34 protein-coding genes (1 of these 34 only partly in view) are annotated in these 46,619 nt (G+C 36.9%); 23 read left to right on the top strand and 11 right to left on the bottom strand.

Annotated elements, in window-relative coordinates; translation table 11 throughout:
* Positions 1–341: 341 nt before the first annotated feature.
* The 3 genes from DIT68_RS05355 to DIT68_RS05345 are packed head-to-tail and all read right to left on the bottom strand — an operon-like array spanning position 342 to position 2,996.
* A complete protein-coding gene (locus tag DIT68_RS05355; RefSeq protein WP_109358773.1) occupies positions 342–1,139 on the bottom strand; it encodes a DUF6503 family protein in 798 nt (265 codons plus the stop codon).
* Positions 1,132–2,163 (bottom strand): methylmalonyl Co-A mutase-associated GTPase MeaB, encoded by a 1,032-nt coding sequence (gene meaB / locus DIT68_RS05350; protein ID WP_109358772.1) that lies wholly within the window; start codon positions 2,161–2,163, stop codon positions 1,132–1,134. The genes DIT68_RS05355 and meaB overlap by 8 nt, the downstream gene beginning before the upstream one ends.
* A 26-nt stretch (positions 2,164–2,189) precedes the next feature.
* A complete protein-coding gene (locus DIT68_RS05345) occupies positions 2,190–2,996 on the bottom strand; it encodes a 2,3,4,5-tetrahydropyridine-2,6-dicarboxylate N-succinyltransferase (protein ID WP_109358771.1) in 807 nt (268 codons plus the stop codon).
* 241 nt (positions 2,997–3,237) lie between these two features.
* Between DIT68_RS05345 and DIT68_RS05340 the strand changes: the two genes are divergently transcribed.
* From DIT68_RS05340 to DIT68_RS05320, 5 genes are all read left to right on the top strand, one after another.
* Positions 3,238–4,107 carry a sigma-70 family RNA polymerase sigma factor gene (locus DIT68_RS05340; protein ID WP_109358770.1) on the top strand — a complete coding sequence of 290 codons (870 nt, stop codon included), beginning with the start codon at positions 3,238–3,240 and terminating at the stop codon, positions 4,105–4,107.
* 166 nt (positions 4,108–4,273) lie between these two features.
* Positions 4,274–5,389, top strand: a complete 1,116-nt coding sequence (gene dnaX / locus DIT68_RS16520) for a DNA polymerase III subunit gamma/tau (protein WP_109358769.1) — start codon at positions 4,274–4,276, stop codon at positions 5,387–5,389.
* A 50-nt stretch (positions 5,390–5,439) separates the two neighbouring features.
* The gene (locus DIT68_RS16515; RefSeq protein WP_109358768.1) at positions 5,440–6,012 is read left to right on the top strand and encodes a hypothetical protein; all 573 of its coding nucleotides are present in this window, start codon (positions 5,440–5,442) and stop codon (positions 6,010–6,012) included.
* Between the two features lie 158 nt (positions 6,013–6,170).
* Positions 6,171–6,521: a 50S ribosomal protein L19 gene (gene rplS, locus DIT68_RS05325; RefSeq protein WP_109358767.1), complete on the top strand. Its 351-nt coding sequence runs from the start codon at positions 6,171–6,173 to the stop codon at positions 6,519–6,521.
* Between the two features lie 80 nt (positions 6,522–6,601).
* Entirely contained in the window at positions 6,602–7,312 is a 711-nt protein-coding gene (locus DIT68_RS05320) for a glycoside hydrolase family 25 protein (protein ID WP_109358766.1), read from the top strand.
* A gap of 293 nt (positions 7,313–7,605) precedes the next feature.
* Here DIT68_RS05320 and DIT68_RS05315 read toward each other — a convergent pair whose 3' ends face one another.
* Both DIT68_RS05315 and DIT68_RS05310 read right to left on the bottom strand, forming a co-directional pair.
* A complete protein-coding gene (locus tag DIT68_RS05315) occupies positions 7,606–8,583 on the bottom strand; it encodes a chorismate-binding protein (RefSeq protein ID WP_109358765.1) in 978 nt (325 codons plus the stop codon).
* Between the two features lie 6 nt (positions 8,584–8,589).
* Positions 8,590–9,009, bottom strand: a complete 420-nt coding sequence (locus DIT68_RS05310) for a PaaI family thioesterase (RefSeq protein WP_109358764.1) — start codon at positions 9,007–9,009, stop codon at positions 8,590–8,592.
* Between the two features lie 38 nt (positions 9,010–9,047).
* Here DIT68_RS05310 and murB point away from each other — a divergent pair, with 38 nt between their 5' ends.
* From murB to DIT68_RS05285, 5 genes are all read left to right on the top strand, one after another.
* A complete protein-coding gene (gene murB, locus DIT68_RS05305) occupies positions 9,048–10,124 on the top strand; it encodes a UDP-N-acetylmuramate dehydrogenase (protein ID WP_317133888.1) in 1,077 nt (358 codons plus the stop codon).
* A gap of 162 nt (positions 10,125–10,286) precedes the next feature.
* A complete protein-coding gene (locus DIT68_RS05300) occupies positions 10,287–11,552 on the top strand; it encodes an aminotransferase class I/II-fold pyridoxal phosphate-dependent enzyme (RefSeq protein WP_109358763.1) in 1,266 nt (421 codons plus the stop codon).
* A 233-nt stretch (positions 11,553–11,785) separates the two neighbouring features.
* The gene (locus tag DIT68_RS05295; protein WP_109358762.1) at positions 11,786–12,553 is read left to right on the top strand and encodes a CDP-alcohol phosphatidyltransferase family protein; all 768 of its coding nucleotides are present in this window, start codon (positions 11,786–11,788) and stop codon (positions 12,551–12,553) included.
* A 274-nt stretch (positions 12,554–12,827) separates the two neighbouring features.
* Positions 12,828–13,292 (top strand): hypothetical protein, encoded by a 465-nt coding sequence (locus DIT68_RS05290; RefSeq protein WP_109358761.1) that lies wholly within the window; start codon positions 12,828–12,830, stop codon positions 13,290–13,292.
* Complete coding sequence (locus DIT68_RS05285; protein WP_109358760.1) at positions 13,292–13,822, top strand: GNAT family N-acetyltransferase; 531 nt, start codon at positions 13,292–13,294, stop codon at positions 13,820–13,822. Before DIT68_RS05290 ends, DIT68_RS05285 begins: the two co-directional genes overlap by 1 nt.
* Before the next feature lie 103 nt (positions 13,823–13,925).
* On the opposite strand, the gene DIT68_RS05280 is transcribed toward DIT68_RS05285, so the two are convergent.
* The 4 genes from DIT68_RS05280 to DIT68_RS05265 all read right to left on the bottom strand — a co-directional run bounded on the left by DIT68_RS05280 (position 13,926) and on the right by DIT68_RS05265 (position 18,678).
* Positions 13,926–15,266 carry a hypothetical protein gene (locus DIT68_RS05280; RefSeq protein ID WP_109358759.1) on the bottom strand — a complete coding sequence of 447 codons (1,341 nt, stop codon included), beginning with the start codon at positions 15,264–15,266 and terminating at the stop codon, positions 13,926–13,928.
* A 169-nt stretch (positions 15,267–15,435) separates the two neighbouring features.
* A complete protein-coding gene (ffh, locus tag DIT68_RS05275; RefSeq protein WP_109358758.1) occupies positions 15,436–16,776 on the bottom strand; it encodes a signal recognition particle protein in 1,341 nt (446 codons plus the stop codon).
* A 679-nt stretch (positions 16,777–17,455) separates the two neighbouring features.
* Complete coding sequence (locus DIT68_RS05270; RefSeq protein WP_304529279.1) at positions 17,456–18,370, bottom strand: IS4 family transposase; 915 nt, start codon at positions 18,368–18,370, stop codon at positions 17,456–17,458.
* Positions 18,280–18,678: a DUF4372 domain-containing protein gene (locus DIT68_RS05265; RefSeq protein ID WP_109358756.1), complete on the bottom strand. Its 399-nt coding sequence runs from the start codon at positions 18,676–18,678 to the stop codon at positions 18,280–18,282. Before DIT68_RS05265 ends, DIT68_RS05270 begins: the two co-directional genes overlap by 91 nt.
* 191 nt (positions 18,679–18,869) lie before the next feature.
* Here DIT68_RS05265 and DIT68_RS05260 point away from each other — a divergent pair, with 191 nt between their 5' ends.
* From DIT68_RS05260 to DIT68_RS05225, 8 genes are all read left to right on the top strand, one after another.
* Positions 18,870–20,003, top strand: a complete 1,134-nt coding sequence (locus tag DIT68_RS05260; RefSeq protein ID WP_109358755.1) for a DegT/DnrJ/EryC1/StrS family aminotransferase — start codon at positions 18,870–18,872, stop codon at positions 20,001–20,003.
* Positions 20,000–21,319 (top strand): UDP-glucose dehydrogenase family protein, encoded by a 1,320-nt coding sequence (locus DIT68_RS05255; protein ID WP_109358754.1) that lies wholly within the window; start codon positions 20,000–20,002, stop codon positions 21,317–21,319. The genes DIT68_RS05260 and DIT68_RS05255 overlap by 4 nt, the downstream gene beginning before the upstream one ends.
* 6 nt (positions 21,320–21,325) lie before the next feature.
* Positions 21,326–22,312 (top strand): UDP-glucuronic acid decarboxylase family protein, encoded by a 987-nt coding sequence (locus DIT68_RS05250; protein ID WP_199223382.1) that lies wholly within the window; start codon positions 21,326–21,328, stop codon positions 22,310–22,312.
* A 1-nt stretch (position 22,313) separates the two neighbouring features.
* Entirely contained in the window at positions 22,314–22,883 is a 570-nt protein-coding gene (locus DIT68_RS05245; RefSeq protein ID WP_109358752.1) for an acyltransferase, read from the top strand.
* Positions 22,884–22,893: 10 nt separating this feature from the next.
* Positions 22,894–23,925 (top strand): Gfo/Idh/MocA family protein, encoded by a 1,032-nt coding sequence (locus DIT68_RS05240; RefSeq protein WP_109358751.1) that lies wholly within the window; start codon positions 22,894–22,896, stop codon positions 23,923–23,925.
* Positions 23,915–25,213, top strand: coding sequence for a nucleotide sugar dehydrogenase (locus DIT68_RS05235; RefSeq protein WP_109358794.1), 1,299 nt, complete (start codon positions 23,915–23,917; stop codon positions 25,211–25,213). The genes DIT68_RS05240 and DIT68_RS05235 overlap by 11 nt, the downstream gene beginning before the upstream one ends.
* Positions 25,214–25,532: 319 nt before the next feature.
* Positions 25,533–26,579 carry a dTDP-glucose 4,6-dehydratase gene (gene rfbB / locus DIT68_RS05230; RefSeq protein WP_109358750.1) on the top strand — a complete coding sequence of 349 codons (1,047 nt, stop codon included), beginning with the start codon at positions 25,533–25,535 and terminating at the stop codon, positions 26,577–26,579.
* A 10-nt stretch (positions 26,580–26,589) separates the two neighbouring features.
* Positions 26,590–27,336: a tyrosine-protein phosphatase gene (locus DIT68_RS05225; protein WP_109358749.1), complete on the top strand. Its 747-nt coding sequence runs from the start codon at positions 26,590–26,592 to the stop codon at positions 27,334–27,336.
* A 77-nt stretch (positions 27,337–27,413) separates the two neighbouring features.
* On the opposite strand, the gene fabD is transcribed toward DIT68_RS05225, so the two are convergent.
* Positions 27,414–28,298 carry an ACP S-malonyltransferase gene (fabD, locus tag DIT68_RS05220; RefSeq protein WP_109358748.1) on the bottom strand — a complete coding sequence of 295 codons (885 nt, stop codon included), beginning with the start codon at positions 28,296–28,298 and terminating at the stop codon, positions 27,414–27,416.
* Between the two features lie 432 nt (positions 28,299–28,730).
* Positions 28,731–36,089, bottom strand: a complete 7,359-nt coding sequence (locus DIT68_RS05215) for an RCC1 domain-containing protein (protein ID WP_109358747.1) — start codon at positions 36,087–36,089, stop codon at positions 28,731–28,733.
* Between the two features lie 207 nt (positions 36,090–36,296).
* On the opposite strand from DIT68_RS05215, the gene DIT68_RS05210 reads away from it, so the two are divergent.
* The 5 genes in view from DIT68_RS05210 to DIT68_RS05190 are tightly spaced (at most 4 nt apart) and all read left to right on the top strand, a layout consistent with a single transcriptional unit that may run on beyond the window.
* Positions 36,297–36,794, top strand: coding sequence for a hypothetical protein (locus DIT68_RS05210; RefSeq protein ID WP_109358746.1), 498 nt, complete (start codon positions 36,297–36,299; stop codon positions 36,792–36,794).
* Between the two features lie 4 nt (positions 36,795–36,798).
* A complete protein-coding gene (locus DIT68_RS05205; protein WP_109358745.1) occupies positions 36,799–41,460 on the top strand; it encodes a T9SS type B sorting domain-containing protein in 4,662 nt (1,553 codons plus the stop codon).
* A gap of 4 nt (positions 41,461–41,464) precedes the next feature.
* The gene (locus DIT68_RS05200; RefSeq protein ID WP_109358744.1) at positions 41,465–44,623 is read left to right on the top strand and encodes a T9SS type B sorting domain-containing protein; all 3,159 of its coding nucleotides are present in this window, start codon (positions 41,465–41,467) and stop codon (positions 44,621–44,623) included.
* A 3-nt stretch (positions 44,624–44,626) separates the two neighbouring features.
* A complete protein-coding gene (locus DIT68_RS05195; protein ID WP_109358743.1) occupies positions 44,627–45,574 on the top strand; it encodes a PorP/SprF family type IX secretion system membrane protein in 948 nt (315 codons plus the stop codon).
* Positions 45,574–46,619, top strand: the 5' portion of a protein-coding gene (locus tag DIT68_RS05190) for an OmpA family protein (protein WP_109358742.1). The gene runs 589 nt beyond the window's last position; the window shows 1,046 of its 1,635 coding nt (coding positions 1–1,046); it begins with the start codon at positions 45,574–45,576; the stop codon falls past the right edge of the window. Before DIT68_RS05195 ends, DIT68_RS05190 begins: the two co-directional genes overlap by 1 nt.

Here is a 46,619-nt window from a genome sequence, read left to right as displayed (position 1 = left end):
ATAAAATACTGTATTTTTGATACTCATAATTGGGTGTGCTAAAAGTGTATGTTTTTTATGTTTAAGCACTTTAAAAATAACACTTTGCACCCTTTTATCCTATCTTTCTATGAATTTTTCGGGTTAAACAGCTATTAAAGTCCCCGATTAGCATTTAAAGAAATTCTTTTTGGGTATTCATTTGAAGCAGTAACTGGAATAGCTTATTTTTTTGGGGATAGTAAAAGATTTTGTGTTTTTGCTAGAATATTTTTAGTTCTTGTGGGCTCTACATCTAAAAGTGGGGCACATTAAGTATTAAGCTAACTTTATATTCTAACAATTAGACTGATTGAGGAAAATTAATTGACCTCTATATTTTCTAGTCTAATTTCTGAAACCAACTTCATTCCATTGTTAGAAAATACTTTGTCGACCATAATATAGTCATTCATTAAATTTTCTTTTGGAGCATAATTGAGGTAGTCTTTAAATAGAATGCCGTTTACTTCTTGCACTTTATCAACGGCTCTAAATCTTATTCCTCCATCTTCTGTGAAATACTGATAGGCCATGTAGTCCATGGCGAAATCTTCTATACCGATCCAGTATAAAAAAATATCATGAAAATCTTCTCCGCCACCCTCTTCGTTAAAAGTGATTTTGATCTTATAATACATTTTTTCATTGATTTCTACTTCGTCTATTAGCTCTGCATTTACTGCTGGGTCTTTTAGTGCTTTGGGCAAATAAGCAAAGTAGAAAACACTATTGATTGAGTTTCTGTAGGCATTTTCTTTTTTCTTCGTTAATGGTGTTACCGTTCCATTGATAGTTCTTATGAAGGAGTCTCCTTGCCAAGTGTCTATGACCAGGTCTCCATTGTCGTTTTTGAATTTCCTAGATTGTATTACTCCCTCTTTGTCTTGCATGTATGCATATTGAAACTCTCTAAAGTCAAAAGAGATATTTGATTTGTCTATCAATCCTGATCCATTTTTTTGATAAACACTATCAATGATTGCATCGACGGATAGCTCATGCGCTTGCTCTGTATCTAGGTTTACTGCGACTGCCTTATTTTTATTCACTTCAGATTGATCGTTGTTGCAGGCTGTAAATAAAAATAAACTTGTAAATGCTACTAAAACTTTATTCATGATTATAAATTTTCATTAATTTTTCTGCCCCTTCGAAGGAAGAGATTTTACCCGAAATAACATCTTGCTCAACTTCTGCGATTACTTCAACTAAGCGCTCTGAGGAGTAAAAGTTGGTCATTAGTGTGTCGGCTATTGTTTCATGAAGCCAGTATTTGTCTTGCTGCTTTCTGTTGTTCGTAAATGAACCATTGACCTTGGTTTGATTGACGAAGCTTTGAATTGTCTCAAAAGTTTTTTCAATATTATAGTTCTCTAGAGCAGAGGCAACAAGAGTTTTAGGGATCCACTCATTTTCATTAGGTGGGAATAGGTGAATTGCGTTCTCGTACTCTTTTTTTGCTCTTCGGGCTTTGATTAAATTATCGCCGTCTGCTTTTGTGATGATTAAAGCGTCGGCCATTTCCATTATGCCTCGCTTTATTCCTTGGAGTTCGTCTCCAGCTCCTGCAAGCATTAAAAGCATAAAAAAATCGACCATGGAGTTCACCATCGTTTCTGATTGACCAACTCCCACAGTCTCAATGAGAATAAAGTCGTAACCAGCGGCCTCGCATAAAATGATAGATTCTCTTGTTTTTCTTGCAACCCCACCCAGTGATTTTCCAGCAGCAGAAGGGCGGATGAAAGCATTCTCTAAAACAGAAAGTTGATTCATTCTAGTTTTATCTCCAAGTATACTTCCTCCGCTTTTTTCTGATGAGGGATCAATTGCTAAAACAGCAATTTTGAAACCTTTTTCCACTACAAACTGACCAAAGGACTCGATAAAAGTACTTTTACCTACCCCAGGAACTCCTGTAACGCCAACGCGAATAGATTTCCCTGAATACTTTAAGCAGCTATTGATTAATTTTTGTGCTTCCGCTTTGTCTTCCTTTTTGTTGCTTTCCAGTAAAGTAATTCCGCTACTCAATGCCTGAAGATCTCCTCTTAAAATACCAGAAAGCAAACCGTCACTATTAAAAGAATCTCTTCGTTTCTGTCGCTTCGCTTTCCATTTTTTTAATTGCTCTTCATTCATCTTTACGCTCTTTATGGATTCAAAAATTATACGGCAACATTATGTTCGCGCAAGGCATCATTCAATGAAGTTTTCAAGTCTGTGCTTTCCTTTCTTTTTCCAATGATTAAGGCACATGGAACTTGAAATTCACCCGCTGGAAATGCTTTTGTATATGAGCCTGGTATAACAACGCTTCTTTCTGGAACCTCGCCTTTAATTTCGATAGGTTCTTCTCCAGTTACATCAATTATTTTTGTAGATTTTGTTAATACGACATTTGCTCCTAAGACAGCTTCTTTTCTTACGCGAACCCCTTCAACTACGATGCAGCGCGAGCCAATAAATGCACCATCTTCTATAATAACAGGAGCGGCTTGCAAAGGTTCTAAAACTCCTCCGATTCCAACTCCACCGCTTAAGTGAACATTTTTCCCAATCTGTGCGCAAGACCCCACAGTGGCCCATGTGTCAACCATGGTTCCTTCGTCAACGAAAGCCCCTATATTTACGTAGGAAGGCATTAGTATTACTCCCTTAGAAATGTATGCTCCATATCTCGCTACAGCATGAGGAACTACACGGACTCCTAGGTCTTTGTAGTTGGTTTTCAATGCCATTTTATCATGAAATTCGAAAGGACCAACTTCAATGGTTTCCATTTTTCGAATAGGGAAGTACATAACTACAGCTTTTTTGATCCACTCGTTGACTTGCCATTTTCCGTCAACTGGTTCTGCAACGCGGAGGTCACCTTTGTCTAGGCCTTCTATAACAGCCTCTATCGCCTGAATTGTTTCTGAATTGTTCAATAAAGAACGGTCGTTCCAAGCGTTTTCAATTATATCTTTCATTTTCTAATTTCTTTTTGAACAAATATAATAGAGTTCAATGGAAAGGCGACGACAAAGCGGGGCAAAAGCTAGCTATTTCTGACTTGAGTATCTAATAACTGTTAAAAAATGGCTTCTTTTAATAAAATTAAAGTTAATAACCAACTTTTTATCAATAAAAACGTTATATTAATATATCAATAGTTTGATGTGCCTAAGAATCACGAAAAACTTGAGGGTATACTAAAAAAAATAAAGGGATATGAGACAATTAAAAATTAGCAAGCAAGTAACCAATAGAGAGACAGCCTCGTTGGATAAATACTTGGTGGAAATCGGGAGGGTAGAGTTAATTACCGCCCAAGAAGAAGTGGAATTGGCGCGCCGTATTAAGGCCGGTGATCAACGTGCTTTGGATAAATTGACACGTGCCAATTTAAGATTTGTCGTATCTGTAGCCAAACAATATCAAAACCAAGGTTTGACACTTCCAGATTTGATTAATGAGGGGAATGTTGGATTAATTAAGGCAGCAAGTCGATTTGATGAAACCAGAGGATTTAAATTTATTTCCTATGCTGTATGGTGGATTCGCCAATCGATACTACAAGCATTGGCCGAACAAGCAAGAGTTGTTCGTTTGCCTTTAAACAAAATTGGGGCAATTGGTAAAGTCAATAGGGCTTACTCTGAGTTAGAGCAACGTCTAGAACGTGCTCCATCTGCCGAGGAGTTAGCGCATCATTTGGAGCTTCCAGTTAAAGATATAAAACATGCTTTGGAGTCTAATGGAAGACATTTATCGATGGATGCACCGCTGAAAGAAGGGGATGAGTCCAGTTCGAACATGTATGATTTGCTCGAAAATGATGCTTTGAGAGGGCCTGAGGAAGGTTTGTTGCATCAATCGCTACAGAGAGAGATTAATCGTTCTTTAAGCACACTTACGCTGCGAGAAGCTGATGTGCTAAAGCTTTACTTTGGACTCGATGGTAAACGAGAAATGAGTTTAGATGAAATTGGATACAGGTTCGATTTGACCAGGGAACGAGTGCGACAAATTAAAGAAAAAGCGGTACGGCGTTTACGACATACTTCAAGAAGTAAGATGCTTAAATCTTATCTTGGATAGTTAAATGAATTTAAAGGACCGTCACTTCAAGTAAGTGGCGGTTTTTTTATGGATAATAATTCTAAGGATTCCTTTGTCAGCGCCCTTGCGCTTGGCTTGTTAATTTGTTTGTAAAATCTAAGACTAAATTGATGTAAAAGACTTTAAATTCTATTATTTTTGTGTCATGAGTGATTATATTGTTTCAGCAAGGAAATACAGGCCGCAAACCTTTGATACATTGGTTGGCCAAGGCAATATTTCGACAACGTTAAAAAATGCAATCAAAAACGATCAGTTGGCGCAAGCATTTTTGTTTTGTGGATCTAGAGGTGTTGGAAAGACTTCAACGGCTCGAATTTTGGCTAAAACGATTAACTGCTCAAACAGAACAGATAATTTAGAGGCGTGTGGTGAATGCGCATCTTGTAAGTCCTTTGATGAAGGTCAATCACTGAATGTTTATGAGTTAGATGCGGCCTCAAATAATAGTGTTGATGACATCAGGAGTTTGATTGATCAGGTAAGGGTTGCTCCTCAACTTGGTGATTTTAAAGTGTATATAATTGATGAGGTCCACATGTTGTCAACAGCAGCATTTAATGCGTTTTTGAAGACTTTGGAGGAGCCACCAAAACATGCGATATTCATTCTTGCTACAACAGAAAAGCACAAAATAATTCCAACAATTCTTTCTCGTTGTCAAATTTTTGATTTCAACAGAATTCAAATATCTGATATAGCTGAGCATTTAAAGAAAATTTCAGTCAATGAGGGGATTGATGCGGAAAGTGAAGGTTTGCATTTAATTGCTCAAAAAGCTGACGGAGCATTAAGAGATGCGCTTTCAATATTTGATCAAATTGTAAGTTTTGCTGGAAAGACTTTAACTTATCAATCAGTAATTGAAAACCTTAATGTTCTTGATTATGATTACTACTTTAGATTAGTAGATTATGCATTAGAGGAAAATATTACTAATAGTTTGCTGCTGTATCATGAGATTGTGAATCATGGTTTTGATGGACATCAATTTTTAGTTGGTCTTTCAGAACACTATCGCAACCTATTGGTCGGTAAAAATCCAAAAACAGTTGATCTTTTAGAGGTCGGGGATTCCATTAAGCAGCGATACAAAGAACAATCTTCTACAATTGATGCTAAACACATCATGCGAGCGCTTGGAGTTATAAGTAGTGCAGATACAAATTACAAGTCCGCTAAAAACCAGCGCTTATTGGTAGAGCTAACCTTAATGCAATTGTGTTCGATTAAAAACGAGCTTGAAAAAAAAAAGCCCTAACTGATCCTGTTGAGATTATTCCTTTTAAAGGTCAAAAAGACAGCAAGGCTTTGCGTGATAATAAATCGAATACAGCGCCGAAGCCAAAAACAGCAGATAAGCCAAAACCGATTACCCTCAATAAGGAAGCTCGAAAGTTATCTGCTCCTACGCGCAGACTCAACAATTCTTATTTGGGGATAAATGATTTGATGTCAAAAGCGAATGAGAAAAAGGTAGAGGTTCAAGAAGAAACAACAGATAATCGCCCAACCGATTCATTTTCTATTGATGAATTACGGATGACTTGGAGGAAATTTGCTTTCAAAGCAAAAGAAGAAGGGATGGGTACACTTTACACCGCTATGATTGGTAACGATCCAGAGATAGCTGAGAATTATCTCATTAAGCACAGGGTTGATAATGATGTGCAAATGGGCTTTATTAAAACTCATGAAACAACGCTTGTTGGGTACTTAAGAAAAGAGCTTAATAATTGGTCTATTAACCTTAGTATAATAGAGGAGACAGTTGAAGGAGGAGGAAAGTTTTTCTCAAGTCAAGACAAATTTAATGATATGGCTGAACGGAATCCACATTTGACTACACTGCGCCAAAAGTTTAAATTAGATATTGATTTTTAGTCAGCTAAATGGCATTGCAGTAAATAAACAATTCATTATATTTGCAGGAAATTAAGCGCGAATTAAAATTTTTAAAAATATTCAACTTCCGACGTGTTTAATTCATAAATTATATGTAATATTGCACCCCAATTTCGGAGAAGAATAAAATAATAGTCATGGATTTAATAAAAGAAGTTCAAAACGAATTTTCAACGGCATACGACGCACCAGCTTTCGGAGCAGGAGATACGGTAGCTGTTTCATATAAAATTAGAGAAGGTGAAAAAGAGCGTATTCAGCAATACACTGGAGTTGTTTTACAACGTCGTGGAGTTGGATCAACAGAAACTTTCACTGTTCGTAAAATATCAGGAGGTGTAGGAGTAGAGCGTATCTTCCCATTACATTCGCCTTTTATCGACGACATCAAAGTTCTTAAAAGTGGTGCTGTACGAAGAGCTCGTATTTTCTACTTCCGTGAGAGAACTGGTAAAGCTGCAAGAATTAAGGAGAAAAGAAGATTCTAAGCACTTCTTTCCTGATAAAATATTTAAGGACTTTCTTCTTCAAGGAAGTCCTTTTTTTCGTGGAATAAACTCTCTTTTATATGAAGCGAAAGCGGTCAAAAACTTTGCCTTTATTTCTAATTCTAATAGTTTTTAGTTTGATTCTTTGGAGTTCATTGCAGTTTAGAGTTAGCGATGATTTCAATTATTCAATTCCGAAGAACTATAGCGGTTTTGGTATTGATGTTTCTCATCATCAGGGAAAAATTGATTGGGATACTTTGTTTCATAGGAGGCTGTCTCCTGCCATACAATTCGTTTATGTTAAGGCAACTGAGGGAGGAAGTCATGTAGATGGTGAGTGGAATTACAATAGGCTTCGTTTGCTCGATAAAAAAGTGAAACATGGAGCATATCATTTTTTTAGACCTGGGACGCCACCATTGGATCAAGTTGATCATTTCCTCAAGCATTATAAGCCATTAACATCAGATTTGGCTCCGGTTTTAGATGTAGAAATCGAAGCTGTTTCAGATCAAGAGTTGATTCGCAGTATGGGTCTTTTTTTGAAAGAAGTTGAAAAAAGAACAGGAAAGCGACCAATGATTTACACTTCATTCCATTTTTATCGAACAAAATTTCAAGACGTATTTCACGATTACAAGTTTTGGATAGCGGCCTATTCTGAGCCTTTTCTACTTCCTAAAGATGAGCGGATTTTGTATTGGCAATTTACAGATCAAGCGGATTTACCTTTTCACAAAAATGTAAAATTGGATTTAAACGTGAGCCGTGTTAATTTTGAGAATTAAAGTAGAATTCATTGTTTTTATTTAAGTCCTGAGGTTTTGAGTGGAAAACTTACAACTTCAGCTTTTATGAGTTGTAGGGAAGCAGTTCTATCATCTTTCCAGAATTAAATGACGATATTTTTTTGGGCTAAAGATGGGCACCGAATGCTATTGATTTACGAAAAACGAATCTCGATCTCGCGAATTAAATTGTAAAATAGCAAAGGTCTTATCCCAAATTTCAATGTATCATCCTAGTCGAAAATTTCAATAGATAAGCGATGTTAGCCACGACTACAAGGTCCTAATTTCATTCAGCTAAAAATAACAGAAAGCAAAGTTTCGCTTTTGTCTTCTGTTTCTTGGAGTTCTTTCGCTATATCTGAACTTAGTGTTATTCCTCCACCCACGTATAATGCAAAGTGTTCTTCTAAGACTTGCATGCAGCGCAGGTTTACATATACGGCTAATTCCTTCTGTGATTTTAATCCAATTAAACCAGTATAAAAATCTCTATCGTGAGGCTCGTTGCTTAAAATATAGTCTTTGGCTAAGTCACTAGGAGTACCACAAACTGCAGGTGTTGGGTGTAGTGACTGTATTAGAGTGTTCCATTTTTGTCTCTCTAGCTTAAATTGGTAATCGGTTTGCAAGTGATACACAGCTCCTTTTTTTACTGTTCTGGCTTCTGAAATGACTAGATTTTCAGGTGATTGCTCATTGATTTTGTCTTTTACAAAATCAACTACATATTGCTGTTCATCTATTTCTTTTTTAGTCCAAGCAGTTTTTTCAGAGCGCTTTGTTCCTGCCAAAGCCATGGAGTTCATAGCGTTTTCAGTACCGGAGAGAAGGGTTTCAGGCGTTGCTCCCATCCAGGTACCAAACTTTTCATCACTCACCAAGTATACCAATGCTTGATTTTTATAAGTTTTTGCTAATCGATGAAAAACGGTTTCCATTTCAATAATCTGTTCTCTATCGACCAGTTTTATTCTTGAAAAAATGGCCTTTTGAATACCAAACATTTCAAAACCATCGATGAAATATTGCAAACCATTGAGATAGGCTTTTTCATTGGCAACAAATACGCTATCCTCCTTATTAAAGACAAGATCAGCGTTTGAAAATGAATCTGTAGTTTCATTTTCTTCAAAATAAAAGACCTTTTTTTTGGTGAAGTCTGTAATGAAAAAGCAATGTTCTGGAAGCCTTTCCAAATCACTCTCTACCCATATTCCTTTATAAATTTTCAGTTCTTCGTTTGGAAGCTGATATGCTAAACAGGCCATATTAAATTATTTTCTAGGTACAATCATTACCGTTAATCTCCCTGTACAAACCAGTGCATCCGTTTCGCTGTCTGTTAAATCAACTTGCCAAACATGTGTTCTTTTTCCGGCATGCACCACTTTTCCCACCGCTTTTACCAGTCCAGATTTCATTCCTCCCACATGGTTTGCGTTAATTTCTATTCCTACCGGCACTTCTTTGTCTATGTCCAACATCAGGGTGGATCCCATGGAGCCAATACTTTCTATTAGTGCAGCGCTAGCTCCACCATGAAGTAAACCCATTGGTTGGTGAGTGGTTGAGTTTACTGGCATTGTTGCAACAACATAGTCGTCTCCTATTTCAATGCACTTCATGTCCAAGCTTTCCATTAAAGTGCCTTTGTTGAAGGAATTGATTACGTCTAAGTCTACTTTTTTCAGCATAAAAATGAGTTTTTTAAAAAGTTTTTAAATACGGAATAGTGATAAAACAATCTATTTCTGTATTTGTGCAGGCTAAAAGTACTTACATTCGTATAAAAAAAGACCAAATGCTTCAAGAAAACGTAAATCTTAAACCATTCAATACCTTTGGAATTACCGTTTACTCCAAATATTTCGCCTCTTTTTCGACAGTCGGGGAACTCAAGGATTTACTTTCTCTACTGAATGACAGAAACTTATTGATTTTAGGTGGAGGAAGTAATGTTTTGTTTCAGGGAGATTTTGATGGTGTTGTTTTACGCAACGAAATTAAGGGAGTTGAAAGGATTGAGGAAACAAAAGAGGAGGTTGTTTTAAAAGTTGGTGCAGGAGAAGCTTGGCATAGCTTTGTGCTTCACGCTATTGAAGAGGGATTAGGGGGTGTTGAAAATTTATCTCTAATTCCAGGCAGTGTTGGCGCTAGTCCAATGCAAAACATTGGTGCTTACGGTGTAGAAATTAAGGATGTGTTTGAATCTTTGGAGGCTTTGGAGATTGAAACGGGTAAATTGCGTGTTTTTAGCCATGAAGATTGTCAATTTGGTTACAGAGAGAGTGTTTTTAAAAAAGCGCTAAAAGGTAAATTCGTTATTACATCTGTCAGTTATAGATTGTCAAAATTTCCTCAGTTAAATACGAGTTATGGTGCAATTGAAGAGGAGTTAAGGCTAATGGGGGTTGAACAACCTTCAATTAAGGACGTAAGTGATGCAGTGATTGCTATTCGGAAGTCTAAATTGCCTGATCCTAAGTCGATTGGAAATGCGGGCAGTTTTTTCAAAAATCCTGTTATTTCAAAGCAGCAATTCAATGAATTGAGGATGCATCATGAAAATATACCCTCTTATGCAGTTGACGAAAATAACGTAAAAGTCCCTGCAGGTTGGTTAATTGATCAATCTGGATGGAAGGGGAAAACAATGGGAGAATTCGGAGTGCATAAGCGCCAAGCATTAGTTCTTGTGAATTATGAGAATGCTAAAGGGGCAGATATTTTTGACTTATCTGAGCAAATAATCCGAGATATTCACAGCCGATATGGAATTCAATTGGAAAGAGAGGTGAATATTATTTAATTTACGGAGAGACTTTGTTCTTAGAGTACTCCAAAATAAGTATTTAAAGATGTTCCTGTGTAATAATTCCCGCATTAGAGTATGAGAATCTCTAAAAATCGGCTATCTTTGCAAACATAATTAAGGGCAACTAAAATTTAAGTTGGCTAAAAAAAGACTTTTATGGCTAAAGACATATTTGAAAAAATAAAAGAAAATAGAGGTCCGATAGGACAACATGCTAAAGGAGTTCATGGCTACTTTACTTTCCCAAAGTTGGAAGGGGAAATCGGTAACAAAATGTTATTTCGTGGTAAAGAATGCCTTGTATGGTCAGTGAATAACTACTTAGGTTTAGCTAATCACCCAGAAGTGCGTAAGGCAGATGCCGATGCAGCAGCAAAATGGGGAATGGCTTATCCAATGGGAGCTAGAATGATGACTGGACAAACAAGTGAGCATGAAGCTTTAGAGAATGAGTTATCTGATTTCATGGGAACAGAGGATACAATTCTTTTAAACTTTGGTTACCAAGGAATGGTTTCAGCTATTGACTGTTTGGTAGACCGTAATGACGTTATTGTTTACGATAGTGAATCTCACGCTTGTATTTTAGATGGAATGAGGTTGCACGCAGGAAAACGTTTTGTTTTCAAGCACAACGACATGGAAAGCTTTGATAAGCAAATGGCGAGAGCAACGAAATTGGTTGAGAATACCGACGGAGGAATTCTTGTTATTACTGAAGGTGTTTTTGGAATGGCTGGTGATCAAGGAGACTTGAAAGGTATTGTTGATTTTAGAAAATCAGGTAAATACAATTTTAGACTGTTTGTGGATGATGCACACGGTTTTGGAACGATTGGTGAAAAAGGAATGGGTGCTGGTGAAGCACAGGGCGTTCATGAAGAAATTGATGTATTATTCGGAACTTTTGCTAAATCAATGGCTTCTATAGGTGCATTTATTTCTGCGAAAGAACATATTATTGAATTTATGCGTTACAACATGCGTTCTCAAATGTTTGCTAAATCGCTTCCAATGCCTTTAGTTGTTGGAGCGCGTAAGCGTTTAGAGTTATTGAGAACTCAACCAGAGCATAAAGAAAATCTTTGGAGAATAGCCTCGGCTTTACAACAAGGATTAAAAGAAAATGGATTTAACATTGGAGAAACGAACTCTGCTGTAACTCCAGTTAATCTTCAAGGAAATCTTGCAGAAGCAACAAATATGACTTTTGACTTACGTGAGAACTATAGTATCTTCTGTTCAATTGTTATATATCCTGTTGTTCCTAAAGACACAATAATGTTGCGTTTAATCCCTACAGCGGCTCATACTATTGAGGATGTAGAATACACAATTGAAACTTTCAAAAAAGTGAAAGCGAAATTAGATAAAGGGGATTACAAAGCAGAAGAACTTGCAAGTGTAGAGGTAGATAAATAATGATCTGCATATACAATTAGTAGTCTTTTTATTTAAAAAGTCTTGTTAATATAAATGGTGCCACTCGTTTCTGCGGGTGGCATTTTTTTTGGTGAAAAGCTAAAAGTCGAAGGATTTGTCATTCATTAAACAAGAACATGTAAGGAATCGTTCAAATATGTTTTATTTTTACACACTCGATTATATTATCACAAAATAAATGTGCTTATAAGTTCACTTTATTCATTCTATAAATGTCCAAACTTCCTTTAGAGTATCAATTTCTCGATGTTTCAGATTACGGTAGAAAACCAGGTAGATGGTTTGCAAAATCTCTGGTAAACACAAAAGCGACACCTTTGCATGTGACCACTCTTTTTATAGTCGTTGGTTTAGCAGCAATTGCCTGCATTTTATTTGGATATTATTATACCGCAGCTTTTTTGATCGTATTAAAGTCTATTATTGATGCGGCAGATGGTGAGTTATCACGTCTGAAAAAAACACCTTCTCATACTGGGCGATACTACGATTCCTTGGCTGATTTAGTACTCAACTTTTTATTTCTTTCTGCCGTTGCTTACATTTCAGATGCACGTTTCGGGGAAATGCTTTTGGCTTTTTTTGGTATTCAATTGCAAGGAACGCTCTATAATTTTTACTACGTCATTTTGAGAAATTCAGTGAATGGGGATTCAACCAGTAGGGTGTTTGAAAACGAAACGCCAAAAGCACTTCCTGGTGAAAAGCAGAGCACGGTCAATAAGTTATATGCAATCTATTTAGCTCTTTACGGCCCATTTGATAAAATTATATATGCCATGGATAGAAAAGCAGCAGAAAGCAAACCTTTTCCAAAGTGGTTTATGACCGCTCTTTCCGTATTTGGATTAGGTTTTCAATTGTTGATTATGGCCATTCTACTTATGTTAAATGTGGCAGAATATATCATTCCTTTCTTTATATCGTTCACTGCTTTAATTCTGGTGTTTATCGCTATTCGCAAGCTCTTTTTAAAGTGAATCCCCCCTGATAGAGCAGAGTAACATTTTTATAAGAGATAACTTTACTTTTCTGTCGAATGCTTACTGATTTAATCATCACAGTGGTGCTCCGTTTTGAATGTCAAGCCAGCGCTAATTTAAAAAAAAATATGGTGCTTTAATCTTTTGACTTCTCTTCTCGTCGCTAAATTTCCAACGCACAAAAACTGACTTTTATCGGTTTTGTGATCTCTTTTTGTATTTTAAAGGTGTGCAATATAGAATTGTTCTAAATTAGCCTCAAAAAAAAACGATGAAAAAATTACTTCCAATATTTCTAACTGTCTCTGTGTTGCTTAATCTAGGGTTAGTTTATTTTTTCTTTATCAAGGGAGATACTGTCCAAGCAGAAGATAATAGAACAGCGATAGCGGTGAGTCCAGATAATAGGGATTTTGTGCTGGCCGAAATGCGGCTATTTCTCGAAAGTGTTCAACAAATTAATCAAGGAATTATAGAGGAAGATGCTGGAAAAGTTGCTGAAGCTGGAGTGCAATCTGGAGGATCAGCGGTAGATCATGCGCCACCAGGCTTGGTTAAATCTCTTCCAATGGCTTTCAAAACTTTAGGTTTTTCAACGCATCAAATCTTTGATGACATAGCGGAGTCTGCGCAAAGTGACTTTAAGCCTAAAAAATCTCGTGAACAATTGGACCTTTTACTTAAGAATTGCGTAGCTTGTCATCGTAATTATAAATTGGAAACTAAACTTAAGTAATGAAATTGAGCTTTAGAAAGGCTAGCATGATTGATGTCCCTATGATTTGGGATATTTTAAGTAGTGCCATTGCACGAAGAAAAGCGGATGGTAGCGATCAATGGCAAGATGGTTACCCTAACAAAGAGGTGGTAAATAATGATATTGAAAATGGAGTTGGCTTTGTGCTGACAGAAAATGAAAAGATTGCTGGTTACTGCGCGGTATTGATCAACGACGAGCCTGAATATGCAAATATTGAAGGGGAGTGGCTGAGCAGTGGAGACTTTGTTGTTTATCATAGGGTGGCAATTGCTGAAAATTATCTAGGAAGAGGTTTGGCAAAAAAAATGCTAAAATTCATTGAGGAGTTTGCATTGGAAAACAAGATTTATAGCGTTAAAGCCGACACCAATTTTGACAATGAACCAATGTTATTTCTCTTTGAGCAGTTGGGGTATAAGTATTGTGGAGAAGTCTATTTCAGAGGGAAAGCAAGAAAAGCCTATGAGAAAAATTTAGTAAACAAAGTGAATCTTATGACAGACTAAAGGTTTGGGATGCTCTTAGTTCTTTGTTTGTGTTTAGTGGTTTACCGGAACCACATCGAGATTGATCTATTTTTGAAAATCATTTTTTCTGAGCAAATTCTATTTAATTCTTTACTTGAACAATTCTGTTAAATTGATTTTTATCCAAAACTGTAAAAAACACTTTGTTGTTGAGCACTTTTATATTCCGAGGTTCGTGAATGCCTGTTAACTGGGATATATTGGTGGAGGTTCCTTTCGTGGGGTTTATTTTTGATACTGTAATTTCACCTTTTTCATTGGAATACATATACACTTCATCGTAGAAGTAGTCTTTAAAATATTCGCCTGATAGTTCAAATTTTGCCTTGGACTTGTCTTCTTCTAAAGTGGAATATTGAATCTGAAAAACACTGTCTTTTACTCCGTCTAGCACAATGATTTTCTCGGATAATCCATAAGATTTTACATTGAGCGGTTTAGAAGCAATTTTTTCACTCCAGCTTATGAAGCCTGAAATATCTAGTTTAGCTCCTCCACCATTGTTACAACTGGATGATTTCCTTGTTTCGAAGCTATGATTTAAGGTCATTAAATCTCCATCCCAAAGTCCCATAGAAATTATGTTTTCTTCGTTTCTGGTGTTCCCCATATAGAATCCAATCGCTCGATTATAATAGTGTTCTGCCGTTTTGTATTGCTCTGAATCAAAGGTTTGGTATATATTATTGGCATTTTTATTGATGACTTTAGAAACCGTATAGTTTTGGTTATGTAAGCTTAGATTCTGATGAAAAGCTCCGTATTCTCCAAGGGCAACAAGATTTTCAATATTCTTTTCATAGTCATGTTTAGAGATGGCTTTCATCAGGAAAATAGCATCGGTTTCGGTGTAGATTTGATAAACAGAATCTTTTGCAATCAAATGAAAGTTGCCGATAACATCGAGGAATATTTCTGTGGGCTTAAAGTTAAGTGGACTCACCAATAGTTCATTTCCAATCTCGTTGATCATTTTAATGTAATATGTTCCTTTTAGTCGGGTAATCACAAAGAATTTGTCTTCTGGAAAAGGGTAGTAGTCAATGATGAATTCATTTTTGTTTTTGAATAGGTTTTGATACTTTGAGTTTGAAACAGAAAATTCCTCTAAATTCTGAACCCGCATGTTTTCTGTTTTCGGAATCAATTTTATTGTTTTATATATTGTGTCTTCCTTCTTCAATCCTTGAGGAATAGAGTAATTGAAATCAGAATAAAGCTCTTGTTGAATAGTAATTCTATCTGAGCTTTTGATTGGAATAAATAGTGTTCGTTTTGTTTCTTTCTTGAACAAATTGTCATTCACAAAAACAGTTATTGTTCGCATTCTCGGCGATTCTGTTTCGATTGCTAAGTGCAAGGTCTGAGCAATTAAAATGTAAGGAGATAAAAGAATGAAAAGTAATCTTTGTTTTAGTTTCATGATAGTAAAGTGTTAATTACTAGCTGAAAAGTAAGGATTTTTTGCCTTTTAAACAAAAAAATCCCAAAAGCCTAAACTCCTGGGATTCTCATATCTATTTTATAAATGCGATTTGATCTTGCCTCTCTACTCTGAACTCAAATCTCGCAACTGTAATTTTTTTAAAAAATTACATCCCCGGCATTCCTCCTTTCATTTGTTTCATCATGCTGGCCATATTTTTCTTATTGCTCATCATTTTCATCATTTTCTTGGTGTCGCCAAATTGTTTTAAAAGCTTATTCACCTCAGTTAAGCTTTGTCCACTTCCTTTGGCAATTCTTTTCTTGCGACTTGTGTCGATGATTTCCGGTCGTTCTCTTTCGTCTGGTGACATTGAGTAAATAATCGCCTCAATATGTTTGAAGGCATCATCTTCAATTTCAACATCCTTCATGGCTTTCCCCATTCCAGGAATCATTCCCATTAAGTCTTTTACGTTACCCATTTTTTTAACTTGCTGTAACTGACTTAAGAAATCATTGAAATCAAATTGATTTTTCTTAATTTTCTTTTGTAATCTTCGGGCTTCTTTTTCGTCGTATTGCTCTTGCGCTCTTTCAACCAAAGAAACAACGTCTCCCATACCTAAGATACGGTCCGCCATACGTTTCGGGTAGAAAATGTCTATCGCATCCATTTTCTCACCTGTTCCTACAAACTTTATTGGTTTGTCTACTACAGCTTTAATAGAAATAGCGGCACCACCTCTGGTATCACCATCCAGTTTGGTTAAGATTACACCATTGAAATTGATTTTTTCATTAAAGGCTTTTGCAGTATTTACAGCATCTTGTCCTGTCATGGCATCAACAACAAATAGTGTTTCTGTAGGTTTAATTGCATTTTTTACATCTGCAATTTCCGACATCATTTGTTCGTCTATTGCTAATCGACCGGCGGTATCGATAATCACAACATTATGCCCTTTACTTTTTGCATGTTGAACAGCGGCTTGCGCAATTTTAACAGGATTTTTTTCTTCTTTATTCGAATATACTTCAACTCCAATTTGCTCTCCCAGAACATGAAGCTGGTCAATCGCAGCAGGTCGATAAACGTCACAGGCTACCAACAAAGGATTTTTTCCTTTTTTAGTTTTTAGGAAATTGGCCAGTTTTCCAGAGAAAGTTGTTTTACCAGAACCTTGAAGCCCAGACATTAAAATAATCCCTGGATTTCCTTGATAGTTTACTTCTGTTTCATCGCCACCCATCAATTCGATCAGTTCTTCGTGACAAATTTTAACCATTAATTGTCCCGGAGAAACGGCGTTTAATACATCTCTACCTAAAGCTTTCTCTTTTACAATGTTAGTAAACTCCTTGGCTGTTTTGAAGTTAACATCGGCATCAAGTAAAGCGCGACGAACTTCTTTGAGTGTCTCGGCAATATTTATTTCAGAGATTTGTCCCTGACCTTTAAGGACCTTAAATGCTTTTTCAAATTTGTCTGTTAAATTCTCGAACATGCTGGCAAAAATTTTGTTTAGTCCGCAAATTTAATAAAACGCACGTATTATACAATTAAGAATTACGAATTATCAATTTCGAATTTTTGCGAGAGCCAATGGCGAAGTCCTTAAAACGCGGTAGAGTGATGCGCTGAGTTTGTCGAAGCGAGTTTGCCGTACTAGAGTTATTATAAATTACCCATCGAGCCAACATCAAGTCAGCCAAAATTCATCATTAAAAAACCTTTCTTTTTTTGTCGTATTCTGCTTGAATTTCTTAGAGGTGAAGCTTTGTTTTTGTTTGCGCGCAGATGGAAAGGATTGAAAAGATTTTGTTTGTGTGGGAACAATAGGCGGTAAGCTTTAGGCTATATGCTTTATCTGCCATTTTATAAGTTTGATTTGCTTGGGCCTCTAACAATGCGTTGTAAGTACTGTTTGCGAAAAGTCTCAAAAATTAGGAGTAATAAGTCAAATCAATTCTTTTAATCTTTTGAATCCCATAAAATCTGCGTGCTACTTTTCAATGTCGAGTTTAATGTCTTTAGTGAGGGATAATGTTTTGCTGCCCATCCCTTCAATTGGAAAGTCAAACAAATTCGTAATTGATAATTCACTGGCGTCCGATAAAAACTAATTTCGGCTATTTTTGTCTTTGTAGGTCAATATTTTCGACCCCTAGCTCAAATTCATAAAACTAAGGGGGGGCTTGATTAAATAGGTCGTAATTTTCTTGAGGTTTCCGATGAAAAATGGAGGGATCAGTTGGAGTTTGAAGCAACTGTTTAATTTGCACATAATTCATGAGATGTAGCTTGATTAAACCGCACACCACTGAATAGGCCATTTCACCTTTTCTCATACCTTTACGAGCTATTTGCATTAATAAGTCAGCGATAAGTGCGCACCAGATTTGAATGCGAATAGCATTCTCATTATCTCCTAAAAAGCTAGTGATTTTAATATTCTGTTTAAGCCTTTTGAAAAGTAACTCTATTGCCCAACGTTGTTTATATATTTCTGCTATTTCCCAAGCTTCCAACCTTTTGTCGTTGGTAATAAACTCTATTTCTCGATTATGTTCTTTATCAAAAAACTTGATGAGCCTTACGTTTACCTTGTCTTTCTGTGCTTTATGACCTAGTTGTACTTCACAATCTTCTAGAATATTATACTCCTCATCTTCAACTGATAATAATCGTAGATTACCTTTGGTAACAACACAGCTTTTATGTAAACGGCTTACAAAACTCACTTTAATTTTACTCCAATGCTTGTATAAACTATAGTTTACGTATGCTTTATCAAAAACCAAAATAGTTTCAGCAGGCATATTTTTAAAACGCACCATAAACTTCTTATCACTCTCGGCAGATTTAGAAATTCGTATTAATGAAGGCACTTGTTCATTTAACCACATGCCCGCATGAACCTTTACACCTCCTTTTCGACGGCCATTAGCCATAGAATTCCCGCAAGCTTTCATTATATTTTTAAACAAAGTAATTGTTGTAGAGTCAATTAAAAAAAGACGAGAGAGCCATTTTTCATTTTTAGATAAACTGCTGTCCGATAAAATCCACTTATTAGCTTTATAGATGCTAAAAAACAGCTCTTCAAAGACTTTTGGTGTACGGCTCTTGTTTCTATCACTAAGGGTGCTTTAGTAGGTAAAGACTTTACTCCAAGATGCTTCAGACTTTGATTGTGTGCGGCTAGACCTGAGCAAAGTTCACGTAATCCACCTACCTTATGAATCACTCCGAAAAGCATAGTAACTAAATGATCCCATGAAGTAAAACGCTTAATATAACGATCAGATTGATGATTTTTAACACTAATATTGAAATCCTGACGAGGGATTAGGGATAACAGCTGTCCGAAAACAGGAATACCAGATTTTTTACTAATTTTGCTCATGTTCTAAATGTAAAGTGGAACAATTTAAAGGGAGCTTGTTGGCCAAAACATAAGCTCCCTTTTTTCATATACAAAACTAAGCTTTTTTTAAATCTTTATCGGACGCCAGTGATTTTTCAATTGTGAATTATCAATTATCAATTATGATTTGTTATTTTTGTCAGACTCACAAAAAGTGTAAAACCGTCTTTATGAAAAAAATACAAATGGTTGATTTGATTAGCCAGTATGAGAAAATCAAACCTCAAGTTCAGTCTTCAATTAACAATATCCTAGATAATGCCCAGTTTATAAACGGACCAGATGTTCACAGTTTTAAGGATGAGCTAGGTGCTTACCTTGGAGCAAAACATGTTGTTCCGTGTGCTAATGGAACAGATGCCTTACAAATTGCAATGATGGCACTTGGTCTGAAACCGGGCGATGAGGTGATTACACCATCATACACTTATATCGCCACTACGGAAGTGATGGGCCTTTTGAGGTTGAAACCTGTGTTTGTAGATTGTGAAAAGGATACATTTAATATTTCTCCAAAAGCTATTGAATCAGCAATTACTGCTCGAACAAAAGCAATAGTTCCTGTTCATTTGTATGGACAAGCATGCGATATGGAGGCGATTATGAAGATTGCAGAAAAGTACGATTTGAAGGTAATTGAAGATAATGCTCAAGCAATTGGCTCGGACTATACTTTCTCGGATGGAACAGTTAAAAAGACGGGAACTATCGGAGATGTGGGTTGTACAAGCTTCTTTCCTTCCAAAAACTTAGGTTGTTATGGAGATGGTGGTGCAATGTGTACAGATAACGACGAGATTGCGGAGAAATTGGCTATGGTTGCCAATCATGGACAAAGCAAAAGATATTATCACGATGTTGTGGGTTGTAATTCGCGTTTAGATACCATTCAAGCAGCGGTTTTACGCATCAAACTAAGAGAATTAGATAACTACATTGACGCAAGAAGAGCAGCAGCGGACTACTATGACGCTGAATTTTCTGAAGTAAAAGGATTAACAATCCCTAAAAGAGTTGGTAATTCTAAACATGTTTTTCATCAATACACTTTGCAGTTAGATGACGGAATTGACCGTGATGCCTTGGTGGCGTTTTTAGGAGAAAAGAATATTCCAGCAATGATTTATTACCCAGTTCCTGCTCATAAACAAAAAATGTTTGCTTCACTAGAAACTTCAAGTGGGAGTTTAGAAAATACAGACTGGTTAACCACAAGAGTATTCTCTTTGCCAATGCATACGGAATTAGAAAAAGATCAATTGGATTACATTTGTTCAACAGTTAAAGAATTTATGAAAGGATGAAGAATATAGCAGTTATTGGTACAGGATATGTGGGCTTGGTTACGGGAACTTGTTTTGCCGAAACGGGTAATAATGTAATCTGTGTAGATATAGATGAAAACAAAGTTGAACGTCTGAAAAATGGTGAGGTTCCAATTTATGAGCCACACTTAGATGTTTTATTTGAAAGAAATATAAAGCAAAAAAGATTGAAATTTACTACAGATTTAGCCGCAGCGGTTAAAGATGCAGAGATCATTTTTTTAGCATTGCCAACTCCTCCAGGAGAAGATGGATCTGCAGATTTATCTTATGTGCTTGGAGTAGCAAAGGATTTGGGGAAGATAATTACTGAGTATAAAGTGATTATTGATAAATCTACAGTTCCTGTGGGTACCGCAGAGAAAGTTACCGCTGCAATTAAAGCAGAAACACAAGTGCCATTTGCGATAGTTTCTAATCCAGAATTTTTGAGAGAAGGTTTTGCGGTAGACGATTTCATGAATCCAGACCGTGTGGTTATCGGAACAGAAGATGAAAAGGCAAGGGTGGTAATGAAAGAATTATATCAACCTTTTATTCGTGACGGACATCCTTTGATTTTTATGGATGAAAAATCAGCAGAATTAACAAAATATGCAGCCAACGCTTTTTTAGCTACAAAAATCACTTTTATGAATGAAGTGGCTAATTTTTGTGAAATTGTAGGTGCGGATGTAGATAAAGTTCGTGAGGGAATGGGGTCTGACGCAAGAATTGGACACCGTTTTTTATATCCAGGAATTGGATTTGGAGGAAGCTGCTTCCCGAAAGATGTGAGCGCGTTAATGAAAAGTGGCTTAGACCACAATTTTGATTTTTCAATTATTGATGCAGTTCTCAAAGTAAATAGTAAGCAACGCATTAAGCTTTTAGATAAAGTACTCGATTACTTCGGAGATTTAAAAGGAAAAAAGTTTGCCCTTTGGGGATTGGCTTTTAAACCAGATACAGATGATATTCGTGAAGCGCCAGCACTTTATTTAGTGGATGAATTGGTCAATAGAGGAGCTGAAGTGGTAGCTTTCGACCCTGAAGGAATGGACAATGTGAAAATGCAAATTGGAGATAAAATCGATTATGTCGAAAATCAATACGAAGCTTTGGAAGGCGCAGATGCATTGTTGATTGCCACTGAATGGTCTGTTTTTAAAAATCCAGATTTTGAAGTCATCAAAAACAAGTTGAATAGTCCAGTAATTTTTGACGGTAGAAATCTATTTAACCTTTCTGATATTCAGGAAAAAGGAGTGTACTACAGTTCTATTGGACGTCAAACTATTTTACCTAAAGTATAGAAGATGATGAGAAAAAGAGTTTTAATTACCGGAGCAGCAGGGTTTTTAGGATCACATTTGTGTGAACGTTTTGTCAAAGATGATTATCACGTAATTGCGATGGACAATTTAATTACTGGAAGGTTGTCGAATATTGAACATTTGATGCCAAAGGAGAACTTTGAATTCTATCATCAAGATGTTTCAAACTTTATTCATGTACCCGGTAAGTTAGATTATATTTTACATTTCGCCTCGCCAGCAAGCCCAATCGATTATCTAAAGATTCCTATTCAAACGTTAAAAGTTGGATCACTAGGAATTCATAACTGTTTAGGATTGGCGAGAGTGAAAAATGCACGTGTTTTAATCGCTTCAACTTCCGAGGTTTATGGCGATCCTGAAGTTCATCCGCAAACGGAAGATTACTGGGGAAATGTAAATCCGATAGGACCACGCGGCGTATATGATGAAGCAAAGCGTTTTCAAGAAGCAATAACAATGGCTTACCATACTTATCATGGTTTGGAAACAAGAATAGCACGTATTTTTAACACCTACGGACCAAGAATGCGTTTGAATGACGGACGTGTTTTACCAGCTTTTATAGGACAAGCTTTGCGTGGTGAGGATTTAACTGTTTTTGGAGACGGAAGTCAAACCAGGTCTTTCTGTTATGTTGATGATTTAGTAGAAGGGCTCGTCAGATTATTACATTCTGATTATACACAGCCAGTGAATGTTGGAAACCCTGATGAAATTACAATCAGTGATTTCGCAGAAGAAATTATAAAATTGACAGGAACAACGCAAAAGGTAATTTATCAAGATTTACCCGTAAATGATCCAAAGCAAAGACAACCAGATATTACCAGAGCGAAAGAAATTTTAGATTGGTCACCCAAAGTAAGTCGTGAAGAAGGTTTGAAAATTACTTACGCTTATTTTAAGGGATTATCTAAAGATGAGCTTTTCAAGAAAGAACACAATAACTTTGAGGGATACATAAAATAATATGAGCTATTTTTCACACAACACGGCAGTAATTGATGAAGGCTGCACAATAGGAGAGGGGACTAAAATTTGGCACTTTTCTCATATTATGCCTAACTGTACAATAGGAAAAAACTGTAACATTGGACAAAATGTGGTCATTTCTCCTGATGTTGTTTTGGGAAACAATGTAAAAGTGCAAAACAACGTTTCAATTTATACTGGTGTTGAATGTGAAGATGATGTTTTCCTAGGACCTTCAATGGTTTTTACGAATGTTATTAACCCAAGAAGTGCGGTGAATAGAAGAGGACAGTACAGCAAAACTTTGGTGAGAAAAGGTGCTTCTATTGGAGCAAATGCAACTATTGTTTGTGGCCATGATATCGGTGAATATGCATTTATTGGCGCAGGAACTGTGGTCACCAAAGAGGTTCTGCCTTATGCATTGATTGTAGGGAATCCAGGAAAGCAAATGGGTTGGATGAGTGAGTTTGGTCACCGCTTAGAATTTGATGAAAACAATGAAGCCGTTTGTGAAGAAAGCAAAGAGAGATATCAACTTTTAGACGGCAGAGTAAATAAAATTTAGAACCAAAATTATGGATGGAAAAATAAAATTTGTAATTATTGGTTCAGGTCATATTGGCAAGCGTCATGCTACGATGGTCAATGAAAATAAGGAAGCAGAACTGGTTGCTTTAATTGATATTCAACCGAAAGAAAATTTAGGAATAGACCATTTTGATGTTCCTTTCTTTAACTCAATTGAGGACTTTTTAGCTTCTAATATAGCATACGATATCGCCAGCGTGTGTACACCCAATGGTTTGCATGCCGAACAAAGTATCCAAATTCTTGAACAGAATAAACATGTTGTTTGCGAAAAACCCATGGGACTCACTAAAGATAATTGTGAAAAGATTATTTTTAAATCTTTGCAAATGTCTAAACATGTGTTTTGTGTGATGCAAAATAGATATTCACCACCATCGGAATGGATTAAATCTGTGGTGGATGAGGGAGTACTTGGCAAGATATTCATGGTTCAGTTAAATTGCTATTGGAATCGTGACAATAGATACTATAAAAAGGGAGGTTGGAAAGGAACTCAGGAACTTGATGGTGGAACTTTGTTTACACAGTTCTCTCATTTTGTAGATATTATGTATTGGCTTTTTGGTGATATTAAAAATATTCAAGGTAAATTTGCTGACTTTACGCACAAAGATTCAACAGATTTTGAAGATTCGGGTTTTGTAAATTTTGATTTTATTCAAGGAGGAATGGGGTCTATTAATTACTCAACTGCGGTTGCTGGTCAAAACCTAGAATCATCCATTACCATAATCGGTGAAAAAGGATCTGTTAAAATTGGCGGACAATATATGAACGAGGTGGAAGTCTGTAATATCGAAGGATATGAAATGCCTCAATTAGCGGAAACTAATCCAGGCAATGATTATGGAGCTTATAAAGGCTCTGCGGCCAACCATCACTACGTTATTAATAATGTGGTGGACACACTTAAAGGAAGAAATACGGCAACTACAAATGCTTTGGAAGGATTAAAAGTTGTTGAAATCATAGAACGAATATACACAGTACGAAATGAACAAATCAATGCACACTAAATTAATAGAAAGAGAAGAGAAATTAGCCGTAATCGGTTTGGGATATGTAGGATTGCCTATTGCCCTTGAATTTGCTCGAAAAATGAATGTTATTGGGTTTGACATTAACGCAGAAAGAGTGGAGTTAATGAAAAACAATATTGATCCAAGTAAAGAGTTAGAGGCTTCAGATTTTGAAGGTTGTAGCATAGAATTTACTGCAGATTTGGAGGATTTAAAAGAAGCAACTTTTTATGTTGTGGCAGTTCCTACACCCATCGACGATTCTAATAGACCTAATTTAGGCCCTCTTTTGGGCGCGTCTTCCACAGTTGGTAAGGTGTTGAAAAAAGGTGATTATGTTGTTTTTGAATCTACTGTTTATCCAGGTTGTACCGAGGAAGATTGTATTCCTGTTTTAGAAAAGGAGTCCGGATTGAAATTTGGAACAGATTTTAAAGTGGGCTATTCTCCAGAACGTATTAATCCAGGAGATAAAGTGCATACTTTGCAGAATGTAGTGAAAGTCGTTTCCGGAAGTGATGAAGAGTCTGCAGAACAAATCGCTAAAGTTTACGAGGAAGTCGTTGGAGCTGGAGTACATCGCGCAACATCAATTAAGGTAGCGGAAGCAGCAAAAATCATCGAAAATACGCAGCGTGACGTAAATATTTCGTTGATTAATGAGCTCTCCATTATTTTTAATAAGTTGGGTATAAATACCTACGAAGTGCTAGAAGCGGCAGGAACAAAGTGGAACTTTTTACCATTCCAGCCCGGACTTGTTGGAGGTCACTGTATAGGCGTAGATCCTTATTATTTGACTTACAAAGCGAAACAAGTAGGTTACCATGCTGAGATTATCAACAGCGGTCGCTCGGTGAATGACTCGATGGGATTCTATATTGGAAAGCAAACCGTTAAAATGATGATTGCCCAAGGAAAAAACATGAACGATGCGAAAGTGTTGATTATGGGAGCTACTTTCAAGGAAAACGTTTCAGACATTAGAAATTCTAAAGTAATTGACGTTGTAAATGAATTAAAGTCTTTCTCTGTAAAAGTTGATTTAATCGATCCACATGCTTCATCTGACGAAATGAAACATGAATATGGTGTTGAACTTACAGATAAGGAGAGCCTTAGTAATGATTATGACGCTGTGATTGTGGCGGTTAACCATGCTGAATATGCAGAGTTAAAAGAAAGTGACTTCAAAAAATACTTAAAAGACGAAAAAGGCGTTTTTGTTGATATCAAAGGTGTTTTCAAAAAGGAAATTAAAGATTTAGAATACTGGAGTTTGTAATCATTAGAACTTTCTTTTTTTCGTCTGATGATTGTCATAGAATTACCGCTGAAGCCTCACATTGTTGAGGTTTTAGTGTTTTAAAAATAGCTGTTTTCAGGATTACTTTTCATTGCTTTCGGCAGGCTCAGTCAACGAAGAGCAATCCCGTTGACTGAGCCCGTCGAAGGCAACTGATTTAGAAGAGTAATCCAATTTCTGCGGAGACTGAGCTTGTCGAAGGCGTTGCAGAAATTGAAAAGAAGAGGAAGACGGATTTTAAAATGTATTAAATTTTTGAGGATTAACTACATTTCAATAAGCATAAAATATAATTAAAATGAAGACTATATTAATAACAGGAGGAGCAGGGTTCATTGGTTCGCATGTGGTTCGTCGCATGGTGAATCGTTATCCTGAAACACATTTTGTAAACTTTGACAAATTGACTTACGCAGGTAACTTGGAAACCTTAGCTGATGTGGAGTCAAAAGCCAATTATTCATTTTTTAAAGGAGATATTTGTAGTGAGGCTGATTTAAAAGAAGTCTTTTCAAAGTTTGATATCTCGGATGTAATTCATTTAGCTGCCGAATCGCATGTTGACCGTTCAATTTCTGGTCCAATGGATTTTGTCTTGGCCAATGTTGTGGGAACGGTTAACTTGATGAATGTTTGCAGAGCGAATTGGTCTGACTTGTCAAAACATATTTTTTACCAAATTTCAACGGATGAGGTTTACGGAAGTTTGGGCGTAGAAGGCTTATTCGAGGAAACAACCTCTTACGACCCAAGGAGCCCTTATTCAGCTTCCAAAGCGAGTTCAGATCATTTTGTGCGCGCTTATCACCATACTTATGGTTTGAATATTCGTATTTCGAATTGCTCCAACAACTATGGAAGTCACCAATTCCCAGAGAAACTTATTCCTTTAATGATTCACAACGCTGTTGAAGGAAAAGATTTACCAATTTATGGAGACGGTTTGAATATTAGAGATTGGCTTTGGGTGGAGGATCATGCAAGTGCAATTGACTTGATTTTTCATGAAGGTAGAGATGGAGAAACTTACAATATTGGAGGTTTAAACGAATGGACTAACTTAGATTTGATTAAGCGCTTGTCAGAAATTATTGACCAACGTTTGGGAAGAGAAAAAGGGGAGACCATCAAGCAAATAAAATTCATCAAAGATAGAGCAGGGCACGATAGAAGATACGCAATTGATGCTTCAAAATTAGAGCAGGAATTGAAATGGAAACCATCCATTACCTTTGAGGAAGGTTTAGAAAAAACAGTAGATTGGTATTTAGACAACCAAGACTGGGTGAAAAACGTTATTTCGGGAGAATATCAAACTTATTACGAAAAACAATACAATTCATAAATTTTAAATCATGGGTTTAATTAAATCGGTATTTGGAGCGAAGCCAAAAACTCCTCTAGATTTGAGTGCGCTTAAAGTGGATATGCATAGTCATCTCATTCCAGGTATTGATGATGGTTCTCAGTCAATGGATCATACCATAGGAATGCTTTTGCGTTTTGTAGAATTGGGATATAGGAAAGTAATCACGACTCCTCATATTATGTCTGATTATTACAAAAATACTCCTGAAATTATTCATAGTGGACTAGAAGAGGTACGTGCTGAAGTCAAACGATTGAATATACCAATTGAAGTAGATGCCGCTGCAGAATACTTTTATGATGAAGAATTTTTGAAATTAATAGAGAATGAAAAGCTACTCACTTTTGGAGATAGTGAATTACTTTTTGAGTTTTCATTTGGCGCAAAACCAAACAACATTGATGAATTAATCTTCAAACTAAAAACCAAGGGGTATAAACCCGTTTTGGCACATTATGAAAGATACCTTTTCTTTCTTGACGAGGGGATTGAGCCCGCACGGAAATTAAGAGAGAATGGAGTGAGGATTCAAATGAACTTGAATTCTTTAACCGGACATTATGGATCAGCCATTAAAAGACAAGCCGAAATGTTGGTGGATAGTGAATTGATTGACTATTTGGGAACAGATTGCCACCGCATAGAACATTTGGACATTTTAGAAAGTAACCTCACCAGAAAGCATTTCAGAAAGCTAAATGAAATGAAATTTTTGAATAAAAATCTGATTTAATGTCTTTCGGGGCGATTTGCTGTAGGGGCGATTTGCAAATCGCCCTTACAGCAAATCGCCCCTACAGAAATCCCTTACTACTCAATCCCCGCACTAGACGTCGGGAACTTTCTATCTACTTTTTTAAATAATCCCTGTAAAACTTTTCCAGGACCAACCTCAATTACTTCCTCACATCCATCAGCAATCATTTGTTGCATAGTTTGTGTCCAGCGCACTGGAGCAGTTAATTGGGCAATTAAATTATTCTTAATTTCATCAATGTCTGTTACCGCATTTGCCGTTACATTTTGATATACTGGGCAAATACCTTCTGAAAATGGTGTGTCTTTAATTGCTTTTTCTAATTTTTCCCTAGCTGGCTCCATTAATGGCGAGTGAAATGCTCCTCCAACAGGTAGCGGTAATGCTCTTTTTGCTCCGACTTCCTTGGCTTTTTCACATGCTATTTCGATTCCTTTATTAGATCCCGAAATCACCAACTGACCTGGACAATTATAGTTTGCTGCAACAACAACCTCGTCAATATTTGCACAGATTTCTTCAACTTTTTCGTCCTCTAAACCTAAAATAGCCGCCATTGTCGAAGGTTCAGCTTCACAAGCGTCTTGCATAGCCAAAGCACGTTGATAAACTAATTTCAGTCCATCCTCAAAAGACAATACTCCGCTAGCTACCAGTGCCGAAAATTCCCCCAAAGAGTGTCCTGCAACCATGTTTGGTTTAAAATCATCTCCCAGTACTTTCGCTAAAATCACGGAATGCAAGAATATGGCTGGCTGAGTTACCTTGGTTTCTTTCAACTGCTCATCAGTTCCATTAAACATGATTTCAGTAATGTCAAAACCCAAAATCTCGTTGGCTTTTTTAAATAATTCTTGTGCAACAGGAGAAGCCTCGTAAAGATCTTTTCCCATTCCTATAAATTGGGCACCTTGACCCGGAAAAACGTATGCTTTCATATTCTATCAATTTTGTGTTGCTAAATTAAAATTATTTGGTTGATAATGGAGGGCTTGGCTTAGGAAATGAAACTTTACTTTAATTATTTTCAATCTTATTTAGGAAGTGTATTTTACTTCGTTGTTCATCTCCGCTACAAACTTATTTTATCTGAGTTTAGGTAAAACAAATGGAGGAACTTTGGCTTTTTTGAAAATAGAGAAAGGCTAAATGAGTATCTCTGCTAAATTAGTTCAAAAAGTGTCATAAATAAAAAATCCTTCAATCCATAAAATTAACTTTTACAGGATTGAAGGATGATGAGTTTTTATGCTTAATTAATTATTCCATCCTCTAGTTTCACTTCCATCGTCCTCAGATCTCATAAACCAGATCAATATAAACGATCTTGAAATTGAACAGGTAAGCATAGAAATTAGTCATAATCGGTTTTAGTGTTTAACGATAAATTTTTTCAGAGCAGTTCCGTATTTTCCAGAAATCTGTAAATAGTAAACTCCGTTTTCAAGATGCTGACATGAAATAGAAAGTTTGTTGCTATTCACATCAATCATTGAAATGACCTTACCAACAGCATCAAAAATGATGATTTCTGCCATCTCAATTGATTCGCTAAATTCGACATTTAATTCATCATTTGCAGGGTTAGGATAGAGTGTTAAAGAAAAAGAACCATACTTTTCTAAATTCGCAACGCTATGGTAATAATCATCGGAGAAAGAACTGCAACCATTAGCGTAAAAGACTTCTACAGTGTAAATACCAGAGCTATTTGCGCTGTATGTTGGTGAATTGGCTCCTGGGATTAGATTTCCATTAAAGAACCATTGGTAGTTGTCAGCTACTGGTTGATTGGTTTCTAAAACATCACCTACCGATGAAATAGAAACAGCTGGAGCAGGAGAGAAGCTTGTGGTTACAGCTGCACTTGCACAAGTTTTATTTTGTCCATATAAAAAGTGCGAAGCGTTTCTGCTGGATTCGATGAAAGTAACACCTTCCAATTGACTCATGTGCACAGGGCTTATTATTGCTGTATCCGCAATTTCAGAAAGCTGGTTTTCTGTATTGTTTCCTGCTGCAAAAACAGAGTTGTCTTTTCTTTTCATTAAAGTTGAATATTGACCAGCAGCAATCATATTTACACCTTGGATATCAATTTCTCTAGGGTAGAGAGAAGGGGTTTGAGAAGAATTACCCAATTGACCATAAGAATTACCTCCTGTGCTATATACTTTGTGGTCTTCGGTTAAGAATACGGTGTGATTAGCTCCTCCTTGAACACTTACCACGTCTTTTAGATCAGAAAGAGTTGGTGTTAATCGGCTCACGACATCCCCCAAACCAAGTTGCCCAGATGAATTATTACCCCATGCGTACAGTTCGCCATTACTGTCAATTGCAAAACTTGCATATTCATTGGCACCCACTGCAACTATATTGCTTAGCGCCAATGCAATCGGAGTAGAGCTTCCATTTAAAGTTCCATTTCCTAATTGACCAAAATCATTATTTCCTACTGTTTGAACGGTACCATTAGTGCTAAGTATAACGTAATGAGATCTTCCTGCTGCAATTGTATCAATATTCGTTAGCGTTGTATTCACAACTGGGAAATTAACAACAGCATTGTTTCCTAAACCTAATTGACCATGATTATTGTTTCCCCAAACATATACCTCACCTTGCTCTGTAGTGGCCATCGTACTGTTGGCTCCTGTAGCAATTGTTTTAATATTAGTAAACGATCCAATCTGAATTGGTGAATTTGTTGAGGTGTAAGTTCCATTACCCAATTGACCAGAAGCATTATTACCCCAAGCGAAAAGTGATTTATTTTCATCAATACCCATTACAAAATTAAAACCTGCAGATATTTCTGTGAAATTAATTCCGCTGTTAGAGGCTACTGGTAAAGAACTGTTGAAAGAACTTCCATTCCCAAAAACTCCGTTTGAATTTTGTCCTAAAGACCAAAGATCATTTGTTCCCCCCATAGTAACTTGAAGAGAATAACTCCCTGTGGTATCTGCTACATATAGGGTGTCAGATTCCCCAGCGATAGGGTTGTTGTTGAATAGCCATGTGTTTCCATATACCGCATTACTTAAAAGGATAACTGAGTCTCCTTCACAAAATGTAGTACCTGTTAGGGGTGTGATTACAGGAGTTTCAAGAACATTCATAATTATGAAATCGTTAAAATCTTGAGTACACCCCGATGTCGTATTGAATCCTTTAAAGGTGACTTCATCGTGATGATTGAGGAAGTTACTCGTAAATGTGTTCAAAGGTCCTTGTGGAGAAGCCGAGAGACCATTTACAAGGAATTCATACTCATCGGCGCCTGTTGCGGTAAATTGAACATTGTCACCTTCACAAATCATGTTTGATGGTGAAATAGACATCTCCAGGTTCATTTCATTTACTGTAAAAGTAAAATCTGCGGGATTTGAGGCGCAGTGCGCATTAAAACCAGTTACAGAAACTACACCATTGTTAGGGATGTTATTTGTTTGGAAAAAACCTGTTGCATTACTACTTAATTGAAGGCCATTTAAAGCATAAGTATACTCATTGGCTCCAGTTGCGTTAAAGTCAACCGTATCATTCAAGCAGATGTTTAAGTTTGGATGAGAGGAAATAACATTAATGTTTGGATAATTAAATACAGAGTAAGTCACAGAAGATGATGAAAAACTGCTACAACCATTTGCTTGTCCTTCAACTGTTATTATGTCCCCATTGTTCACAGCGGACATGAAATTGTTGTTTGGTGCAAAATTACCCATTGGAGCACCATTCACGTAGAACAAATATTCGTTGGCTCCATTTGCAGTTATGTTAGCGGGTTCACCTACACACAATACAGTGTCGGCATTGTTTGTTAGACTCACTGTAGGGTAGCCAAAAACTTGAAAGCTTAGAGCGTTAGAAGTAGCTGTGCAACCTAATAAATCACCTGTTACACTAACCACATCTCCATAGTTTAGAGTATTTAATGTTGTTGTGTTGGTTGGAGAAGAAGCGCCTATGCTCGTTCCATTTACGAAAAACTGGTAAGAAGAAGCGCCGTTAGCTGTAAAGATCACTGATTCTCCTGTACATATAGATTGATTCGCGCTTGTGCTCGTTAATGAAACATTTGGGAGCGGCAGCACTTCAATTGGTGAGTAGGCTTCTAAATCCTGGCAGCCTAAAGCTGAAGAACCTTGAACGCTTACAATATCATTATTAGCCAGACTATTTATTTGAAGCGTACTTGTAGGGCTCAAAACACCTTGCGAAGTCCCGTTGATGAAGAACTCATATAGACTTGCGCCCGAAGCAGTATAAGTAACGGCCTCCCCATTACAAATTGAGTTGTCTACATCCGAAGTGACAAGGTTTACCAATGGTACGTTGTTGATGTTAATGATGAGACTTTCGGTGGACACACAATTGTTAGATTCCCCTTCAACCATTACTGTGTGGCTTCCTGCTAAAATGTTTGAAGAGTTTATAGTGTTTGTCGTTGAGGGGAGTCCTTGACTTACACCATCAATAAAGAATTCATAATTTGTTGCACCACTGGCGGTAAAATCAACTATTTCATTTTCACAAAAAATCAGATCAACATCACTGCTACTTAGTGCAATGTTTGGTGAAGGATTTACAATTGTCGAGATTAAGTTTGAAACACTAGCGCATCCATTTAAGCTACCATTAACGATTAAATTTTGTCCGTTGGATAATGAGCTAGTTGTGAAGCTATTGTTGCCCGTCATGCTGGTCTGAGGAGTTCCATCTAAAACAAATTGATAGTTGTCACCACCCGATGCCGTAAAGGTTACAGACTCGCCTTGACAAATGGTGTTGTTTGCATCCGAACTGCTCACCAAAAGTGTAGGTGTTGGTTTGAATAGAACTGGGATAACTTGACTTGTGTCAACACATCCATTGTTTGAGCTTCCTACAGCGAACACTGTATTTGCTCCGAAGTTGAAATTAGATGCGTTTAAAACAGCGTTGTTGCTATAGCCTTGAACACTCAGGCTATTAATAAAAAACTCGTAGTTGGACGCATTTGTCGCAACAAAAGAAATACTTTCACCATCACAAATTTCATTATTTGCGTTACTAGAAACTATACCTACATTAGGCTTTGTTAAAACGCTAAATATAACGGAGGCGCTAACCTCACATCCATTACTTTCTCCTAAAACTTCAATTACTTGTCCATTTTGAATTGTGCTGCTGGTGAATGTATTCAGACTTGAAGATGCACCTTGAGACATGCCATCCAAGAAAAACTCATAATTATTTGCTCCTGAGGCTTGGAATTCGACTTCTGTACCCTGACAAATTTCATTATCGGAATCATTGCTTGTTAAAACTGTCGTTGGGGAATTGTTAACAGTAAACTGTATGCTTGGTTCTGTTGAAAAACATCCAGATGTTTTACCACGCACTGAAATGATGTCATTATCATTTAAACTGTTTGAAGCGAAGGAATTTAAGGTTGAAGGACCTTGAAGAGTGACACCGTTTTTAAAGAATTCATAGGTTGCGGCGCCTGTTGCAGTAAATGTTACATTTTCACCAGAGCAAATAGTGTTATTCGCAACAGAGCTTGAGAGAACAACAGTTGGAGCTGAGTTTATGATGTAATTAAATTCTGAATTAGCTTCAAATTGACAGCCTTGGTTTGTGAAACCTGTTACACTAATTATATCTGCACTCGTTAAGTTATTTGTCCAGAACGTATCTACTACCGAAGGGCCTTGAACAAGCACATCATTTTTATAGAAGGCGTATAAATCGGCATTATTTGCAGTAAAAGTAAGTTCCTCGTTTTGGCAAATTACGTTCCCACCGGAAGATTCCGAAAGTGTTGTATTGGGTAAAGGATTAACCGTGAAAATACTGGAAACCGTATCGCGACATTGGTTGGTATCAATAGAAATTAAAGTAACTAAGTCGTTGTTGTTGAGTGTTGATACTTTATAAGTGGCTAAAGAGTCTAAAACTCCTGTAACAGAATTGTTATTCAATAAAAACTGGAAAGAGTTTGTTGAGTCTGGAGATGTTGCTAAAAAAGTTACGGTATCATTTTTACAAATTTCACCAGATGCCGAATTATTCCCCCAACTGTAGGTGGAAGGAGCAAAAACATCAAAGGTTTTGAACGGGATTGTTTCACTTATACAACCTTGTTCATAAGCGACTAAAGAGACCGAATCACCCTGAGAGATATTGTTTAGCGTGAAAATGCTGTCGTTAGCGCTTGGTGTGTTTTGTGAGACGCCATTATAAAAGAATTCAAATTGCGTTCCATTTACTGCGCTAAAAGCCTCAAATACTAATGGAGAGTTAGAACATACAATTGAGTCGTTTGTGGAGCTAAGCATAGAAACGTTTGCCAATATTACATCAATAGCAACTGTGTCTGTTGCAAAACAATAGTTTTTATATTCTGCTTTTAGAACTACATCAAAAGTCCCAGAACCTATGAAAACGTGTTTTAACGTGTCAAGTTCATAGTCGATGAATGTGCTGTCAATTGGTGGGTTTGCAAAATATCCTGTTGAACCATCATTAAAGTACCAATAATTAGTGATGTCATTCGGGTCCCCTGAAAAAGCAGTAGAATTGTTAGTAAAGTGTACAGTATCGTCTTTACAAATTGGTCCAGTGTGGGAAAAATCGGATGTTACAGGAGGTCTAGCATCAAAAATCCAGTTGCTATTCGCTCCCATATCTTTAGAGAACAAAGCGTTTAATGGGTCACCTGCGTTGGTTAACCCTGCTATGTTTAGACATTCAGCTATAACGTCTGTTCCGGTTTTGCTTATCAATGCATTGGCTTGGTGAATTGTATCTAAAGAATAAAGAAAAATTGAATCTCTACAGTTCCCTTTTGCAATTAAACTGTCTCCAATGGTTTGAGTTGTTCCTTGCTCAAAATAAACTTTTGAACCTGGTGTAATGATTAATTTATTGAAGTTGTTATTCCCCATTACCTTTTGAGCATCTGAGTTTGGAGAGAAATCTAAGGTTACATCATAAAAGTTTTTCCCCTCTGTAATAAGGTCATTAGATAGATTTATGGTGTCGGTTAAAAAGAGATGAGATGTACCTGGAAATATCTTCAGCAGGGAATCATCCTGGGCATTAAAACTACTGGCTAGAACTATTTCGGAACTCCCAAAATAGATAGTTCTTTGGTCATCTAAGGTAGGTAAATCGGAGGTGAATATGGAGCCTGTTCTTAGCTTATGTCCCGAAGTATTCAAAACCCCATTATAAAAAAGAAAATTTGTAGAATCGGATGTAATCAAGTCATCATTCAGCTCGAATATTGAAGCGCTGTCCTCCATGTAGATAATAAGGTTACAATCTATGCTGGCATTATTTGATTGAATTCCCACATCGTCTTTCACTATTATTGAGCTCGTTTGATTTTCCTTTTTAATATTGAGATGATTGCTTAAAACCATGTCGCCATAAACGCTGAGTGCAGTAACCAGCTCCATTGTTTGCGTTGCGTTTAGGTCAGACCAATCCATAAAGCCACAGTAGGAAGAGTCTACTATGCTCACTGTTTGATTACTTGATGAAAAGGAGTTCGCATCAAAGAAAACAGAATCTGAGACTTTTGGAATACATCCAAAGGCAGTTCCTCCGCTTGTGTTGGACCAATGGTTTGGATCTCCCCAAGAACCACTATCACCAATCCAATAAAAATTAGATGGTGCCAATTTCCAACCACTTGAGTTTTGGGTTTCAGATAAAAATAAGTCATAATTTGCTGCGCCAATTGCATCAATATTCTTAATTATTACATTTGATAAGGAAAGAACGGGGTGTCCAGTTTTGGCAATCATTGCATTTGTGCCAATAGATGTTGTCCTAATTGTAAACGGCATTCCGCATGTTCCTGATGCTACAATAGAATCTGCGTTCACCAAGGCATTATTGTTAATGGTTAAAGAACCTGAAGCTTGCAATTCCAATAGTTTAAATGAATTGCTGTCAAGCACACTAGTCGTTGACGCGGACAATGAGTTCACCTCATCATATATTTGGTTTCCACCTTTAAAACTCGCGAAATTGGCTGTATTTCCCAGTTTTATTTCTGTGCCCGTAAAAGAAGAGGTGAGATTGCTTCCGTTCACGTCCCAAACTCCATTGTTCACGATAATTAAGCTTGAGTCAAAATGGAAAGTCCTCGGACTTGTAAGAGTACTGAAGAAGGAACCTAATGTTAAGGAGTGTTTATTAGAATGAAAGCCAAAGCTGTCTATGTATAAATCCTTATCGTTCGTTATGAAGTCGTCTAGGAGCTTGATAGTAAGTCCGATAAATCGGAAATCTTGTTCCCAGATAATTCCAGAAGAGCTTATTGTTTGCCCAGGTGTTTCGGCGTCCATGATTATTTCACCCCAGTTACCTATGAAATTGATTCCATTTGAATTTCCAACGATAGAACCATAAATTGTGTGATTAAAGTTCACGAGGGCCTCCATAGTGAAAGAATTATTTACGCCTTGGAATGTGATAAAATCAGCTAAAATCGTTGTGTCAATTTTAACAGTGTCTGTCAGGCTAGATAGCCCTGAGTTTTGGTCAAAATAGATGCTGTCTCCTTTAGCAGGAATCAGGCCTGTACTTGTGGTACCACCTGAGGTGTTTGACCAGTGGTTTGTGTCTGACCATGAACCAGGACCACCTATCCAATAAAAATCTGCTGCTGTTGCGCCAAAAGCATTTAATGCGAAAAGCACAGAAATTAAAATTATACGCTTCATAAGATAAAGTTAATTAATGGAATAATCCATTACGAATTAGGACTACAAAAATGAAACAAAATATGGTGTAAGGCAAATCAAAAGGTATAAATATGAGCTAATTGGGCTTAAAAATGACTTAATTCATGTTTCCCGTTTATTTTTGAAATAAAAATAATAATTTTACAATTATTATATATTTTTGTGATATACAACTAAAAATTACTGATGAAATCAATTTTACTTATTCTCCTCGCCCTAATCATATCTTCTTTAAGCTCAGCTCAAACAGATGATGAGAAACTCGATCGAAAAGAACCGGAGTCGGTTAGTGCCAATTTGGAAATGATCGTACCTCCTGAAACTTTCGTTCCTTCGGATGCCTTTAACGGGTATATCTCAATCGAGAATGCTTCTGCCATCATAATGACGCAAATCAATAATGTAAATTACAAAAGGGTTTCGGAAGGAATGGATGAGGAATTCTATGAGTTAAATCAATTAAATTTTATAAGTAAGGAGTCTTTTGTATCTGATTATAAAGTAAACGGGGTCATTTATAAGTTGTGGTTTGAGTTAAAAGGGGATAGGTATATCCGCTACATGGTTTATGCTGGTGACCTTTCTAAGACACTCTGGTTAAATATTACTTATCCAGAAATGTTGCAAGAAATAATAGAAATGGAAGTTCTTAAAAGTATCAACACCATTAATCTAAACCCTTAAAAACATGAAGTACATCGTCGTATCCGCTTTTTTGCTAGTGTTTTTTACATTTGAAAATGTTTTTGCTCAACAAATTGTAAATCATCATGCAGAATTTAATTCCGGAAAGCAAAATATGTGGGGGCCCTCGTTTTCACCTGTAACCTTAGATCAAACCGTTACTTTGTTTGATGAGTCTTGGAATGTGAATTTTAATACCGGTAATGGAGGAATAACAAATATTGTCGGAAACCCTTTTGGGGGTAAGTTAAATGGTTCTTTTTCTGGAAGACTAGGAAGTGAAATCCGAATAGAAGGTTTTACCACTGGAACTGTTGAAGTTAAGTATCCAGTAGATATTGAACTGAATATGCCAACAGACCTCTCTTACGATCAGGGGGATGATGTTACGATACAAACGAATTATGACCTGATGCCGGGATGGGAGTTAAAAAGTCTTTACCCTTCAGCTGGGGAGTTCTTTTGGGATTTATACTTTGAAATGGGCGCTTCAGCATCCGCTCAACTTTGTTTCTTTGGCTGTACTGCTTTTCCAATTATTCCTAATTTTAATACAGGATTGCAAACCATAAATATTGCTACAATTAGTGGTAACGGTGCTTCTACAGGCGGAAACACAGGAGTTTGGTTTTTAGGTCCTGCAGAAATGTTAGCACCAAATCTTCCCGGTGCCGCAGGTTGGCCTTATGCTAAACCTTTAGATATTAGTTCTAACCTTCCGTGGCAGGTGCACATACCTGCTTTTCCAGCGGAGATACCAAGTACAAGTTTTGGTTTGTCAGGTGAAGTAACCATTCCATATGTTGAGACATCTTCTGCTGTAAACCCGGCCAATTTATCTTTGTCTGCGTGCGGAGATAGTACATATTTCAATCTTAATTTAGAGGTCTTCAAGGTCTTAGGTAAAATCCTGCAATACTCACCACCACCTCTTCCCGCTGCTGGGATTGCATTGTCGTCTCTCTCAGGGTCAGAAAGTGTAGGGATTGCAGAGTTAGAATGGAATTTCTTCTCGGCTAGTTTTGATGCCAATATTAGTAACAATCAATGTTTTGATTTTAATCCTAAAGTTTTTGGGAAATTCGAATTTCCCATTCCAGTTGATTATTCTATAACCAAAGCAAATGGAACGACCTCTCAAGTGCAACAAAGTAGCATTGTTAATTTGGAAATTGGAGAATCATTGAATTATAAATTTCCATGCTTTTTCGAAGAATTAGATATTACACCAACCTATTCCATCGATGGTATGTTTAAAAACCATACTTATGACCAAGTGGACTTTGATTTTTTGATGAGTGCCTTTCAATTTGGTTTTGATGTACCAAAAGTTACAGTAGTCCCTGGTTATACCATTCCAGAAGTTTGTATTTCTATTCCTTATCCTTGTGGATTTTTTAAGATTTGTAGAAAGAGAGTATGTACTCCATCAGTGAAAATTCCAGAAATCGGATTTCCTGGCTATGCTTTAAATGTTGGTCCTTTATGGGATAAATCGATTCCGATTGGTGGTTTTTCTTATGACTGGTTTAATGAAACATGGGAGTTGGAAGGGTTCCAAGATACTACTTTTACCTCTTTTAAAATGATTGCTAATAAACTTCAAACGAATACTGTCGTTACAGATGTTAGTTGCTATGGAGGGAATGATGGAACAATCGAACTAAATATTTCTGCCGCTACCGACGCTTTGCCTTATTCCTATGTATGGACAAACGGTGTCAATGCTACAGTCGGAAATTCAACCACATTAATTGACTTGCAGGAAGGGGCTTATCAAGTAAATATTGTCGATAATAACGGATGTCAGCTTTTCGATGGCGCAACAATAAAAGAGCCAGAACAGCTCAATATCAGCTATACTAAGCAAGATAAGTCATGTGGATTAGGTCTGAATGATGGAAGTATAAATATCACCGTTTCGGGAGGTACTCCAATTTACAGTTTCCTATGGTCGAATGGTGCTACAACTAAAGATGTTAGTGGATTAGATGAAGGTATTTATACCCTTACAGTTTCTGACCAAAACGGATGTACAGAAACGCTATCTGTTGTAATAGAACAACCTTTTGACCTTACTCATTCTGCTATTGTAAGCAATGTGGAATGTCATTCTTCTAGCACTGGTGGGGTGGATATTACTGTAAACGGAGGAACACTTCCTTATGTTTACAGTTGGTCTAATGGTGATTTAACAAAAGACCTTTCAAATGTTACTGCCGGAACTTATGGTTTTACGGTTACAGACGATAAGGGATGTACAAGCACAAATAGTTACACCATAACGGAACCTGCTCAAGGCGTTACCTTAACGGAACTTTCAACTGACGTGTCTTGTTATGGTGGCGCGAATGGAAATATTGACCTTACTGTTACAGGAGGAACACCTCCTTATAACTACCAATGGTATAGTAACCTATCTGGTTTGATGGCGTTTGACGGTCAAGACTTGGTAGGTTTAGCTGCTGATGATTACACAGTAATTGTTTACGATGCTAACGCTTGCTCTAGCACGATTACAGTAACAATAGACCAGCCAATTATGTCATTGAATGATAATGAAATAATAACCAATGTGGACTGTTTTGGGGCTTCAAACGGCCAAATAGACCCTCAGGTTTCTGGAGGAACAGCACCTTATAACTATCTGTGGTCTAATGGAACAGTGAACCCGAGCCTTCTAAATGTGGTAGCTGGGGATTATTCTTTAACAGTAACTGATCACATGGGATGTAATACAGTTTTCAATTATTCAATAACTTCACCTGACGCCCCTTTAGCAATAGTTTCAACTCAAAGCGATGTTCTTTGTAACGGGGACTCAACAGGTGAAATAATGACTAGTATTTCTGGAGGAACCTCTCCTTATACAATACTTTGGAATAATGGACAGACAGTCGAAAATATCAATTCATTGACTGCTGGAGTTTATACCATTAATGTTGTGGATAGCTTGGGCTGTGCAGAAAGCAATACAATTACGATTACAGAGCCTTCAAACCCTTTACTTGTAAATAGTGTAGCGACTAATGTGCTTTGCTTCGGTGATAACGATGGAGGAATTGATGTATCAGTTACAGGGGGAACAACACCCTGTAGTTATGAATGGTCTGATGGGATGACTAACATTCTAGCAGATACCACGCAAGACCTTTTGAACTTTGAGTCTGGCGCTTATTCAGTTGTGGTCACTGACGCAAACGGATGTTCTGAAACCAATACTAGCGTAATAGGCCAACCAAGTGCTCCGCTAGCCATAGTTTCTTCAGTAACAAATGTGGATTGTTTTGGAGGAACATCTGGAGCGATAGATATTTCTGTTAGTGGAGGAACAGGAAACTATTCTTTCAATTGGTCTAATGGAATTACGACAGAGGATTTGCTTAATATTTCTGCGGGTGTTTATATCGTTACGGTTGTCGATCAAAATGGGTGTGATATACAAAAAACGATCTCCGTTGATGAGCCAGCGGCGTCATTGGTGGTTTCCACATTTAGTAAAGATGTGTTGTGTTTTGATGATTCAACAGGGAGTATAGAAACACAAGTTGTTGGCGGAACTTTGCCTTATTCCTACAATTGGTCAAACGGTGCTACAAGTAATCATCTTTCAGGTTTAACAGACGGAATGTATTCTGTAACGGTAACAGATAATAACGGCTGTGTTGCCTTCTCTGGTGCTACAATTAATGAACCGCAGTTACTTGATGTTGCGGTAGCAGCAACAGACCCAAGTTGTTTTGGATATTCAGATGGAAAAATAGAGTTAACAATCACAGGAGGCGTTCAACCTTATTACTTTAATTGGGGAGATGAAAATGAAATTCTATTAAACAATCCTTCTGAAACAATTAATGATATCCCAACAGGTGAATATTTCATTAGAGTATCGGACGAAAACAATTGTATTTATGAAGAGTTATTATTCGTGGATGAGCCAGCGCCATTTACCTTCCAAGCCTTTGTTAATGACGCATCTTGTTATGATGGTAACGATGGTTCGATTGATTTAACATTAAATGGTGGTACTACTCCTTACAGCTATTTATGGTCTAACAATTCTACAGATGAAGATCTTCAAGGCTTGAGTAAGGGGGAGTACAATCTTAGGGCAGAAGACGCGCAAGGATGTATAATTGAAACAAAATTATCTGTTAATGAACCAGATGAAATTGGAATTACCTACGAAATGAATCCTGTGAGCTGTGTGGATCAAAGTGACGCTGCAATTTATGTTGAACCTTATGGCGGAACGCAACCTTATATTTACACTTGGTCTAATAGCTCCTTTGGTCAAAATCTTGAAGATGTAGGACCTGGTATTTATACCTTAACAATTCTGGATAATAATAACTGTTCAAATAGTTTTGAGCTTGATGTAATTGCAAATAACGAGGAGTGTTTAATCATTCCTAATACCTTTTCTCCTAATGGAGATTTGTATAATGATACATGGGTGATTGGAAACATTGATTTATATCCAAATAACACAGTTAAAATATACAATAAATGGGGGAATGAAATTTTCTCTTCAGAGGGTGAGTATGAAGCTTGGGATGGAACACATAATGCGAAAGCACTACCTGCCGGCGTTTATTATTATATCATCATTCTTTCTAATAAGGAAGAGAATAAGTACACAGGGAACATAACAATAGTAAGATAAGCAAATGAAAAAACTAATTTCAATATTCATAGGTCTGCTTGGTATTATAAATACCGTTTCGGCTGAATTGGCAATGTCTGCCTGCCCCACGATAGCAGTCACAGGTACAAACACATCCTGCTACAATGTTTCGGATGGTAGTGCTACAATTTCAATTATTTCCGGTGGAAGCGGAAGTTATACCCACACGTGGTCAAATGGAACTATTAAAAGTGGGAACACAAGTACAATTGATTTTTTGTCTGCAGGTACCTATACTGTTACAATAAAAGATAATAACACAGGATGCTCAGTCGTTGGAGCCTATGTGGTGACAGAACCAAATCCGATTTCAATTTCAGGAGTGGTTAAGAATATTGATTGTTTTGGAAGCTCTACTGGGGGTGTTTCAATCAACCTTTCAGGAGGGATGATGCCCTACTCTTTTTCATGGAAAAATAGTTTTGGTGCTATTGTTTCAACCAATAAGGATTTAACAAATGTTCCAAGTGGAACTTATACTTTATCCGTTAACGCGCCAAATGCTTCTTGTAGTGCCTCACAAACTTTTAATATCAACGGACCAACAGAGGCACTTAGCTCTTCGGCTGCACTTACTAATGTGGATTGTTTTGGAAATACTACCGGGAAAATTAATGTTTCTGTTTGGGGGGGAACACCACCTTATGCTTTCCTATGGGACAATGGTCAAACGCAGGCAGAAATAAGCGGTTTATCAGCAGGGAGTTACTCTGTAACTATCACAGATAACAAAGGGTGTTCCATACAAGAAACCTACAACATTACAGAACCAGACGCTCTTTCAGGGGCGATGGCTAAAGTGGATGTTCTTTGCAACGGAGATGCTACAGGAGTGGTGGGAATAACCGTGTTGGGTGGTACATTGCCTTATCACTATTCATGGAAAAACGCCCAAAGTTTCCTAGTGGCTAATACCGCTAGCTTAAACAATGTTAAAGCAAACGTGTATGAAGTTACAGTAAGCGATGCAAGAGGCTGTAAACTGGTTGATCAGGCGACTATTTTAGAGCCAAATAAAATCCAATTAAGTGCAGATATCATAAATGTTAATTGTTATGGTGGTACAGATGGAGAAATTAATTTGAACGTGTCTGGGGGAATTGGGCCTTTTACTTATAACTGGAAAAATAGCTTAGGAAATACATTTGCAACAACACAAGATCTTACGGGAGTTACAGCAGGTGTATATACTGCGGAAGTAACAGATGATAACGGATGTATGGCAACATTATCAGCAACAGTGAATGAACCTGCATCTCCGATAAATGTGAGTGTTAGCGTTGAACCTGTACTCTGTTTTGGAAACAATACAGGAGCTATCAATTTAATGGTGAGTGGTGGAGCATCAAATTTTAGCTACAGCTGGTCATCGGGTCAAACAAGTAAGGATATTGATAACATTTTAGCAGGGAATTACACTTATACGGTAATTGACAATAATGGATGCACAAATGTTGGAAATGTGGTAATAACAGAGCCCGCTTCTCCACTAGCAGTGTCAGGTATTGTCAATGACGTAAACTGTTTTGGTGAGTCGAACGGAGGAATTGACTTAACAGTAACAGGTGGAACACCTAATTACAGTTTTCAATGGTCTAGCGCTTCATTTCAGTTAAGTAATACGAATGAAGACCTCGTTAATTACGGAGCAGATGATTACAGATTTGAGGTGACAGATCAAAATGGGTGTAAAGTGATAGATACTTTAACTATTAATGAGCCCGCTTTATTGGAAACATCAACAATGGGTACAAATATTCTTTGTAATTCGGACAGCACGGGAACTATCGATTTAAGTGTAACAGGAGGGGTTTTTCCTTATACTTATGCTTGGAATAATGGTGGTATAACAGAAGATTTAATCCAGCTAGCGGCAGGGAATTATAATGTTACAGTTACAGATAATCAAGGGTGTACCTCATCAATAGCTCATACTTTAACAGAACCTGCAGATAGTTTGACTTATAACTTAACAGTAAGCGATGTACTTTGTAACTCAGGAAACGAAGGTTCGATTTCACTTTCTGTGGCGGGTGGAACAGTCCCTTATTCTTATAGTTGGTCTAATGGTGAAACGACTACAGCGATCAACAATCTTAGTTCAGGGAGTTATTTCTTTGATGTTGTAGATCAAAATGGCTGCATGATTTCGGATACTTTAATTGTAAACCAGCCGAATGCCTTAAGCTTGAACGAGGTAATTACTGATGTTTCGTGTTTCGAATTGGAAGATGGGAAAATTGATATTTCACCAACAGGAGGAACTGCTCCTTACGACTTTAAATGGTTTAATTCAGATTATGCATTAGCTACACAAACGGAAGATCTGGAATTATTTCCTGCCGAAACCTATCAGATAGAAATAGTAGATGCTAACGGCTGTAATTATGAAATGTTCCTTGCCATTGAAGAACCAGAATTAATTCAAATTGAATACGTTTATGAAATTGCAAGTTGTAACGGCTCCTCCGACGGAGTTATAGATGTGGAGGTGTCAGGAGGAACACCAACTTACAACTACGCATGGAATAATGGAGCAACAACACAGGATTTGTTGAGTATATCTTCTGGCGTTTATGAATTATCTTTGGTAGATCAGAATGGTTGTCGAGATTCTTTAATAGTTGAAATAACCCAGCCAGAAGCAATATCTATGAGTTTTACCACAACAGAGGTGTCTTGCAAAGACCAAAATGATGGTACTGCCTATGCGATAGCTAAAGGTGGTAATGGGGGGTATAATTTCTTTTGGGAGAATAACGTAAATGATGCATACAACGAAGGCTTGTCAAATCAATATTACAGTGTTGAAGTTACGGATATGTTGGGTTGCACATTTACAGATTCTGTTTTGATACCAATCAATCCAATAACTTGTATTGACCCTGTGAACACATTTACCCCCAATAATGATAACTATAACGATACATGGATTATTGACAATATTGAGTTGTACCCAAATTTTAAAATGCAAATATTTAATAAGTGGGGTAATTTAGTTCGAAGTATGGAAAATGAGTACTCTCCTTGGGATGGGACTACAAATGGTAAGCTATTGCCTGCGGGAGTTTATTATTGGGTGCTGAATTTGAATGATGAAGAAAATAATGTATTAAATGGAAATATTACTATAATAAGATAAGCAATGAAAAATTTAATTATACTCGCATTTATCGCCTTTGGTTTTGGAGTAAATGCGCAACAAGTCGCCCTGAGTTCACAATATTTATTTAATGATGTAATGGTTAATCCTGGGGCTGTTGGTGCCAAAGATTATATTCCTGTTCATGTCAATTTTAGAAAGCAGTGGGCAGGTTTTCCAGGTGCACCAACAACACAGTTGATTTCAACTAATGCTAAGATTGCTAATAATTTTGGAATTGGTGGCTCATTCTTTAATGATGTGTCAGGACCAAGCAGAAGGTCTGGATTTAACATTAATGGCGCATATCATCTTAAGCTGGATAAAAGGGGGGAACATAAAATTGGACTAGGATTAGGCCTTTCCATTACTCAGCATATTGTTGATCCCAATAAAATGGAAACCTATCTTCCAGATGATCCAGCAGTTACTCGAGGATTCAATAACCAAATGATTCCTGATGCTAATTTCGGCGCTTTCTATTATTTCAAAGATAAAGCCTATGCAGGTATTTCTGCTTATAATTTAGTGGAGGTGAATCGTGATTTGTATGACTTTAATACTTCTTTTGTAAATCCACTGGTGCGTACTTATTACCTAACAGGAGGATATAACTTTGATTTTGAAAATGATTTCGGCTTAAAACTTTCTACACTTGGTCAAATAATAGAGACTTCCACAGCACAGTTTGACATAACTGCAGTGGGGACGTACAAAGATAGGTTTTGGCTAGGAGCAAGTTATAGAAACAAAGAAGCAGTGGTATTCCTTGGTGGTGTTCAATTGGGTGTTTTTAAAGTTGGCTATGCTTACGACTATAATATCACAGACATTATGAATCATTCTACTGGCTCTCATGAGGTTTTTCTGGAATTACAAATATTTAAAGGTAACACGCAAGCTAAAACCCCTTGGTTACAGAGAAATAGAATTTATGCACCTAGTATATAATGAAAAAAGTCATTTTAATAGTATTCGCTTTTATAAGCGCACAGGCATTCTCTCAGTCGGTTGAACAGGCTGAAAACTATTTTATAAATTACGAGTATGAAAAGGCTGCGAAAACGCTGCAAGTAATTTATGAAGAACAGGGGCTAAAGAAAGAAAACTTAAAACAATTGGTTTATTCTTATTACATTCTAGGAGATTATGAATCCTGTTATCCTGTTTTGTTAACACTCGAAAATCAAGAGCCAATCGATCCGATGTTTTATTTCATTAGCGGAGAAGTTAATCGAAGTTTAGGCAATTATGCAGAGAGTATTAACGCTTACAAAAAGTATCAGCTAAATGGGGGAGAAGAGGATGTTTCTGTAAAGATAGCCTCTTGTAAAGCCATTGAAGAATGGAAGCCTGAAAAGTTTGTCGCATTTGATTTGGCAAGCGATAATGGCCCAAAGGCAGATATTAACTATGGTAACTATGACAATAATCCAGTTAAGCTGATTGAGTTTGGTGTAGATAATGCTGGTAACTTAATAGAAGAAGTGAATAATGAAAATGATTCCCAGGCTGAATTATTTCTAACAAGGCCTCAAATTTCTATAAATGGTGAGGAAAAGATTATTAAATTGGAAGGGAAGGACTTTGCATCTATTATTGGGCTTTCATTTGTGCCGGGAACAAAGAGGGTTTTATTAACGATTACTTACCCGCTTTCTTCAAACAAATTAGAAAAAGCACCAAATTTGTATTGGGCCAATCTTGGTGATGAGTTTACTTTTACCGACATCAAACCCTTCGAATATTCTGGTCTGTTTGATGAAAGCTCTACAGCTCATGGATCATTTAATGAATTAGGAAATACTTTGGTATTTAGTAAAATCGGGAAAAATACGAATGGAGCTGATTTATATCATTCACAATTGGTGAATGAAGAATGGACCCAACCAGAACCGCTTACTGAACTTAATACAGTAAATGACGAAATGTTTCCTGTTTTTACTGGCGATACATTGCTGACCTTTTCCTCTAACGGGAGAATAGGATATGGAGG

The organism is Brumimicrobium oceani (assembly GCF_003143775.1).
In the GTDB taxonomy this organism is placed as follows: Bacteria; Bacteroidota; Bacteroidia; order Flavobacteriales_D; family Crocinitomicaceae; genus Brumimicrobium; species Brumimicrobium oceani.
Note: the sequence above shows the minus strand (reverse complement) of the source record. Positions and strands in the feature narration are given on the sequence as shown.

Coding starts and splice junctions, on each gene's coding strand:
- rfbB (WP_109358750.1), top strand. CDS start 25,533: ATGAAGACTATATTAATAACAGGAGGAGCAGGGTTCATTGGTTCGCAT.
- DIT68_RS05315 (WP_109358765.1), bottom strand. CDS start 8,583: ATGGCCTGTTTAGCATATCAGCTTCCAAACGAAGAACTGAAAATTTAT.
- DIT68_RS05310 (WP_109358764.1), bottom strand. CDS start 9,009: ATGCTGAAAAAAGTAGACTTAGACGTAATCAATTCCTTCAACAAAGGC.
- DIT68_RS05300 (WP_109358763.1), top strand. CDS start 10,287: ATGGCTAAAGACATATTTGAAAAAATAAAAGAAAATAGAGGTCCGATA.
- rplS (WP_109358767.1), top strand. CDS start 6,171: ATGGATTTAATAAAAGAAGTTCAAAACGAATTTTCAACGGCATACGAC.
- DIT68_RS05295 (WP_109358762.1), top strand. CDS start 11,786: ATGTCCAAACTTCCTTTAGAGTATCAATTTCTCGATGTTTCAGATTAC.
- DIT68_RS05205 (WP_109358745.1), top strand. CDS start 36,799: ATGAAGTACATCGTCGTATCCGCTTTTTTGCTAGTGTTTTTTACATTT.
- DIT68_RS05210 (WP_109358746.1), top strand. CDS start 36,297: ATGAAATCAATTTTACTTATTCTCCTCGCCCTAATCATATCTTCTTTA.
- DIT68_RS05245 (WP_109358752.1), top strand. CDS start 22,314: ATGAGCTATTTTTCACACAACACGGCAGTAATTGATGAAGGCTGCACA.
- DIT68_RS05235 (WP_109358794.1), top strand. CDS start 23,915: ATGCACACTAAATTAATAGAAAGAGAAGAGAAATTAGCCGTAATCGGT.
- DIT68_RS05195 (WP_109358743.1), top strand. CDS start 44,627: ATGAAAAATTTAATTATACTCGCATTTATCGCCTTTGGTTTTGGAGTA.
- DIT68_RS05240 (WP_109358751.1), top strand. CDS start 22,894: ATGGATGGAAAAATAAAATTTGTAATTATTGGTTCAGGTCATATTGGC.
- DIT68_RS05225 (WP_109358749.1), top strand. CDS start 26,590: ATGGGTTTAATTAAATCGGTATTTGGAGCGAAGCCAAAAACTCCTCTA.
- meaB (WP_109358772.1), bottom strand. CDS start 2,163: ATGAATGAAGAGCAATTAAAAAAATGGAAAGCGAAGCGACAGAAACGA.
- DIT68_RS05215 (WP_109358747.1), bottom strand. CDS start 36,089: ATGAAGCGTATAATTTTAATTTCTGTGCTTTTCGCATTAAATGCTTTT.
- dnaX (WP_109358769.1), top strand. CDS start 4,274: ATGAGTGATTATATTGTTTCAGCAAGGAAATACAGGCCGCAAACCTTT.
- DIT68_RS05290 (WP_109358761.1), top strand. CDS start 12,828: ATGAAAAAATTACTTCCAATATTTCTAACTGTCTCTGTGTTGCTTAAT.
- DIT68_RS05285 (WP_109358760.1), top strand. CDS start 13,292: ATGAAATTGAGCTTTAGAAAGGCTAGCATGATTGATGTCCCTATGATT.
- DIT68_RS05255 (WP_109358754.1), top strand. CDS start 20,000: ATGAAGAATATAGCAGTTATTGGTACAGGATATGTGGGCTTGGTTACG.
- DIT68_RS05200 (WP_109358744.1), top strand. CDS start 41,465: ATGAAAAAACTAATTTCAATATTCATAGGTCTGCTTGGTATTATAAAT.
- DIT68_RS05345 (WP_109358771.1), bottom strand. CDS start 2,996: ATGAAAGATATAATTGAAAACGCTTGGAACGACCGTTCTTTATTGAAC.
- DIT68_RS05340 (WP_109358770.1), top strand. CDS start 3,238: ATGAGACAATTAAAAATTAGCAAGCAAGTAACCAATAGAGAGACAGCC.
- DIT68_RS05250 (WP_199223382.1), top strand. CDS start 21,326: ATGAGAAAAAGAGTTTTAATTACCGGAGCAGCAGGGTTTTTAGGATCA.
- DIT68_RS05260 (WP_109358755.1), top strand. CDS start 18,870: ATGAAAAAAATACAAATGGTTGATTTGATTAGCCAGTATGAGAAAATC.
- ffh (WP_109358758.1), bottom strand. CDS start 16,776: ATGTTCGAGAATTTAACAGACAAATTTGAAAAAGCATTTAAGGTCCTT.
- DIT68_RS05320 (WP_109358766.1), top strand. CDS start 6,602: ATGAAGCGAAAGCGGTCAAAAACTTTGCCTTTATTTCTAATTCTAATA.
- DIT68_RS05355 (WP_109358773.1), bottom strand. CDS start 1,139: ATGAATAAAGTTTTAGTAGCATTTACAAGTTTATTTTTATTTACAGCC.
- fabD (WP_109358748.1), bottom strand. CDS start 28,298: ATGAAAGCATACGTTTTTCCGGGTCAAGGTGCCCAATTTATAGGAATG.
- DIT68_RS05280 (WP_109358759.1), bottom strand. CDS start 15,266: ATGAAACTAAAACAAAGATTACTTTTCATTCTTTTATCTCCTTACATT.
- DIT68_RS05265 (WP_109358756.1), bottom strand. CDS start 18,678: ATGAGCAAAATTAGTAAAAAATCTGGTATTCCTGTTTTCGGACAGCTG.